At 29.1% G+C, this 48,991-nt stretch carries 59 protein-coding genes and 1 tRNA gene; 54 read left to right on the top strand and 6 right to left on the bottom strand.

What is annotated here, in order from left to right; translation table 11 throughout:
• Positions 1 to 344: 344 nt before the first annotated feature.
• Genes glgD through BUA62_RS05250 form a run of 11 tightly spaced genes read left to right on the top strand, consistent with a single transcriptional unit; the run spans position 345 to position 9,480 of the window.
• A complete protein-coding gene (glgD, locus tag BUA62_RS05300) occupies positions 345 to 1,457 on the top strand; it encodes a glucose-1-phosphate adenylyltransferase subunit GlgD (protein ID WP_072864199.1) in 1,113 nt (370 codons plus the stop codon).
• Positions 1,458 to 1,468: 11 nt separating this feature from the next.
• Entirely contained in the window at positions 1,469 to 2,710 is a 1,242-nt protein-coding gene (locus BUA62_RS05295) for a glucose-1-phosphate adenylyltransferase (protein ID WP_072864197.1), read from the top strand.
• A gap of 12 nt (positions 2,711 to 2,722) precedes the next feature.
• On the top strand, positions 2,723 to 3,751 hold the full coding sequence (locus BUA62_RS05290) for a DUF4899 domain-containing protein (protein ID WP_072864195.1): 1,029 nt from the start codon (positions 2,723 to 2,725) through the stop codon (positions 3,749 to 3,751).
• Positions 3,751 to 4,014, top strand: coding sequence for a hypothetical protein (locus BUA62_RS05285; RefSeq protein ID WP_072864193.1), 264 nt, complete (start codon positions 3,751 to 3,753; stop codon positions 4,012 to 4,014). The genes BUA62_RS05290 and BUA62_RS05285 overlap by 1 nt, the downstream gene beginning before the upstream one ends.
• Before the next feature lies 1 nt (position 4,015).
• Positions 4,016 to 4,900, top strand: a complete 885-nt coding sequence (locus BUA62_RS05280; protein ID WP_072864192.1) for a LipS2 family lipoyl synthase — start codon at positions 4,016 to 4,018, stop codon at positions 4,898 to 4,900.
• A gap of 13 nt (positions 4,901 to 4,913) precedes the next feature.
• The gene (gene rsxC / locus BUA62_RS05275; protein ID WP_072864190.1) at positions 4,914 to 6,242 is read left to right on the top strand and encodes an electron transport complex subunit RsxC; all 1,329 of its coding nucleotides are present in this window, start codon (positions 4,914 to 4,916) and stop codon (positions 6,240 to 6,242) included.
• Positions 6,239 to 7,222, top strand: a complete 984-nt coding sequence (locus BUA62_RS05270) for an RnfABCDGE type electron transport complex subunit D (protein ID WP_072864189.1) — start codon at positions 6,239 to 6,241, stop codon at positions 7,220 to 7,222. Before rsxC ends, BUA62_RS05270 begins: the two co-directional genes overlap by 4 nt.
• Positions 7,219 to 7,929 carry an RnfABCDGE type electron transport complex subunit G gene (locus BUA62_RS05265; RefSeq protein WP_072864187.1) on the top strand — a complete coding sequence of 237 codons (711 nt, stop codon included), beginning with the start codon at positions 7,219 to 7,221 and terminating at the stop codon, positions 7,927 to 7,929. Before BUA62_RS05270 ends, BUA62_RS05265 begins: the two co-directional genes overlap by 4 nt.
• Complete coding sequence (gene rsxE / locus BUA62_RS05260) at positions 7,929 to 8,546, top strand: electron transport complex subunit RsxE (RefSeq protein ID WP_072864184.1); 618 nt, start codon at positions 7,929 to 7,931, stop codon at positions 8,544 to 8,546. The genes BUA62_RS05265 and rsxE overlap by 1 nt, the downstream gene beginning before the upstream one ends.
• Positions 8,543 to 9,118: an electron transport complex subunit RsxA gene (gene rsxA, locus BUA62_RS05255; RefSeq protein WP_072864183.1), complete on the top strand. Its 576-nt coding sequence runs from the start codon at positions 8,543 to 8,545 to the stop codon at positions 9,116 to 9,118. The genes rsxE and rsxA overlap by 4 nt, the downstream gene beginning before the upstream one ends.
• Before the next feature lie 14 nt (positions 9,119 to 9,132).
• Positions 9,133 to 9,480 (top strand): (Fe-S)-binding protein, encoded by a 348-nt coding sequence (locus tag BUA62_RS05250; RefSeq protein ID WP_072864181.1) that lies wholly within the window; start codon positions 9,133 to 9,135, stop codon positions 9,478 to 9,480.
• A gap of 8 nt (positions 9,481 to 9,488) precedes the next feature.
• Here BUA62_RS05250 and BUA62_RS05245 read toward each other — a convergent pair whose 3' ends face one another.
• The 5 genes from BUA62_RS05245 to BUA62_RS05220 form a co-directional block, all read right to left on the bottom strand.
• A complete protein-coding gene (locus BUA62_RS05245) occupies positions 9,489 to 11,177 on the bottom strand; it encodes a HAMP domain-containing histidine kinase (protein ID WP_072864179.1) in 1,689 nt (562 codons plus the stop codon).
• A gap of 218 nt (positions 11,178 to 11,395) precedes the next feature.
• Positions 11,396 to 13,753, bottom strand: a complete 2,358-nt coding sequence (locus BUA62_RS05240) for an efflux RND transporter permease subunit (RefSeq protein WP_072864177.1) — start codon at positions 13,751 to 13,753, stop codon at positions 11,396 to 11,398.
• A 429-nt stretch (positions 13,754 to 14,182) separates the two neighbouring features.
• Positions 14,183 to 14,878 carry a hypothetical protein gene (locus tag BUA62_RS05230; RefSeq protein WP_072864173.1) on the bottom strand — a complete coding sequence of 232 codons (696 nt, stop codon included), beginning with the start codon at positions 14,876 to 14,878 and terminating at the stop codon, positions 14,183 to 14,185.
• A complete protein-coding gene (locus BUA62_RS05225; RefSeq protein ID WP_084670712.1) occupies positions 14,879 to 16,126 on the bottom strand; it encodes a S41 family peptidase in 1,248 nt (415 codons plus the stop codon).
• Between the two features lie 68 nt (positions 16,127 to 16,194).
• A complete protein-coding gene (locus tag BUA62_RS05220) occupies positions 16,195 to 17,850 on the bottom strand; it encodes a nucleoside kinase (protein WP_084670711.1) in 1,656 nt (551 codons plus the stop codon).
• A 107-nt stretch (positions 17,851 to 17,957) separates the two neighbouring features.
• On the opposite strand from BUA62_RS05220, the gene BUA62_RS05215 reads away from it, so the two are divergent.
• Together BUA62_RS05215 and BUA62_RS05210 are read left to right on the top strand one after the other, a co-directional pair.
• A tRNA-Gln gene (locus BUA62_RS05215) sits at positions 17,958 to 18,032 on the top strand.
• A gap of 227 nt (positions 18,033 to 18,259) precedes the next feature.
• A complete protein-coding gene (locus tag BUA62_RS05210) occupies positions 18,260 to 18,613 on the top strand; it encodes a sensor histidine kinase (protein WP_072864169.1) in 354 nt (117 codons plus the stop codon).
• A 27-nt stretch (positions 18,614 to 18,640) separates the two neighbouring features.
• Here the strand turns inward: BUA62_RS05210 and pulA are convergent, their stop codons facing one another.
• A complete protein-coding gene (gene pulA / locus BUA62_RS05205) occupies positions 18,641 to 21,238 on the bottom strand; it encodes a type I pullulanase (RefSeq protein ID WP_084670709.1) in 2,598 nt (865 codons plus the stop codon).
• Positions 21,239 to 21,504: 266 nt separating this feature from the next.
• Here pulA and BUA62_RS05200 point away from each other — a divergent pair, with 266 nt between their 5' ends.
• The 41 genes from BUA62_RS05200 to BUA62_RS05000 all read left to right on the top strand — a co-directional run bounded on the left by BUA62_RS05200 (position 21,505) and on the right by BUA62_RS05000 (position 48,955).
• On the top strand, positions 21,505 to 22,854 hold the full coding sequence (locus BUA62_RS05200; protein WP_072864167.1) for an MFS transporter: 1,350 nt from the start codon (positions 21,505 to 21,507) through the stop codon (positions 22,852 to 22,854).
• Complete coding sequence (locus tag BUA62_RS05195) at positions 22,841 to 23,410, top strand: CYTH domain-containing protein (RefSeq protein WP_072864164.1); 570 nt, start codon at positions 22,841 to 22,843, stop codon at positions 23,408 to 23,410. Before BUA62_RS05200 ends, BUA62_RS05195 begins: the two co-directional genes overlap by 14 nt.
• Positions 23,398 to 24,576, top strand: coding sequence for a vWA domain-containing protein (locus tag BUA62_RS05190; RefSeq protein ID WP_072864161.1), 1,179 nt, complete (start codon positions 23,398 to 23,400; stop codon positions 24,574 to 24,576). Before BUA62_RS05195 ends, BUA62_RS05190 begins: the two co-directional genes overlap by 13 nt.
• Positions 24,577 to 24,890: 314 nt before the next feature.
• A complete protein-coding gene (rpsL, locus tag BUA62_RS05185) occupies positions 24,891 to 25,265 on the top strand; it encodes a 30S ribosomal protein S12 (protein ID WP_072864158.1) in 375 nt (124 codons plus the stop codon).
• 12 nt (positions 25,266 to 25,277) lie between these two features.
• Entirely contained in the window at positions 25,278 to 25,745 is a 468-nt protein-coding gene (gene rpsG, locus BUA62_RS05180; protein ID WP_072864155.1) for a 30S ribosomal protein S7, read from the top strand.
• 19 nt (positions 25,746 to 25,764) lie between these two features.
• The gene (fusA, locus tag BUA62_RS05175) at positions 25,765 to 27,846 is read left to right on the top strand and encodes an elongation factor G (protein WP_072864153.1); all 2,082 of its coding nucleotides are present in this window, start codon (positions 25,765 to 25,767) and stop codon (positions 27,844 to 27,846) included.
• A gap of 33 nt (positions 27,847 to 27,879) precedes the next feature.
• Positions 27,880 to 29,079 carry an elongation factor Tu gene (gene tuf / locus BUA62_RS05170; RefSeq protein WP_072864151.1) on the top strand — a complete coding sequence of 400 codons (1,200 nt, stop codon included), beginning with the start codon at positions 27,880 to 27,882 and terminating at the stop codon, positions 29,077 to 29,079.
• An 88-nt stretch (positions 29,080 to 29,167) separates the two neighbouring features.
• Positions 29,168 to 29,476, top strand: coding sequence for a 30S ribosomal protein S10 (gene rpsJ / locus BUA62_RS05165; RefSeq protein ID WP_047265687.1), 309 nt, complete (start codon positions 29,168 to 29,170; stop codon positions 29,474 to 29,476).
• 30 nt (positions 29,477 to 29,506) lie between these two features.
• Positions 29,507 to 30,130, top strand: coding sequence for a 50S ribosomal protein L3 (gene rplC, locus BUA62_RS05160; protein ID WP_072864148.1), 624 nt, complete (start codon positions 29,507 to 29,509; stop codon positions 30,128 to 30,130).
• 34 nt (positions 30,131 to 30,164) lie between these two features.
• Positions 30,165 to 30,842, top strand: coding sequence for a 50S ribosomal protein L4 (rplD, locus tag BUA62_RS05155; RefSeq protein WP_072864145.1), 678 nt, complete (start codon positions 30,165 to 30,167; stop codon positions 30,840 to 30,842).
• Positions 30,842 to 31,141 (top strand): 50S ribosomal protein L23, encoded by a 300-nt coding sequence (rplW, locus tag BUA62_RS05150; RefSeq protein WP_072864142.1) that lies wholly within the window; start codon positions 30,842 to 30,844, stop codon positions 31,139 to 31,141. Before rplD ends, rplW begins: the two co-directional genes overlap by 1 nt.
• A gap of 16 nt (positions 31,142 to 31,157) precedes the next feature.
• Entirely contained in the window at positions 31,158 to 31,982 is an 825-nt protein-coding gene (gene rplB, locus BUA62_RS05145) for a 50S ribosomal protein L2 (RefSeq protein WP_072864140.1), read from the top strand.
• 17 nt (positions 31,983 to 31,999) lie between these two features.
• A complete protein-coding gene (gene rpsS / locus BUA62_RS05140; RefSeq protein WP_047265682.1) occupies positions 32,000 to 32,284 on the top strand; it encodes a 30S ribosomal protein S19 in 285 nt (94 codons plus the stop codon).
• 14 nt (positions 32,285 to 32,298) lie between these two features.
• Positions 32,299 to 32,751, top strand: coding sequence for a 50S ribosomal protein L22 (gene rplV / locus BUA62_RS05135; protein WP_072864138.1), 453 nt, complete (start codon positions 32,299 to 32,301; stop codon positions 32,749 to 32,751).
• A gap of 12 nt (positions 32,752 to 32,763) precedes the next feature.
• The gene (gene rpsC / locus BUA62_RS05130; RefSeq protein WP_072864137.1) at positions 32,764 to 33,396 is read left to right on the top strand and encodes a 30S ribosomal protein S3; all 633 of its coding nucleotides are present in this window, start codon (positions 32,764 to 32,766) and stop codon (positions 33,394 to 33,396) included.
• A 22-nt stretch (positions 33,397 to 33,418) separates the two neighbouring features.
• Positions 33,419 to 33,847: a 50S ribosomal protein L16 gene (gene rplP / locus BUA62_RS05125; protein ID WP_047265679.1), complete on the top strand. Its 429-nt coding sequence runs from the start codon at positions 33,419 to 33,421 to the stop codon at positions 33,845 to 33,847.
• Positions 33,844 to 34,050, top strand: coding sequence for a 50S ribosomal protein L29 (gene rpmC, locus BUA62_RS05120; RefSeq protein ID WP_072864136.1), 207 nt, complete (start codon positions 33,844 to 33,846; stop codon positions 34,048 to 34,050). Before rplP ends, rpmC begins: the two co-directional genes overlap by 4 nt.
• A gap of 6 nt (positions 34,051 to 34,056) precedes the next feature.
• Complete coding sequence (gene rpsQ, locus BUA62_RS05115; protein ID WP_072864135.1) at positions 34,057 to 34,359, top strand: 30S ribosomal protein S17; 303 nt, start codon at positions 34,057 to 34,059, stop codon at positions 34,357 to 34,359.
• Positions 34,359 to 34,727: a 50S ribosomal protein L14 gene (rplN, locus tag BUA62_RS05110; RefSeq protein WP_072864134.1), complete on the top strand. Its 369-nt coding sequence runs from the start codon at positions 34,359 to 34,361 to the stop codon at positions 34,725 to 34,727. Before rpsQ ends, rplN begins: the two co-directional genes overlap by 1 nt.
• Positions 34,728 to 34,736: 9 nt before the next feature.
• Positions 34,737 to 35,054, top strand: a complete 318-nt coding sequence (gene rplX, locus BUA62_RS05105) for a 50S ribosomal protein L24 (RefSeq protein ID WP_072864132.1) — start codon at positions 34,737 to 34,739, stop codon at positions 35,052 to 35,054.
• 17 nt (positions 35,055 to 35,071) lie between these two features.
• Positions 35,072 to 35,626: a 50S ribosomal protein L5 gene (gene rplE, locus BUA62_RS05100; RefSeq protein ID WP_072864131.1), complete on the top strand. Its 555-nt coding sequence runs from the start codon at positions 35,072 to 35,074 to the stop codon at positions 35,624 to 35,626.
• Positions 35,627 to 35,640: 14 nt separating this feature from the next.
• Complete coding sequence (locus BUA62_RS05095; protein ID WP_014296355.1) at positions 35,641 to 35,826, top strand: type Z 30S ribosomal protein S14; 186 nt, start codon at positions 35,641 to 35,643, stop codon at positions 35,824 to 35,826.
• Between the two features lie 13 nt (positions 35,827 to 35,839).
• Complete coding sequence (rpsH, locus tag BUA62_RS05090; protein WP_072864130.1) at positions 35,840 to 36,244, top strand: 30S ribosomal protein S8; 405 nt, start codon at positions 35,840 to 35,842, stop codon at positions 36,242 to 36,244.
• A 14-nt stretch (positions 36,245 to 36,258) separates the two neighbouring features.
• Positions 36,259 to 36,813 carry a 50S ribosomal protein L6 gene (gene rplF / locus BUA62_RS05085; RefSeq protein WP_072864129.1) on the top strand — a complete coding sequence of 185 codons (555 nt, stop codon included), beginning with the start codon at positions 36,259 to 36,261 and terminating at the stop codon, positions 36,811 to 36,813.
• A gap of 14 nt (positions 36,814 to 36,827) precedes the next feature.
• On the top strand, positions 36,828 to 37,190 hold the full coding sequence (gene rplR, locus BUA62_RS05080) for a 50S ribosomal protein L18 (RefSeq protein WP_072864128.1): 363 nt from the start codon (positions 36,828 to 36,830) through the stop codon (positions 37,188 to 37,190).
• 17 nt (positions 37,191 to 37,207) lie between these two features.
• Positions 37,208 to 37,741, top strand: coding sequence for a 30S ribosomal protein S5 (gene rpsE / locus BUA62_RS05075; protein ID WP_072864127.1), 534 nt, complete (start codon positions 37,208 to 37,210; stop codon positions 37,739 to 37,741).
• A gap of 3 nt (positions 37,742 to 37,744) precedes the next feature.
• Positions 37,745 to 37,930 carry a 50S ribosomal protein L30 gene (gene rpmD / locus BUA62_RS05070; protein WP_072864126.1) on the top strand — a complete coding sequence of 62 codons (186 nt, stop codon included), beginning with the start codon at positions 37,745 to 37,747 and terminating at the stop codon, positions 37,928 to 37,930.
• A gap of 13 nt (positions 37,931 to 37,943) precedes the next feature.
• The gene (gene rplO / locus BUA62_RS05065; protein ID WP_072864125.1) at positions 37,944 to 38,399 is read left to right on the top strand and encodes a 50S ribosomal protein L15; all 456 of its coding nucleotides are present in this window, start codon (positions 37,944 to 37,946) and stop codon (positions 38,397 to 38,399) included.
• Positions 38,399 to 39,676 carry a preprotein translocase subunit SecY gene (gene secY / locus BUA62_RS05060; RefSeq protein WP_072864124.1) on the top strand — a complete coding sequence of 426 codons (1,278 nt, stop codon included), beginning with the start codon at positions 38,399 to 38,401 and terminating at the stop codon, positions 39,674 to 39,676. Before rplO ends, secY begins: the two co-directional genes overlap by 1 nt.
• A 2-nt stretch (positions 39,677 to 39,678) precedes the next feature.
• A complete protein-coding gene (locus BUA62_RS05055; protein ID WP_072864123.1) occupies positions 39,679 to 40,338 on the top strand; it encodes an adenylate kinase in 660 nt (219 codons plus the stop codon).
• On the top strand, positions 40,335 to 41,087 hold the full coding sequence (gene map / locus BUA62_RS05050) for a type I methionyl aminopeptidase (protein WP_072864122.1): 753 nt from the start codon (positions 40,335 to 40,337) through the stop codon (positions 41,085 to 41,087). Before BUA62_RS05055 ends, map begins: the two co-directional genes overlap by 4 nt.
• A gap of 17 nt (positions 41,088 to 41,104) precedes the next feature.
• A complete protein-coding gene (gene infA, locus BUA62_RS05045) occupies positions 41,105 to 41,356 on the top strand; it encodes a translation initiation factor IF-1 (RefSeq protein WP_084822634.1) in 252 nt (83 codons plus the stop codon).
• A gap of 4 nt (positions 41,357 to 41,360) precedes the next feature.
• Positions 41,361 to 41,477 (top strand): 50S ribosomal protein L36, encoded by a 117-nt coding sequence (gene rpmJ, locus BUA62_RS05040; RefSeq protein ID WP_047265664.1) that lies wholly within the window; start codon positions 41,361 to 41,363, stop codon positions 41,475 to 41,477.
• Between the two features lie 22 nt (positions 41,478 to 41,499).
• Positions 41,500 to 41,868 (top strand): 30S ribosomal protein S13, encoded by a 369-nt coding sequence (gene rpsM / locus BUA62_RS05035; protein WP_072864120.1) that lies wholly within the window; start codon positions 41,500 to 41,502, stop codon positions 41,866 to 41,868.
• Between the two features lie 15 nt (positions 41,869 to 41,883).
• Positions 41,884 to 42,267, top strand: a complete 384-nt coding sequence (rpsK, locus tag BUA62_RS05030; protein WP_072864119.1) for a 30S ribosomal protein S11 — start codon at positions 41,884 to 41,886, stop codon at positions 42,265 to 42,267.
• Positions 42,268 to 42,288: 21 nt separating this feature from the next.
• Positions 42,289 to 42,918 carry a 30S ribosomal protein S4 gene (gene rpsD / locus BUA62_RS05025; protein ID WP_072864118.1) on the top strand — a complete coding sequence of 210 codons (630 nt, stop codon included), beginning with the start codon at positions 42,289 to 42,291 and terminating at the stop codon, positions 42,916 to 42,918.
• A 92-nt stretch (positions 42,919 to 43,010) separates the two neighbouring features.
• Positions 43,011 to 44,069 (top strand): DNA-directed RNA polymerase subunit alpha, encoded by a 1,059-nt coding sequence (locus BUA62_RS05020; protein ID WP_072864117.1) that lies wholly within the window; start codon positions 43,011 to 43,013, stop codon positions 44,067 to 44,069.
• 5 nt (positions 44,070 to 44,074) lie between these two features.
• A complete protein-coding gene (gene rplQ / locus BUA62_RS05015; protein ID WP_072864116.1) occupies positions 44,075 to 44,497 on the top strand; it encodes a 50S ribosomal protein L17 in 423 nt (140 codons plus the stop codon).
• Positions 44,498 to 44,636: 139 nt separating this feature from the next.
• Positions 44,637 to 45,950 carry a transcription termination factor Rho gene (gene rho / locus BUA62_RS05010; protein WP_072864114.1) on the top strand — a complete coding sequence of 438 codons (1,314 nt, stop codon included), beginning with the start codon at positions 44,637 to 44,639 and terminating at the stop codon, positions 45,948 to 45,950.
• A 20-nt stretch (positions 45,951 to 45,970) separates the two neighbouring features.
• A complete protein-coding gene (locus BUA62_RS05005; protein WP_072864112.1) occupies positions 45,971 to 46,717 on the top strand; it encodes an alpha/beta fold hydrolase in 747 nt (248 codons plus the stop codon).
• A gap of 33 nt (positions 46,718 to 46,750) precedes the next feature.
• Positions 46,751 to 48,955, top strand: a complete 2,205-nt coding sequence (locus BUA62_RS05000) for a methyl-accepting chemotaxis protein (RefSeq protein ID WP_072864110.1) — start codon at positions 46,751 to 46,753, stop codon at positions 48,953 to 48,955.
• The last annotated feature ends 36 nt before the right edge of the window (positions 48,956 to 48,991 follow it).

Raw genomic sequence — 48,991 nt, 5'->3', positions numbered from 1 at the left:
AGTTGAGTATAGTCTCACAACCTCGCGAAACATAAATCGAGGAAACGACATTTTCCGGCAAGTGAAAAACTATACTCTAGTTTAGAAATCTTTTTTAAGAGAACAAGTCTCAGGGGGATGTTATCTAAAACTATTTTACCAGAGGTAAAACTTAAAAACAAGCAAAAAATAAATACTGAAAAAGATGCTCAATAGAAAACTACTAATATAAAACATATAACTAAAAACACATAAATCAATATAAATAAAATATATTTACTTTTCAAAGAGCATATAAATAATAATAATAATCAATAACAATAATATAATTATTCTATACTAATTATACGAGGGGGATTGATAAAATGAAAGTTTTAGGTTTAATATTGGCAGGAGCATCAACAAGTGGTGTAAAGGAATTAACTAAAAAGAGAGCAAGTGCAGCAGTACCTGTTTTTGGTAAATATAGAGCTATTGATTTTACTTTAAGCAATTTTGTAAATTCGAAAATTAAAAAAGTAGGTGTATTAACCCAATATTATCCGAGGAGTTTAATGGATCATCTGGGAAGCGGTAAAGAATGGGATCTTGATAGAAAAACAGGAGGATTATTTATCTTGCAACCGTATTTTAAAAGTAAAGATGAGATTCCAGTTTATAAAGGTACAGCTGATGCAATATTTCAAAATATGACACTATTGAGAAGAGGCGATGAGGATTTTGTTTTGATAGGATCGGGAGATCATATATATAATTTTGATTTTACAAAATTATATCATTATCATTTATCAAATGCAGCAGATATTACAATTTTAACAAAAGAGTTTGAAAATGATGAATTAATAAACACATATGGTCAGGTAATAACAAATGAGGAAGGAAAAGTTATAGAATTTCATGAAAAACCCGCTGAAATAAAATCAAGAAGAATATCTTTAGGAGTTTATTTTATAAATAAAGCATTATTAATTGAGTTATTGTACACATCTATTCCAGGTGGAGGTAAAGATATCGTATATGATATTATCATACCTAATTTAAGTAAACTGAGAATATTTGCATATGATTTTAAGGGGTATTGGTCAAATATAAAAAAGTCAGTAGAAACATACTATAAAACTAATATGGATATTTTAAAAGACGATGTTAGAAGAGAATTATTTTACTCAAAAAAAATATATACTAAATTAAAAGATTATGCCCCACCAAAAATAAATATCAATGCAAATGTTCATAACGCATTTGTGGCAGATGGTTCTATAATAAATGGAACTGTAAAAAATTCAATAATATCTAGAGGGGTTAAAGTAAAAGCGGGTGCTGTAGTTGAAAATTCAATAATACTTCAGGATACAGTTATTTCAGAAGGTAGTGTAATAAAAAATGCAATCATAGATAAAGATTGTAAAATAAGAGAAGGACATAGAGTTGTTGGAGAAGAAAAAATTTTAGTAATAGAAAAAGGTACGATCATATAGGGGGGATAAAAATGAATATTGTTGCTTTAATATTAGCAGGAGGTCAAGGTACAAGACTTGGAGCTATAACGGAATATTTAGCTAAACCAGCAGTACCGTATGGTGGTAAGTATCGAATTATAGATTTTGCATTGAGTAACTGTGTAAATTCTGGAATATATAATATTGGTGTATTAACCCAGTATAGACCTCATGTATTAAATAAGCATTTAGGTATTGGAAGGCCTTGGGATTTAGATATAAAATCTGGTGGGTTAACTATTTTACCACCATATGTGAGTAACACTGATCAATCATGGTATAAGGGGACAGCAGATGCTATTTGTCAAAATATAGAGTATATAGATAGTTATAATCCGGATTTTGTTGTTATTTTATCTGGTGATCACATATATAAAATGGATTATAATGAAATGATAGATTTTCATATAGAGAAAGGTTCTGATGCGACGATTGCCTGTATGGAAGTTCCTTTAAGTGAGGCATATAGGTTTGGAATAATGGTTACAGATTCTTTTGGAAAAATAATAGAATTTCAAGAAAAACCAAATAATCCTAGAGGTAATTTAGCATCGTTGGGAATATATGTTTATACATGGTCAATATTAAAAGAACTATTAATTGAGGATTCTAATGATCCGAATTCAGAACATGATTTTGGTAAAAATATAATACCTAAGATGTTAGAAAATAATAGATTATATGCGTTTAATTATGAAGGATATTGGAGAGATGTTGGGACTTTGCAGTCATATTGGGAATCAAATCTTGAATTATTGGGACCAATGCCAATGTTAAATATACATGATGTAAATTGGAAAATATTTACGCAATCGGAAGAATTGCCCCCTGCTTTTATATCAAAAGATGCAAAGTTAACAGGATCTCTAATAAGTGAAGGTTGCGAAATATATGGTGAAATTCATAATTCAGTATTATTTCAAGGAGTAATTGTAGAAGAAGGAGCTATAATAAAAGATTCTGTGATAATGAATAACACTGTAATAAAAAAAGATGCATATATAGAAAAGGCCATTATTTGTGAAAATTCTGAGATTGGTGAAAATGTAAAGATTGGAATTGGAGAGTTTAAAGAAAATCAATATAATAACAAAATTTATAATACAGATATAACATTAATAGGATTTAATACAAGGATTCCTCCAAATATTCAAATAGGTAAGAATGTACTTATAGGTAATTATATAAAGGAATTTATTGAAGATGTGCCATCAGGAGGGTATGTTGTTTAGGGAGGCGAAATAATGGATTTTTATGCTGTAAAGTTTTTTGCAACATCGTCATTAACGGCTGAAATAATAATAGGATATATGTTTGGAAAGCAAAAAGGAAATCCAGAATATAAAGTTTTATCAATACCAAAATCAAAGCTTCCAAAATTTGAATTACCAGATATCAATTTATCTTATATAGAATATAAATCTAAATTAGAAGAATTATATTATAAAGCGATAAAAGATTCAACTGTTTTAGATTTGAATAAGCAATTTTTAGCATTTGTTCAATCCACCATTAAAAGGTATGGGCCTGAAATAATAAATGCAAAAATGTTTTTAGGAGTAAGAGATTCTGATGTTGCTGTAATAAAAGCTATTTTGTCAGAAATTTTTGAAGAATGGGAAGGTGAAGTAAACCTAAAAATAGTTGCAGAAAAGCTTACTTATCAAGATTTAGTGTGGCTGATGACACAACACAGAAGTTTTTCAGAAAAAGAAAAATCATATTTAAATAGAGTAGATGTTCAATCAGCACCAGAAGTTTTACCTTTAACAGATCCGTTAAACGGTATGACAATTAATAATCTTGATGTAGGAGATCCAGTTTATTCATTAATTATAGATTCAGTGGAGCCTGCAAATTTAAACAAATTGAAAGAACAATATCCAGACAAATTTGACGAAAATGGCAAAAATATTCTTCCGATTGAATCAAAATTAATTGCAAAAGAATTAGTTACAGATACAGATTATTATTTTATTAAAGTAGATCTTGGTGGTGGAATTATTGGAAAGGCAGTAATTTCAAAAAATTTAAAAATGATGGTAGATTCTAATAAAATTGCTGAGATGCATAAAAAAAGAGAAGAATATTTTAATCCACCTGAAGATAAAATAATAGGTGATATATTAAAAGAATCAATAGCAGGATTAAAGAGAGAAGCTAATTTACCAGAAAACAAAGTAAGAAGTAGCGATGTATTAATAATTTTTGGACTTTCTATAGGATTAATCATAGGAGCAATATTATTAGGAATCTGGTTAGGAGTATTTTAATGAAAATATATTCTTTAATTTTAATATTTTCTTTAATAATTGTAGGTATTGTATTTAACTTATTTATGTTAAATTATATATATAAAAAAACTATATATAATAACCGTATATTTATCGAAAATATAAATCTTATAAATGAAACAGAAAATTTATTTTATATTAAAGGATATGCGAGTAAAACTATTTACAATACAGATTCTGCAACATTGATAAAAATAACATTTAACAACAATATTGAAGGGATCATAATTCAGGAGGAATAGAATGAAACTTAAATTATCTTATGCTACAGCGGTTTTATTGGGATTAAAGAAAGGAAAGATTAATTTTGAAATGCCCACAGCTTATTTAATGTTAGGTGAAAAATGTGTATACAACTGCAGTTTTTGTGCTCAAGCAAGAGAAGCAAAGTCTGACAAAGACTATTTATCAAGGATAAAATGGCCAGAATATTCTTTAGAAAAATTTATTGAGAAAATAACCAATTATAATTCATTTAAAAGATTGTGTGTTCAAGTTGTAAATTCTGAAAATTATTTTGGAGATTTGATAGAATTTTTAGATAGGATTAAAAATTTACATATATTAAAAGCGATTTCTTTGCGGCCTAAAAATATGGAAGAAGTTGACGAAATATTTAATTATAATATAGATAATTTAGGGATTTCTATAGATGTGGCAAATAAAGATTTGTTTTCAAAAATTAGGGGAGGGAGTTTTGACTCTCTCTTTAACATTTTAGTAAAATCTTCCATGAAATATCCAGGGAAAGTAACAACACATATTATAGTTGGTTTGGGTGAAACAGATGAAGATTTAATAGATATAATGCTTGAAATGAAAAAATATAACATCTTAGTTTCATTATTTGCATTTACCCCAATTCAAGGAACATTTTTTGAAGATGAAGTCCCTCCTTCAATTGAGAGATATAGAAAGATTCAATTTGCAAGAGAAATAATTGAGAAAAAAAATATAGAAAAAAAAGATTTTAAATTTAAAAATGGGCATTTAATAGAATTACCAGAAGTAGAATTTTCTATTGAAGAAGCGATTAAAACAAGTGGATGTTCTTATTGTACAAGACCTTTTTATAACGAAAAACCAAACAAATTATTATATAATGTACCACAAAAAAGAAAATCTTGAAAGGAGGAAGGAAATGTCTCTATTAACTTTCAGAGGAGGAGTTCACCCACCAGAAAAGAAAGAGTTGGCAGAACATAAGGAAATTAAGTTTTTGCCATTACCAGAAAAAGTGTATATATACACAACAAATCATATAGGGGCACCAGCAAAAATTTTGGTAGAGCCAGGTCAAAAAGTGAAAACCGGTCAAAAGATTGGTGAAGCGAATGGTTTTATTTCTGCTAACATTCATTCTTCAGTTACAGGAGAAGTGGTAGAAATTGTTAAAATGACAAACGCTGCAACAGGTACAAAAAATGATGTAATTGTTATTCAAAGGACAGGAGAAGATGAATGGGATTTAATCTCAGGATATGGTGATTATTCCAAGAAAACACCAGAAGAAATTATTGGTATAGTTAAAGAAGCAGGAATAGTAGGTTTAGGTGGAGCCATGTTTCCTTCGCATGTGAAAATGTCTGTTCCTAAAGGTAAGAAAGCAGAATATCTAATTATTAATGCTGCAGAGTGTGAACCATATATAACAATTGATTATAGAATGATGTTAGAAAAGTCTGTTGAAATTGTAAAAGGTATAAAAATTATCATGCATGCAACTGGAGTGAAGAAAGCTTACATAGGTATTGAAAATAATAAGCCTGCAGCAATAGAAAAAATGAAAGAAGCAGTTTCTGGTGAACCAATAGAAATAAAAGTATTAAAAACAAAATACCCTCAAGGGGCAGAAAAACAATTGATTTATGCTATAACAAAAAAAGAAGTTCCTTCAGGTGGATTACCTTTAGATGTAGGAGCTATAGTTTTTAATGTTTCAACAACTTATGCAATATATGAAGCTGTAGAAAAAGGAAAACCTTTAGTAGAAAGAGGTATTACATTAACAGGTGAAGGTATAAAAAATCCAGGTAATTTTATTTATAGGATTGGTACATTAACTAAAGATTTGCTTAATCATGTAGGATTAGTTGAAGAGGAAAAAATAGATAGAATTTTATATGGTGGGCCAATGATGGGAATACCTCTTCCTAATATTGAATTACCAACATTTAAAGGAAATAATGCTTTAACAGTAATGACAAAAGATATAGTACCTCATAAAGAAGTATTTCCATGTATTAGATGTTCGAAATGTGTACAGGTTTGTCCTATCAATTTAATGCCATATTTGTTAAAAATGCAAGTTGAAAAAAGGGAATACGATAAATCTCTTGAATATGGATTAATGGATTGTATAGAATGTGGATCGTGTTCATTTGCATGTCCAGCAGGAATAGAATTAGTAAAAACTTTTAAAACGGGAAAAAAAGTTGCAAGAGCTTTAAAAGGGAGGGCTAAAAAATGAAGTTGAATATTGCTGCTGCACCACATTTTAGAACAAAAGATAATGTTAGATCTGTTATGATAGATGTTTTAATTGCCCTCATTCCATCTGTTATTGTTTCAACATGGGTATTTGGTTTAAGAGCTTTATGGATAATGTTGTATACAATGGTATTAGCTGAAGTAATGGAATTATTTATAATGAAGGTCTTAAGAAAACAAAAAAATTTTAAATCAGATTTTAGTGCATCAGTAACAGGGCTTTTATTAGCTATGAATTTAAGCTTAGCAGTGAATTGGTGGCAAATATTAATTGGAACATTCGCTGCAATTGTATTAGGAAAACATGTTTATGGAGGATTAGGTAAAAATATATTTAATCCTGCATTAGTTGGAAGGGTATTTATGTTAATATCATTCCCAGTAGCAATGACAACATGGTATAGGCCATTTTACTTCAAATACGATACAATTACAACAGCGACACCTTTGGCTATTTTAAAAGAAAAAGGCGTAGATGTATTAAATAATTATTCTGATTATTCAATTAATTTAAAATCATTATTTGTAGGAACAATTCCTGGTTCTATAGGTGAAGTAAGTGCTTTAGCTTTAATAATTGGATTTATATATTTAGTTGTTCGTGGAAGAATTAAAATATGGATTCCAGTTACGTATATTTCTACAGTATTTGTTATTGCATCTATATTTTATTTATCTGATCCCACAAAATATGCATTACCATTATTCCATGTATTTGCTGGGGGATTAATGCTAGGTGCATTGTTTATGGCAACAGATATGGTAACAAGTCCTATGACAGTTAAAGGTCAAATAATTTTTGGATTGGGATTAGGCTTAATTACTATGATAATTAGACTTTTTGGTGGTTATCCTGAAGGAGTATCTTTTTCGATTTTAATTATGAACGCATTAGTTCCATTAATTGATATATATGCAAAACCACGTATTTTCGGAACTTCAAGAGGTGGTAAAAAATGAAAGAATATATAAAAACAGGTTTTATATTAATGTTATTTATAGTTATTTCAGGATTTATTGTTTCAATTGTATATGTTTCAGTAAAACCGGCAATTGATAATGCAGAATTGCAGGCTAAATTAAAGGCCATTAAAAAAGTATTAGAAAATTCAAACGGTGAAGGTTTATTGATTTCAAAAGATGAAATTCCTAAAACTTCTAAAGAATTAGAAAATGCAGTTTGGGATTCAAATGAAAATGGAATATTATATTCAAATGCGAATTCAAAGGTTTATTCTCCTGTGTATAGATATATAAATGATAAAGGACAAGAAATATATATATTAACAGTGTCAAGTGTAGGTTTTGGTGGTGAAGTAATTTCAGTTATATCTTTTGTTAAAGATAAAGTAGAAAAAATTTATTTTAATGGGTTAGAAGTAATATCTTATTCACAGGAAACACCAGGGTTAGGAGCAAATATAGCTCAGGATAATGTAAAAAAGAGATTTTATCCAATTTCATATGAAGGGTTGATTAAAGGAGTTAAGGTTAACAAAGATGCAGGTGTTCTTTTAAATACTCCAGAAAAAATGAAAGAAGGAAAAGAAAAAGGAATTATACAAACAAGTGATATTATGACAGGTGCAACTATTACACCAAGAGCTGTAGCTAATTCTATAAATGCAGGATTTGAATACCTCAAATCCAAAGGGGTGATTCAATAATGGCTAATATTAAAAACCTAAAAGTGGGATTGTTTGAACAAAATCCAATATTTGTCCAAGTGTTAGGGATGTGTCCAACTCTTGCAACAACAACAAATGCAGAAAATGCATTAGGTATGGGATTGGCAACATTAGCAGTATTGATTATGTCAAATATAGTTGTTTCTTCAATAAAAAAATGGGTTCCTAAAAATATAAGAATTCCTATATATATAGTTGTTATAGCTTCATTTGTTACAATGATTGATTTATTAATGCATGGATATACATATGATTTATGGAAAACATTAGGTTTATTTATTCCTTTAATAGTTGTTAACTGTATAATTTTAGGTCGTGCGGAATCTTTTGCGTCAAAAAATACAGTGTTAGACTCTATTTATGATGCATTGGGTATGGGATTAGGCTTTACAGGAGCATTAGTGTTATTAGGTTCTGTTAGAGAATTATTAGGAAATGGTACAATATTTGGTCTTCCAATTTGGGGAGATGCTATGAAATTATATATTATGATTCTTCCACCAGGTGCTTTTTTAGTATTAGGTATGTTGTTAGCAATGTTTAACGCAAAAGGCATTTATGACAGAAATAAAGTAAAGGCTGGTGAAAGGAAATGAAGTTATTTTTTATATTTCTATCAGCAATATTAGTAAATAATTTTGTTTTATCAAGATTTTTGGGAATATGTCCTTTTTTAGGCGTATCTAAAAAGATAAGTTCTGCTTCTGGAATGTCAATGGCAGTTATTTTCGTAATGGTTATATCTAGTGTGATAACATGGTTTTTAAATCTATTATTAGTAAAATTGGGATTAGAATTCTTAATTACAATAGTTTTTATTTTGGTTATAGCAACATTAGTTCAATTTATAGAATTTTATATAAAAAAAGTATCGCCTCATTTGTATGAAGCATTAGGTATATATTTACCATTAATTACAACTAATTGTGCAATATTGGGGTTAGCCTTGATTAATGTTATAAATAATTATACTTTAATAGAAACAATAGTTAATTCTCTTGGAGCAGGATTAGGTTTTGGTATGGCTTTAATCATATTTTCAGCTATGCGTGAAAGAATGGATTACTATGATATTCCTGAGCCATTTAAAGGAACTGCTATAGCTTTAATAACCGCAGGCCTATTATCAATGGCTTTTATGGGATTTTCAGGTCTCATAAAAATATAAGGGAGGAATAGCAAATGTCTATAATTATAAATTCAGTGATATTACTTGCAATATTAGGTTTTTTTGCAGGTTCATTTTTAGCTTTTGCTGAAAAGAAATTTGAAGTAAAAGAAGATGTTAGAGTTATTTTTGCGGAGAGCTTGCTACCTGGTATTAATTGTGGAGCTTGTGGGTATCCGGGATGTTCAGGTTTTGCAAAGGGATTTGTAAATGGAGATGTAAAGCCGGACGGATGTCTTCCTGGAAAAAGACAAGGCGTTCCAGAAAAACTCATAAAATTATCTAAAATATCTGATGATGAACTAAATAAAATATGGGAGGAAATAGGAGAAAATCCAGATAAAATAAAAGAAAAATTCTAATTGGGGAGTTATAAACTCCCCAATTTTTTTATTACAAGTTCTTTAAAAATTTTAATCTTTTTATCTTCGTAATTTAGTAATATAAATTCCAGCCAATTTTGTAACATCTTAAAATCACTCTTTTCCAAATGGTATTTTATTTTTTCTATATTATCTTTTGTTGGATTTTTTAATGTCTTAATATAAATCGATATAAGTTCGTTTAAATAGTTGTTTGCTTGGTTTACTGTATAGTTTTTTTCAATGAGTTTAGTTAAATATGAATTCTTTAGTGTAATAAAATCATAATTTTTTACAAATTCAATACAATCTATAGGAACTTCTATTTTAATAATTGTATCTGATTCAGTTTGGTTTAAAAATAATTTTCCATTTAAATCTTTAATAAATTTTTTTATTAAAGCAATATCATACAATTTTATGTTTGTTTTATCAAAAATATTTTGAGTATTTAATAGTAAAATATAATCATTGAATATATTATCTTTATCTATAATTTTTATTTCAAGCGTGTTGTTAATTAAAGAATAAATAATAATAATACTACCTTTTTCTTTTTCGTCAAGAGATAATGTTAATATTTCATACAATATTTTGTATAATTTTTCTCTATTGGAAAAGATAATAGGATTTTTAAGGGTAGTTTCTTTTTTAACAACGATGTGATTTTTTTTGGTATAAAGAGATAATGAGTAAATAAGTTCATTGTGAAATTTATTGATATCAAAAAATTCAAAAAAACTCTGCTTTGTAATTGTTGTTTCAAAAAGGAAAATATATTTAAATTTTTCTATTATATTGTTTATTTCAGAAATATTTTTATTAATACTACTCTTTTTTAGGTCATTTGGTAAGTCTAAATTTATTGAGTTAACAAGATTTTGAAGAGGAGTATAAATAGAAAAAATAAGATCATTTATTAAAGTATCATTTTTCTTTTTAACAATGTTAAGCTCCTTTTTAAAATCAAACAACATTTTTTCTGCATTTTCAAATTCATTTAGAATATGTGAAAGCTTTGATTTTAAAACAATACCATCTTTTGTTTTTAATTTAATCTTATTATCATTATTGTGAGTAATAAATTCTGATAAACTTCTAAGATCATTTGTGGCATAATAATAAGTTCTTTTTAGAAAAAATAATAATAAAGAAAATAAGATAAGATTAATAATTATGAATATTAATAACTTGTCAAAAAATAACATATAAAATCTTTTATCAGGTATAATGTAAAAGGTCATATCATTAAAATTAAAACTAAAATATTTTCTTGGAATAGAAGTTTTAGGATACAAATTATTATTATAACTTAAAATAATATTTAAATCAGAGAATTGATTTAAATAAGAAATATATTCAGGTAAAACATAACCATATAAATATGAAGTATTGTTTATTTCAATTTTCTTATAAAAAAAAGTATTTTCAACATCTTTGAAATCAGTATAAACTTTATTTTCATTATTATAAATTATCAATTTAAATGGTTTGAAATTAAAATGATCATATTTTATATAATGAAAGATGCTTTCTCTCAATTTTTCATCTGTCTGAAAAATTATAGTCTTTAATTTCATTATTTCTTTGTTCTTTTCATATTTTTCAATATCCGCTTTTATAAGAAAAATAAAAAAAGTAAAGGTTGCGACTATTAATAAATATATAATTATAAAAGGTTTTGAACATTTACTCATAAAAACACCTCATAATAAATTTTAGTATATATTAATTATATCACACAATAAAAAAAACGGATCCAAAGGATCCGCTAAATGTCTATCCATCTATTTCAGGGGGGGATAGGGGGATTTTCTTTTTACAATTATAGTATACAAAAATAAATGTTACTTTTCAATACTCAAATATTAATTGTGAATTTTCAAACGTAACAAAAAAGGGAGTTATGTAAATTTCATTTTTTCAAAGAAGGTATTAATAATACTGTCATAACCCATGCAATGGAAATGCCTAAAACCATAGTTAAACTAAATTGTTTAAGCAATTCACCACGAGATAATTGAAAAGTGATAAATGATGATACTGTTGTTAAAAATGATAAACTAGTAGCTTTTAAAGTATGCCAATAATGAACCTTATCTTCATCAATAGCATGGAAAATATGGATATATCCATCAACACCAATACCAAATATTAACGGCAATGAAATTATAGTTAAGAATGTTGCGTTAATATCAAAAAAGTAAATTATTCCAAATGTTGCTAAATTGGTAAAAAGTAAACCAAATATAGCAATTAGAGTTTCTTTAAATGATTTTCTGGAAAAATAGGTTAAAATTCCGATCATAAAAACTGAAAATAAAATAACATAATAAAATCTACTTTCTATAATATACATTAATCTATATAAAGCTTTTTTATTTCCCAAAAATCGGTTTAGATAAGATTTTAATGAATCAAAAAAATGTTTCATTCCATTGTTTATATTTAGATTAATTGAAGGAGTAACATATACGATAAAATAAGCTTTATTATCTTTATTGATTAAAATATTTTTTCTCAGATTTTCTGGTATTAACTCAGTTATTCCCAGAATAAACTCTTTCTCATTTTTAGCTTTTGCAGCTAAATCTATTATTTTAAGTGTTTCGGAATATATTCCGTATTTTTTTAAAACAGCAACAGAAAAAGGATCATTTACTAATTCTGAAATTTCTTGAGTTTTGATCTTTAATTTTTCAAAATCACCTAATTGTTTTTTCAAAATATCCAAATAGCTTTCAACTTTAGAAACATATGGCGATTTTTTTAACTCTTCAATAATTTTTTTAGAATCTTCATCCACACCAACAATAAATTGCATTTCATTAAATAAAGATGTGCCAAAATGTTTTGCAATATCATTAAAAACTTTTGTGCTTTCTGCATTTGTTGGCGCTAAACCAGGAGGGGTATATGAAAAATTAGCAAAATTAATTATACCAAATATTGAAAAAAAGATTATAAAAATAGATATATAAAATAAAATTATTTTTCTTTTTTTAGGTATCCAGTCTCCTAATTTTTGAAACCATATATTTATTTTATTTTCTCTATATGTTTTCAGTATGATACTTCTAAAAGGATAAAAAATAATTGGGGTAACGAAAACCATAATTAATGAAAAAACTAATAAACCCATACCGCTAATTAAAGCCATTTCAGTAAAAGCAGGAAGTTTCATAAAAATTAAAGAGATAAAAACAAAAATTGTTGTAAGAACACCAAATATAACAGGAACCAACACAGTTTCATAGGTTATAGCGAGTGCTTCAACATAATTTTTTCTTTCTTTAAATTCTGTAATCAAACGACTGGTAATATGAATTCCATAGTCTATACCTAAACCTAAAGTTATAGCAGCAACAAACGAAGTTAAAATATTTAATTCTTTAAAAATAATAGCAGATAAACCCAAAGTTATTCCCACAGAGATTAATAAATTAATGAAAACTAATATTGTAGTTATTAAATTACCAAAAGTGAAATAAAAAATTATTATAATTAGAATAATTGATAAATACGTTGTAATTGAAAAATCAAAAGAAACAGTTTTATTGGCTTCATAAGTATATATATAAGCTCCGGTTAAACCTGTTTTGATTGAATATTTCTGGTTAATACTAGATAATACTTTTTTTACTTTAGGAATAATATTATTTACAAAGATTAGATTTGAGGTTGGTTCGTTAAAAGTGACCCCCATGACCATAATTTTTTTATCAGGTGATAAAGTATAAAATCCCAACATAGGATCTGTTTCTTTAGAAGTTTCAAAATTCTTATTAAGTTTATCCAATAAAAATAGTGTATTATTAATATACTCAAAAGATTTAAAATCATAAGGGTTAACGCTTGAAAAAGCATTAAAAGTTTCTTTTATATTATTCATTAATTCATCAATCAATTTGGAATTTGATACATTTAAAAATCCATAAGATAACAATAATGAAATATCAGTTTTTGCTAAAGCTTTAAATTCATGTATGTTTTTCATTCTACTATAGAAATCCAATGCAAGTTTTTTATAATCAGTATTATCATCAATATAAAAAGCAACTATCATTACCTCGGATTCAGATTGATGTTGTAATTCATCTCTGTATGAAACAACTATAGGGTCATCTTTTGGAAGTAATTCCAATAAATCAGAATTAATTTTTAAATTTTTTAAGTTATATATAATTCCAACAGAAAAAATAAAAAATATTATTAATAACCATTTATAGTTTCGAGTTAGGAATTCTGCGATTAATAAATATTTTTTTTTCATATTTTCATCTCCATAACAGAATGTAAATAATAGTATCTATAAAGGTTCCAATAATAAGAGCATATATATTTTTATTTTTAATATCTCTATATCCTTTTAATAGTTCTGTCCAGATAAAAGGGAAAATATAATAAAAATTAAAAAATGAAAAAAAACCTAATAATAAAATTGGTGAAAGAGAAAGCATGTAATAAGGGAAAATAATTCTGAATGTTTTTAAAGGGTAAAAGAAAGCTCTTAAAACATTATTGGTAAAGATAAAAAATACTAAAATAATACTTTTTATAAAAAACTCATATAAAGGGATATATTTAAATAAAGGTGAAAACCAAAAATAAAACAAAATTATAATACCAATAAAAATGGTATCATATTTTACTTCTCGTATCTTATGAGGTGAAAATATAATCTTAAAAATATTATTGAACATTAATGAATTCCTCCAGTATAAACTTTCATGTCATAAATTACATTTATTCCTAATTCAACAAAAACATTTAATAAAGGTTGGACTCCAGGGTTTCTTAAAATATTTGAATCTAAAATTATACCATTTTCTTTTTTTAACTTTTCTAATATTTCAGTTTTAAAAGAATAAGGTTGATATGTAGAGCTATCCATAACAAAATATTTTAATTTTAAAAAACTTAATTCTTCTAATGTTAATTTTGATAAGTCTAATATTGCAATTGTTGGATAATTAATCAAAGTAAAATTTTTTGAATAGGCAATATTTTTATTTAGTTGAAGGCCGTAAAAACTTAATTTTTCAGTATATTCATTTAATGTTGAGTCAAAAGATTTTAAGGTAGTTTTTAATTCATCAAAAATTTCGTTATTTACAACAGCAATAAAAATATGATTATTAGAATAATTAATACGTATTTTTCCAATAAAAACGCCTAAATCTTCGATAACAAAAAAAACCTTTGCTAAATTCTTTGATTCATTAATCATTGAGATTATATCATCTTTTATTTCGTTATGAAAATTCAATATAGAATAAGTTGGAATGGGTTCTCTTATTATAATTTTAGTTTCAACTTTTCCAAATAGAAAGTATGTAATAATGCTTAATAAAAGAATGGTAATAGAAAAAACTATTACCATTCCATATATTTTCATTTATTTTCCTCCCATCTTCAAAACTTCAATAGATTTCAATAACTGTAAATCATTTTCTAAATCAATAATAGCTTCAAATGTTGTTGTATTTTTTGCTTCCATTTGCTCAACATTTTTGACTTCTTTTTGTGGGTTGTCAATAATTATATCAGGTTTAATACCTTTTAAATGAATATCATTTCCGTTAGGAGTGAAGTAATGCCCTATTGGTAACCATACTTCTCCTCCATTTTCTAAAGGAATTGGTCTTTGAACAGCAGCTTTTCCATATGTGGTTTTTCCAATTACAGTGGCAATTTTATTGTCTTTCAAAGCGCCAGTTAGAATTTCAGATGCTGATGCAGAAGATTTGTTTACCAATAATACAATTGGCAATTTATCTATGAAATCAAAATGTTCATATGTTTTTGGTTTAATCACTTCTTCAGAACCGTCAAAATATCTTACTGTTACAATTGTCTTATCTTTGATAAACATACTAGCAATATCAATAGCAACATTTAAAAATCCACCAGGATTATTTCTTAAATCTAGAATTATCCCATTAACATTTTCTTTTTCAATGGCTTTTAAAGCTTTATGCATTTCAGAAGCGCTTTTTTCGGCAAAATTTGTAAGTTTTATATATCCTATTTTAAAATTGTTGCTATCAAAGATTTTATATTTAGCAGTTACAGTTTCAATTTTTTCTCTAATAATAGTAATTTTTTTAGACTCTTCCCAACCTTCTCTAAAGATTTCAATTTGTACAGAAGTTCCGGGTTTTCCGCGCATTTTATTTACTGCTCCGATATATCCAATTTCAGAAACAGGTGATCCATCAACACTTATAATCAAATCATCAGCTTGTAGTCCTGCTTCGTAAGCAGGAGTTCCTATCATAGGACTAATAATTCTAATAGCTTCCAATTTAGAGTCATAACTAACTAAAATACCTAGTCCTCCGTATTCTCCAGATTCCTCTATTTTACTTTCTGTAACTTGTTGTGAGTCTAAATACCATGCAAAAGGATCATTCAAACCTTCAACTAACCCTTTTAAAGTAGAATCAAGTACTTTATCATAATCAACTTTATCTTTTTCATAATAAATATTACTGATATAATAAAGTACAGAATAAATAGGATTTTGAAATTTCTCTAAATATAATTTTTCTATATCATTTTGATTATTCGTATTTGCCCATAATAATACAAATGAAGAAATGATGAGCAAAACAACAATAAAAGTTTTAAATCTTTTGTTCAAAAAAATCTCTCCCTTCAAATTTCATTTTTATAGTTTAATATTTAATTTTTTAATATTTAATTTATAGTTTAATATTTAAATGTGCTTCTTCCAATAAATTCTCTAATAATAGATTTTCTTGGGATTTCTTCCAACTCAGTAATGGGTAAAAAATAATCAAGAAATTTTAATAATCTTTTTGCTTCTGAATATTCTTGATTTGTATTATCAACTGAAAGTAATAATGGTTCAGCGAAAATCTTTAACACAGAAAGCTCATAAATCAAATTAGAATTAAACATGACATCAGCTTCTTCTTGGTAAGGGAAAATATTTCTATCTTCACCTCGTCTAACACTAGGCCACATTTTTAATGTGGCTAAAGCAGAATGCCCTCTGAATTTAAAATCTCGTACAATCCTTCTTATCAGTCTTGTATCAGTAGTAGTAATTCTATTCATAGAATCTAAGTTCATTTGTGTTAAAGCGCTTACATAAATTTTATATTTAAACTCTTTTGGAATACTTTCAGTTAAAATTTCATTTAATCCATGAATACCTTCTATAATTAAAATTTGATTTTTCTCTATTTTAATTTTCTTCCCACTTTTTAAGCTCTTTCCATGGATGAAATCAAACTTTGGAAGCTCAACCTCTTCTCCATTTAAAAGTCTTTTTAGGTGTGTATTAAACAAATCTAAATTTAAAGCATATATAGATTCAAAATCATAGTTTCCATTTTCATCTTTTGGAGTTTTTTCTCTATCAACAAAATAGTCATCTAAAGAAATAGGAATAGGTTTTAAACCATTAACCTTTAATTGAAGAGCCAATCTTTTTGCAGATGTTGTTTTTCCTGAAGAAGAAGGACCTGCAATTAACACAATTTTTGTATTTTTTCTTTTAATTATGTCATCAGCAATTTGAGCATATTTTTTTTCATGAAGAGCTTCAGAAACCCTTATTAATTCAATAACTTCATGTGGTCCTTTAGAAATTAATTCGTTTAACTCACCTACAGTACTTACCTCAAGAATTTTTAACCATTCTTTATATTCATTAAAAGTAAAAGATAGTTTTGGATAATGTTTATATTCTGGTATTTTATCTGGGGATTTAGGATTTGGTTGTAAAACCACAAAACCCTCATCAACACTTTTTAAATCAAACTTATTAATATATTTTGTTGATGGTGGCATATATCCATAAAAATAATTAAAATATTTATCGCATATATAAATATTTACTTTATCTTTTTTTCTATATTTAAATAAAGCAGACTTATCCTTTAAATCAACGTTTTCAAAGATTTTCATAGCTCTAAACTTGCTAATTGTTGATTTTTCAAATAGCAAATCCTTTTCTACATATTCTAACATTTTTTTCTTTAAAATTTCAAGTTTTTTTTGTGAAGGTTTTCCACTTCTTAACTCACAATACAAACCACTTCCAATAGCATGATGTACAAATAATTTATCTTCTGGATACAAATCTTTTAAAGCCATATACAATAAAAATAAAACGCCTCTTTGATATATTCTAAATCCGTCAAGAGTAGAAGTGTCTAATAATTCAATTTTTCCAGAGTCTTCAATATATTTATTTAGTTCTTTAATATTGTTATTATGCTTAACAGCTAAAATAGGTAAAGAATGTTCTTTTTGGATTTCATTGATAATATCAATATACTTTTCACCTTTTTCGGCATAAATAATTTTATTTTTAATCTTTAATTCGTATCTCAAAGTAATTCCTCCTTATCGAATTTATTTTTTTGTAATAATCTTATTTTTTTTCAGAAACAATGAGGTATTGACAAATGAAAAAAATATGATATAATAGTTACTGTGATTGGGGCGTGGCCAAGCGGTAAGGCGGCGGATTTTGGCTCCGTTATTCGGTGGTTCGAATCCATCCGCCCCAGCCAAAGTCGGCGTAAGCCGACTTTTTTTTTATCAAAAATGGACTATTGTACAATCTAAACGCTTATAATAAGTGCGTATAAAAGCATTTAAATTATACCATAAATCAAGTTAAATTTATAGTGTTTTGAAGACAAAAATATCTATTTTTTCACTTATATTTTTTAGAACTATTTTGTAGATAACCTAAAATGTTTAAGAATGAATTGATTTACTGTACATCCTAATTAATTTGATAATTTCAAATCTTTTAAATAATGCATTTAAATATACAGAAAAAGGGAGTGTTTTTATAACAATAAAGAGAACAAACTCTTATTTGATTATAAAAATTGCTGATACAGGTATTGGAATAAATCCAAAAATAAAGGATAAAATTTTCGAACCATTTATTAAAGGAGAAAAACCTGGAACAGGTATAGGGTTGACTGTTGTTTCTTTTTTAATAAAAAAAATGGATGGAAATTTACAGGTTTATAGTAAAAAGGATAAAGGTACAACATTTGAAGTAAAAATCCCTATAAGAAAGCGAATTTATCGTCTAACTTTCAGAAAAACGGATGAAAATAGGACATCAGGGAAATAATAAAAAGCCGCATTATGCGGCTTTTTATTATTTTTGATATAATACATAAGCAGATAATGCTTGCAATGTAATAGAATTCTCGACAGTTTTAATTACAGTATTTCCAGCCTTTTTATCATTTACAACAACATTCCATTTTCCTTTAGGAAGATTAAAATTCACCTTAGATGAATTTGCATTATAAATAACTAAAATATTTTTCCAAGTGTCGTTGTTTGCATATTCTTTAAGTAAAAATGCAACCATTCTTTTCTTTGGAGTTTTTAAAAATTCTAAATGTTTTTTAATCATTTCAGCATTAGTCATTCTAAATGCAGGGTGAGATTTTCTTAACTCAATTAAACCTTTATAATATTTAAAAATATCATAAAATTTTTCTTTTCTTGACCAATCAAAAACATTTGGTAACTCTTTGTTGTATGGGTTATGATCACCCATTTTAGTTCTTGCAAAATCCACACCGCCATGTAAAAATGCAATACCTTGTGAAGTTAAAATAATAGCATTAGAAAATTTTTGTGATTTTTTAAGTTTTTCTTCAATATTTTTAGGTAATTTGTCTTTCCATGGTTGATATCCTAAAGCTAATGCATTTTTATCCCATAAAGTATTATTGTCGTGGTTTGAGACATAATTTATTGTTTCTTCGGGATCAGCAGCCCAAAGTTTAATTCTAGAATCATATTTAATAGATCCAACAACGCCTCTTTTAATTTTAGTTTCTTTTCCTAAAGAGCCAAGACCAAATCCTTTAACTTTTGCATCAAAAACACTACCCCTAATTGCATTTCTAATATCATCATTAAATACAGCAATATTCATCCCTTTTTGGTCACCTTTTCCAAATAGTAATGGTCCACCACCTGTCCAAGGTTCCCCATATAATAATATATTGGGATCAATCTTATGTAATTCTTTACTTATTTCATTCATTGTTTTTTTATCTATTAACCCCATTAAATCAAATCTAAAACCGTCAACATGATATTCCTTTGCCCAATATTTTACAGAATCAACGATAAATTTTCTTACCATAGGTCTTTCTGTAGCAATTTCGTTTCCAACCCCAGAACCGTTAGTATAATTTCCTTTTTCATCTGTTCTATAATAATAATATGGAACAGTTTGATCAAAAGCAGAGCCTTCCCCGACAACGGCAGTATGATTATAAACAACATCCAAGATAACTCTGATATTATTTTCATGTAATTTTTTAACCATTTCCTTAACTTCTTTTATTCTGGAATTAGGATCAAATGGATTTATAGAATAAAAACCATCAGGAACATTATACAATTTTGGATCATATCCCCAACCATATTGTTCTTTAAATTTTGTTTCATCTATAAAGTAAATGTCTTGAATAGGCATTATATGTACATGAGTAATTCCTAATTCTTTTAAGTGAGACAACCCAGTTTTTATACCATCTGGAGTTTTTGTGTTTTCTTGAATTAATCCTAAATATTTACCTCTATATTTTTCATCAACGCCAGAATTTTTATTTATAGTAAAATCTTTAACATGTATTTCATAAATAATAGCATCTTCAGGATTAATAAATGGTGGCTTGATATCTTTATCCCAGTTATCAGGATTAGTATCTTTTAGATCGATAATAGCAGATTTTTCAGAATTAACAGATACAGCAATGGAATAAGGATCAACAGTTTCTCTATATTTTCCATATGAATAAAATTTATATTTATAGAACCATCCTTTTAAATCACCATTTATTTTTGCACTCCAAACTCCATCCGGAGATTTTTTCATTTTATACACTTTGTCAGGAATTTTTGATTTATAATCTTTGTATAACAATACGTCAGCGGTTTTTGAAACAGGTGACCATACTTTGAAAATAGTATAATTCTTATTATATGTAATACCTAAATCATTACCATCATAATAAAAGACATTTAAAATATTTCTCATTATAGCAGTATTTTCAACAAACTCTTGAATAGATATTTTTAATTCTTTATCCACATTATAGAAAGGTTTATCTAATATAATCTTTATTTTATTTGTTCTAGAAATATCTGTAGGATCTAATTTAACCACATTTTTAATTTTTAATTTTTCACCTTCAGAAGTAACGGTTATTTTTCCTTCCCAATCTTTTATATTAAATGGTGTAGTTAAAATAGCTTTGATTTCATTTGGAGAATCAACTATGGCGCTTAAAATTCTCGGACTTACATCAATGTCATTTGGATTTGTGTATGGTTCCTCAACACTTGTTACTAACCAAATTTCTGCAACGCCCGATTCTGGTATTTTAACAAATCTATCTTTTGCGACATCTTTTGCCTGCCATTCGTTTAACCTTACAATATAACCTAATTCAGTATATTTTTTGTCTAAAACTATAACAGCATAAGGTCCGAATTCATCTTTCCCGTTGAATTGGTAAGCGTGTCCTTCTAATGATTCTGGTTTATGTGGCCAAACCCATAAATTCCATCCCTCGTAATTTTTATCAAATCGATAATAGTGTAAAATTAGGACAGTTTTTCCTCCAAAATCTTCAGCAGTTTTTCCTTCTCCGTAAGAAGGAAAAGTAGCCAAAATAAATGTAGAAATGAATAATACAATAAACATTAAAATACTTTTTTTTCTCATAAAAACCCTCCTTTAAAAAATAATTGTCTTAATCATTATAACAATTAAAACAATCAAAATAAATATAAAAGTATGTTATTATTGGTAATTAATATTAAATAAATATAATAATGATTAATAAGATGAAAAAAGCTTTATCATATAACTAAAACTTACATATAAAATTATTTAAGATTTATTCAATCAAAATACTATAAAGAATAAACATTAGAGATGGTATACTATTAAAAAATGTATGATATAATTTAAAAATAGGAGATGATTGAATGATAAAATTGACGAGAACATTAAAATTGTCGATAGTTGAGGCTATGTTCTTTAATGCTTTTTTTGTTGCTACACAAACTTTTATCATAATTTCAATAGCATTATACTTTAATGCTAATCCTTTTCAGATATCAATAGTGTCATCATTTCCGGTGTTTTCTCAAATGTTTCAAGTTTTTACACCTATTTGGTATAAAATTTTTAAGGGAAGAAAAAAGAGTTTAATGGTAGTTTCTATAATTGGCAGAGGGTCCTTGATTTTATTGCCGCTTGCTGTTTTTTTTGATTTGAAAAACGCATGGGTTTTTGTTTCCATAATGATAATATATTCACTTTTTGGAACATTTATTAGTAATATATGGACTACGGCTATGAGAGACTTAGTTCCGTTTGAAAAAAGAGGAAAATATTTTGGGTTAAGAAATGTTTTTGCTTCAGCAGTAGGTATTTTTGTAACTTATTTATATGCACAATTTTTGGATTTTTCAAATAAAAAAGCAGGAATATTATTAGTTACATCATTAGTTGCAATTTTCTCTATAATTACGATAATATTATTCGTTTTTCATCAAATTCCAGAATCTAAAGACCAAACGATAAAAATCGATTTTAGGAAACCATTTCGAGATAAAAAATTTCAAACATTTTTATTTTTTGTAGCGATTTGGACCTTTGCAATTGAATTAACCAGACCATATTTTTCCTATTTTCAACTGGCTATTTTGAATGTAAACACGAGATTTTTAGGTAATATAGGAGTTTTTTCAGGATTAATTACGTTAGTGCTTTATCCATTTTATGGCAAATTAAGTGATAAATACGGAAATAAAAATATTTTAATGGTAGGTATAACATTAGCAACAATAGCTCCGTTATTATATTTTGTAATGACGGATTATAATTTTAGAAGTTTACTTTTGCTTGATGGTATTTTTGGAGCATTTGCCTGGTCAGCAATAAACTTAACATTTTTTAATTTGTTGTTAGAAACGGTTTCAGAACCTGCAGAAAATTATATAGGAGCGTATGCTTTTATTTCAGGAGCTATGGCTATAATATCTTCAACCATAGGTGGTTTTTTTGGTAACCTATTAAAAGATAAGATATTTTATATTTTAGGAGATAAATATCATGGAATTCAATTTTTAATATTAGTAGGCTTTTTATTGAGAATATATGCATTATTGCATTTAACGAGCGTGGAAGCCTATGAAAAACCAATAAGATATAAAAGTTGGTTATTATCAAATCCTTCATTATTCAAAAGGAGAGAAATACATTTACCAATATATTTAAAAATTTTAAAGCCTAAAAAGCGCAAATTGGAGGAAAAAAATGATAGAAATTGAAAGAAAATATACCATTGACAAAAATAGTGCGGAGCAATTAAAGAAAAAAGCATTAAAAAGAATAGGTATTATACAATGGTATTTAACTAATAAAAAAAATGAAATAGAAAGAATTCGATTACAAATAATAAAAGAAAATGTAGGTTTGATAAAAAAATGGAAATATGCGTACAAAGCTAATACAAATATTCCACATGAAAAAATAGAAGAAGAAAAAGATTATATTCAGCAAGATCTAAAAGAACTATTTAATAAGGAAATGGTGATAAAAGTTAGATATATTATAAGAGAAAATCCGGAAATAGTGTTGGATGAATTTGTGGAAATAGAAGGTTTGAAATATAATATAAAAGAGAAGAATTTATTAGAAATAGAAATGAAAGAAACGAAAAAATATACAAAAAAAGATTTTGAAGAAATTTTGAAAAAAGAAAAGATAAAAATTTTGAGGGATGTAACTGAAGATTACAAATATTATAATAATAATATAGCAAACAAATTAGAAAAATCAAAAAACCTTGATGAATTAATTGAGGTGTTAAAATGGAAGATATAATAGAAAAAGCATGGATAGAATTGGGTAAAGAAAGTATATTTTATAATTATTTAAAGATGTATTTTGATAGTATTCCTTCTGAAAATGTGAGAATAATAAAATTATCCATTACAAAATCAGGAAGATTTAAAATCTTATTTAATCCTAAAAGATTAAAAGCGAAAGGGTTAATATTTACAAAAGCAATATTAAAACATGAGATATTTCATATTATTCATGGACATATTTTTATCAAACCAAAAGATAATAAAGACAAAAAAATTTGGAATCTTGCTATGGATGCAGCGATAAATCAACAAATTAAAGAACTCGATGCATTTTCTGTTCCGCTCGATGTTTTATTAGATGAAGGTTGTGGAACAGATAATGAAAATCTTTTTGTTGGACCCCCAATGAATTATATTAATAAAACTGCTGAAGATTATTACAAATGGATTATAGAATATTATGAAAAATCTAATAAAGCAGATATTGAATTAATAGAAGATAGTAGGGTGGATTCTCATGAAGATTTTGCTAATTTTGAAATAATGGAAGAAATTGTGACAGATCTTGTAAGCGAAGTTATAAGTGAAGCCTATGAAAAATCACAGGGCGATATTCCAACGGGCTTGGAAATTCCCATTTCCTTGTTGATAACAAATAGTAAAAAAAATTGGAAAGATTTAATTCGAAGATTTTTTGGAAATTCAATAATTATTGAAAAGTATAGAACACCATTAAGACCAAATAGGCGTTATGATAATCAACCAGGATGGAGAAGTTTATTAGGTCCTGAAATTGCTATAATAATAGATACAAGCGGTTCAATAATTGAAGAAGAATATTCAGCATTTTTTTCTGAAATAGAAAAATTAGCAAAAATATATGATTCAAGAATATATGTAGTTCAGATTGATAATAGTGTTCAAAATGTATTAAGGTATGGAAAAGGTGATTGGAAAAATATAGAATTAAAAGGGAAAGGAAGTACGGATTTAGAACCGGCGATATTATATTTAGAAGAAAATATAAGACCAGAAGGCATTATAATATTTACGGATGGTTATGTTGATGTACCAATTGTGAAAAGAAGGGTTCTTTTTATTTTGAGTAAGAAACACAATAAGAAGTTCAAAACAAGTGCTGAAGAGATTTACGGAAAAAATTCTATAGTAGTTTTGTGATTTTTTACAGAACACCCAAATCCGTGTATTATATCGTAACAAAATAATAAAGCAATTTTTGTATTAAAGAGGTAGAATTGATTATAAATAAAAAAATATAGATTTTAAAAATGCGGAATCTTTTTAATAATGGTATTTTGAACAGTAAGTTTTTTTTCTAATATTTTATTGTATGCAAAATACATAAAAAAAGCGCATTAACATATTTGTAATGTCACAAAAATATCATAACATTTTAATTGAAAATTAAAAAGACCTGCGGTAAAATACACTTGGTATTTTTTAAAATATTGAAAGGAGGAATAGAAAATACTATGCCAACTATAAATCAACTTGTAAGATACGGAAGAAAACAAATCAAGAAAAAATCAAAGTCTCCAGCGTTACAAAGTAATCCTCAAAAAAGAGGGGTTTGTGTAAGGGTTTCTACAATGACGCCTAAAAAGCCTAACTCCGCTTTGAGAAAAATAGCCAGGGTTAGACTTTCAAATGGAATAGAAGTTACAGCATATATTCCAGGTGAAGGACATAATCTTCAAGAACACTCAAATGTTATGATAAGAGGTGGAAGGGTAAAAGACTTACCAGGTGTAAGATATAAAATAATAAGAGGTACATTAGATACGGCTGGAGTTGAAGGAAGAAAACAAAGTAGAAGTAAATACGGAACAAAAAGACCTAAGAAGTAAGGAGGTAAGTAAATGAGAAGAAGAAGAGCGCCAAAAAGGCCAGTGACCCCTGATCCAATATATAATGATACATTGGTTTCAAAATTAGTAGTTAGAATTATGAAAGACGGTAAAAAAACTGTTGCACAATCAATAGTATACAGTGCATTTGATATAATAAAAGAAAAATTAGAAAAGGATCCTTTAGAGGTTTACCATCAAGCAGTAGAAAATGTAAGACCATTAATAGAAGTTAGACCAAGAAGGGTTGGTGGAGCTACATATCAAGTTCCATTTGAAGTTCCAGAAGATAGAGCTATTTCTTTAGCTTTAAGATGGATTGTTAAAGCTGCAAGAGATAAATCAGGAAGACCTATGAAAGAAAAATTAGCTCAAGAATTGATAGATGCATATAATGGAGTTGGTGCAGCAGTTAAAAAGAGAGATGACGTACATAAAATGGCTGAAGCTAATAAAGCTTTTGCTCATTACCGCTGGTAATTTTTGAGGAGGGATTGTTTTGAAAGAGCGGTTATATGCCTTAAATAAGACAAGAAATATAGGAATAATTGCACACATAGATGCAGGTAAAACGACAACAACTGAAAGGATTTTGTTCTATACAGGTAAAAAACACAAATTAGGTTCAGTTGATGATGGAACCGCTACAATGGACTGGATGGAACAAGAAAAAGAAAGAGGAATTACAATAACCTCAGCAGCAACAACATGTTTCTGGAAAGATCACAGGATTAACATCATCGATACACCCGGGCACGTGGATTTTACAGTTGAAGTTGAAAGAGCTTTAAGGGTATTAGATGGAGCTGTAGCAGTATTTGATGCTCAAGTTGGTGTTGAACCACAGTCAGAAACAGTTTGGAGACAAGCAGATAGATACCATGTTCCAAGAATAGCATATATGAATAAAATGGATAAACTCGGAGCGGATTTTTATAACGCAGTTCAAACAATGATTGATAAATTAGGGACAAATCCATTACCAATTCAAATTCCAATTGGTGCAGAAGCAGATTTTGAAGGAGTAGTAGATTTAGTAAAAATGAAAGCTATATATTGGATTAGTGAAGATGGTGCTAAATTTGAATATAGAGATATACCAGAAGATTTAGTTGAAAAAGCTGATCAATATAGAGAAGATTTAATTACAGCTATTTCAGAATATGATGAAGAAATAATGGAATTGTTTTTTGAAGGTGAAGAAATTCCAGAAGATAAAATAAAAGCAGCAATTAGGAAAGGAACAATTGAAGGAGCGTTTATTCCTGTAATATGCGGGACATCATTTAAAAATAAAGGTGTTCAACCAGTATTAGATGCTATTGTTGACTACTTACCTTCACCATTAGATTTACCTCCTGTAAAAGCGTATGATGAAAGAACAGGGGAATTCGTGAAGGAATTACATCCAGATGAAAATGGACCATTTGTAGCTTTAGCATTTAAGATTATGGTAGATCCTTTTGTAGGAAAACTAACATTTGCGAGAGTTTATTCAGGAAAATTGCAAAAAGGAAGTTATGTAAAAAATAGTACAAAGGGTAAAAAAGAAAGAGTATCCAGATTAATGTTTATGCATTCTGACCAAAGAGAAGAAGTAGATTATATTAGAGCTGGAGATATTGTAGCTATTATCGGCTTAAAAAATACAACAACAGGAGATACCCTAACAGAAGAAGGCGAAGATATTGTATTAGAAAAATTAGAATTCCCAGAACCAGTTATCTCATTATCAATTGAGCCAGAAACAAAAAATGACGAAGCAAAATTATCTAAAGCATTACAAGCATTAACAGAAGAAGATCCAAGTTTAAATGTAAAACTTGATCATGAAACTGGAGAAACAATTCTTTCAGGAATGGGAGAATTGCATCTAGAAATCATTGTTGATAGATTAAAAAGAGAATTTAAAGTTGGGGTAAGGGTTGGACAACCTCAAGTTGCTTATAGAGAAACAATAAAAGGAACAGCAGATGTAGAAACTAAATATATTAGACAATCAGGTGGTAGAGGTCAATACGGACATGTAAAGATTAAAGTTGAACCACTTGAAGATAATACAAAAGTATTAGAGTTTGTAGATAAAATAGTAGGAGGTATTATTCCAAAAGAATATATTCCTGCTGTTGAAAATGGTATTAAAGAAGCAATGCAATCAGGAATTCTTGCGGGATATCCTATGGTTGGTGTAAAAGTAACATTATATGATGGATCATACCATGAAGTGGATTCTTCTGAAATGGCGTTTAAAATTGCAGGTTCTATGGCATTAAAAGATGCAGCAAGAAAGGCAAACCCCGTATTGTTAGAACCTATAATGAAAGTTGATATTACAACGCCAGAAGAATATATGGGAGATATAATAGCTGATTTAAACTCCAGAAGAGGTAGAATAGAAGGGTTTGAAAATGTTGGAAATACAAATACAAGATTAATTCATTCATTAGTTCCATTATCAGAATTATTTGGATATGCAACAGTATTAAGATCACTATCTCAAGGAAGAGCGACACAATCAATTCAATTCTCCCATTATGAGGAAGTTCCAGCTTCAGTGGCAGAAAAAATAATAAACAATTAATAAATCATCACAAAAGATAGAGGAGGGAAAAAAATGGCAAAAGAAAAGTTCGTCAGAAGCAAACCACATATGAATATTGGTACTATCGGACATATTGACCACGGTAAAACAACATTAACAGCAGCTATTACAAAATCATTAGCAATGAAAGGATATGCAGATTTCACACCATTTGAACAAATCGATAAAGCTCCAGAAGAAAAAGCTAGAGGTATTACAATTAATATTGCACACGTTGAATATGAAACAGATAACAGACATTATGCGCATATCGACTGTCCAGGTCACGCAGACTACATCAAAAACATGATCACAGGTGCTGCACAAATGGATGGTGCTATCTTAGTTGTTGCAGCTACAGATGGTGTTATGCCTCAAACAAGAGAACACGTATTATTATCAAGACAAGTTAACGTTCCAGCAATAGTTGTATTTGTTAACAAGACAGATATGGTTGACGATGAAGAAATTATCGAATTAGTTGAAATGGAAGTAAGAGAATTATTAAATCAATACGAATTCCCAGGAGATGAAGTTCCAGTAATTAAAGGTTCTGCATTAAAAGCATTAGAAGCAGATTCACAAGATGATCCATGGGTAAAAAAGATTTATGAATTAATGGATGCAGTAGACAGCTATTTCCCAGAACCATCAAGACCAGTAGATCAACCATTCCTAATGCCAGTAGAAGATGTTTTCTCAATTACTGGTAGGGGTACAGTTGTTACAGGAAGAATTGAAAGAGGTGCAATTCACCCAGGAGATGAAGTAGAAATCGTTGGTATGACAGAAGAAATAAGAAAAACAGTTGTTACAGGTGTTGAAATGTTCAGAAAATTATTAGATGAAGGTATCGCAGGTGACAACGTTGGTTGTTTATTAAGAGGTATTGACAAAGATGAAGTATGGAGAGGTCAAGTGTTAGCAAAACCAGGATCAATTACACCACATAAAAAATTCAAAGCACAAATCTATGTATTAAAGAAAGAAGAAGGTGGAAGACATACACCATTCAAAAAAGGTTACAGACCACAATTCTATATCAGAACAGCTGACGTTACAGGTACATTGTTAGAATTCGAAGGCGGAGCAGAAATGGTAATGCCAGGTGACAACATTGTTACAACAGTAGAATTAATCTACCCTGTAGCATTAGAAAAGAACATGAGATTTGCTGTTCGTGAAGGTGGAAGAACAGTTGGTGCTGGAGTTGTTACAGAAATAGTAGAATAATAAAATCTTTTTGCAAAGTTTTTACTATAAAATATAAAATCGGGGAGCTTCCACGCTCCCTTTGCTAAATGCTTAAAGGAGGGTTTATATGGCAAAAAAATTGATCAAAATAAGATTAAAATCTTATGATCATAGATTGTTAGATGAATCTGCACAAAAAATAATAGATGCAGTAAAACAAAGTAATGCAAAGGTTTCAGGACCTATACCATTACCAACAGAAAAAACAATATATACAGTAATTAGATCACCACACAAATACAATTATTCAAGAGAACAATTTGAAAAGAGAGTACATAAAAGAGTTATTTATATTTATGACGCTACTCAAGAAACAGTTACACAATTATTGAAGATACAATTACCATCAGGTGTATCAGTAGATATGAAAGCTTAATTTTTGATCGGGCTCTGGAGGTGAATTAGCATGAAAGGTATTTTAGGAAGAAAAATTGGTATGACAAGAGTTTATAAAGATGGTAAAGCCATCCCGGTCACAGTTATAAAAGCTGGGCCATGTGTAGTCGTACAAAAGAAAACAGAAGAAAAAGACGGTTATACAGCTATTCAAGTTGGTTTTGAAGAAGTTAAAGAGTACAAAGTAAACAAACCAAAACTTGGAATTTTCAAAAAAGCTGGTGTAAAACCAATGCGATTTTTGAAAGAGTTTAAGGTTGAAGATGTTGATAACTTTGAAATAGGTCAGGTTATCGATGTAACAGTATTTGAAGAAGGAGAAAAAGTAGATGTAACAGGTTGGTCTAAAGGTAGAGGTTATACAGGTGTTATGAAAAGATGGAATTTTGGTGGTGGAAGAAAAACTCACGGTTCAAAATTTCATAGAGCATTAGGTTCAACAGGTAATCATACAGAACCTGCAAAAGTATTTAAAGGTAAAAAGATGTTTGGACAATATGGAAATGAAAAGGTTACAGTATTAAACTCAGAAGTCGTGAAAATAGATAAAGAAAACAACCTATTAGCAGTTAAAGGTGGAGTTCCAGGTGCGAGGGGTGGATTGTTAATAATTAGAGAGGCAATCAAAAAGTAAGCCCCGAAAATGATGAACGAGGAGGTAAGATGAAATGGCTCAATTAGACCTTTATTCAGTTAAAGGCGAAAAAATTGGAACAATAGAAGCTAAAGATTCTATTTTTTCAATTGAACCTAATATGGACGTATTATACAGATATGTCGACATGCAGTTAGCTAATAAAAGAAGAGGAACAGCTTCAACAAAAACAAGAGCTGAAGTAAGAGGTGGCGGAAGAAAACCTTGGGCTCAAAAGCATACAGGTAGAGCGAGAGCAGGCTCAACAAGATCGCCATTATGGAGACATGGTGGAGTTACATTTGGGCCAAAACCAAGGGATTGGTCAAAGAAGTTAACGAAGAAAATGAAGAGATTAGCATTAAAATCAGCTTTAAGTGTTAGGGTAAAAGAGGAAAATTTAATTGTTGTTGATGATTTGACTTTTGAAAAACCAAGAACAAAAGCAATGAAAGAAGTGTTAAAAAATTTTGGATTCGAAAATACAAAAACATTAATAGTATTACCATGGAAAAAAGAAGAATACATTAATGTAAAATTATCAGCAAGAAATATTCCAGGATTAAAAGTAATAATTGCTGATAATCCAAATCAAGGAAAAGATGGAAAGAAAACAAATGTTGATGGATTAAATGTATTTGATATTATAAATAATGAAAAAGTAATACTTACAAAAGATACAGTAGCTAAGATTGAGGAGGTGCTCGGCTAATGAGTAAAAAAGAATTTAATTATGACATAATAATAAAGCCGATCCTCACAGAAAAAACATATATGTTAATGAGTGAAAATAAATATACTTTTGAAGTAGCCAAAGATGCAACAAAACCAGAAATAAAAAAAGCTGTTGAGGATATATTTAATGTTAAAGTGGAAAAGGTTAATGTAATGAATGTTAAACCAAAACCAAAAAGGTTGGGAAGATTTGAAGGTAAAACAAGATCATGGAAAAAAGCAATAGTAAAATTAGCTGAAGGATATGTCATAAAAGAGCTTCAAGGTAATTTATAAGGAGAGGTGAGTAAGAATGGGTCTCAAGAAATTTAAACCAACAACTCCTTCAAGGAGATTTATGATAATCACTGATTTTTCAGAAATTACAAAGTCCGCCCCAGAAAAATCTTTAATACAACCTCTCAAAAAATCAGGTGGTAGAAACTCATATGGTAGAGTTACTATGAGGCATAGAGGTGGTGGACATAAAAGAAGATACAGAGTTATTGATTTCAAAAGAGAAAAGTTTGGGATTCCTGCAAAAGTAGTAGCTATTGAATATGATCCAAATAGAAGCGCAAGAATAGCATTATTGGTTTACGCAGATGGTGAAAAGAGATATATTTTAGCTCCAAAAGGAGTAAAAGTAGGAGAAGAATTAATATCAGGACCAAATGCTGAAATAAAACCAGGAAATGCGCTACCTTTAGAAAATATTCCTGTGGGTACAATAGTGCATAACATAGAATTTGAGCCAAAAAAAGGTGCTAAAATTGCAAGATCAGCAGGAACTTATGCTCAATTAATGGCTAAAGAAGGAAATTATGCATTATTGAGAATGCCATCAAGTGAATTAAGAAAAGTTCATATTAAATGTATGGCTACAATTGGAATGGTTGGAAATGAAGATCATATAAATGAAGTTTTTGGTAAAGCAGGTAGAACAAGATGGTTAGGTAAAAAACCACACGTCAGAGGTATGGCGATGAATCCTGTAGATCATCCAATGGGTGGTGGTGAAGGTGCAAGTAAAGGACATATTCCACGAAGTCCTTGGGGAACACCAGCAAAAGGATACAAAACAAGACGCGGTAAGAGAAAATCAGACAAATTTATTGTAAGAAGAAGAAAAAAGTAACCTAGGGGGTGCTGTTAGTGAGTAGATCATTGAAAAAAGGGCCTTATGTACACCCAAGTCTGTTGAAAAAGATCAGAGAGTTAAATGAAAAAGGTGAAAAAAAGGTAATAAAAACATGGAGCAGAGCTTCAATGATTTTACCTGAAATGATTGGACATACAATTGCGGTACATAATGGTATGAAACATATACCTGTTTATATAACAGAGCATATGATTGGACATAGATTAGGTGAATTTGCACCAACAAGAAGATTTGGTGGTCATGCTGATAAAAAGGCTAAAAAAGGCAAGGTGAAATGAGGAGGGACGTAACCATGGCTGTATCAAGGGTTCAAGATGGTAGAAAATTGAAAAGATCAGTTTTTCATAGATTAAGAAAAGAAGCAGAAGCAGCACAGCCAAAAATTGAAGCAAAAGCTACAGCAAAATATCTAAGAATTTCTCCTAAAAAAGCAAGATCAGTTGTAAATGCAATTAGAGGAAAAAATGTTGATGAAGCATTACAAATATTAACTTTTAGTCCTAAAAAAGCTGCAAGATTGACATACAAAATCTTAGTATCTGCTATAGCAAATGCTGAAAATAATTTTGGTTTAAATGCTGACAATTTATATGTTGCAGAAGTATATGTTAATGATGGGCCAAGAATGAAAAGATTATGGCCAAGAGGAAGAGGAAGAGCCGACATATTACAAAAAAGGTTGGCACATATTACTGTTGTAGTTAGAGACAGAGAAAAAGAAAAAGAGTTAAAATCTCAGAAGTGAGGTGGAATATCCGTGGGTCAAAAAGTACATCCATATGGATTTAGGTTAGGAATTTCAAAACCATGGAAAGCTAATTGGTTTAGTGAAGATAATTATGCAGAATTTTTAAAAGAAGATTTAAAAATTAGAGATTATATAAAGAATAAATATTATGAAGCAGGAGTTGGCGATGTATTAATAGAAAGACCATCTTCAACTCAAATAAATATAACAATAAAAGCAGTAAGAGTTGGAATTATAATTGGTAGAAAAGGTGTAGAAATTCAATCTTTGAAAAAAGAAATTGAAAAAATGGTTAACGATAGAAATGTAAGAATCAATATAGATGAAATTAGAAACCCTCAGGTAGATGCATTGTTAATTGCTGAAAATATTTCAGCACAGATATTAAAAAGAGCTTCTTATAAAAGAGCTATGAAAAGAGCTATATCAGCAGCTTTGAAAAAAGGTGCAAAGGGTATCAAAATTATGGTATCTGGAAGACTTAATGGAGCTGAAATTGCCAGAACTGAATGGTATATGGAAGGAAGATTACCTTTACAAACCTTAAGATCAGATATTGATTATGGAACAGCTGAAGCACAAACATTATCTGGAACAATTGGAATAAAAGTTTGGGTTTATAAAGGCGACACTCAGTTATGAACTAAAGGAGGGCGTGATGTAAATGTTAATGCCAAAAAGATATAAATATAGAAAGATTCAAAGAGGAAAAATGAAAGGTAACGCCAAAGGTGGAACATTAGTAGATTTTGGTGAATGGGGATTAAAAGCGTTAGAGCCAGCTTTAATCACTTCCCAACAAATAGAAGCATGTAGATTAGCAATGGTTAGAACATTAAAAAGAAATGGTAAAATTTGGATAAAAATATTCCCTGACAAACCAATAACTTCAAAAGGAATCGGAACAAGAATGGGTAAAGGTAAAGGTGATGTAGAAGGTTGGACAGCAGTAGTAAAACCAGGAAAAATTTTATTTGAAATTGCTGGAACTTCCGAAGAATTAGCAAAAGAAGCATTAGAATATGCAGCAACTAAATTACCTATCAAGACAAAAATAGTACCCAGGTACCACATAAGGGGGGAAGCAAAATGAAAAAACAAGTAGCAGAATTAATCAATTTAACAGATGATGAATTAAAAGCTAAATTAGAAGAGTCAAAAAAGAAATTATTCGAAATGAGATTTCAACATGAATTAGGCCAGATAAAAAACACTGCTTCCATAAAAATGGTAAGAAGAGACATAGCTAGAATAAAAACAATTCTCAGACAAAGGGAATTGGGTATAAGGAGGTAATGAGTAATGCCTAAAAAAACGTTAATAGGCGAAGTCGTAAGTGACAAAATGGATAAAACTGTTACTGTAAAAGTTGAAAGAAAAATAAAACATCCTATATATAAAAAATTCGTTAAAAAATCAAAGAAATTCCATGCTCACGATGAAAATAATGAATGTGGTGTAGGTGATATAGTAGAAATTGAAGAAACAAGACCATATTCAAAAACAAAAACATGGAAAGTTATCAGAATTGTTGAGAAAAATATTTTCGCAGAAAAAAATAATGAAACACCCGAAACAGTGGAACAAGTTGGGGGTGACGAATAATGATTCAAACCGAAAGTTACTTAAGAGCTGCAGATAATTCAGGTGCAAAAGTGTTAAGAGTAATCAGAGTTTTAGGTGGATTTCATAAATCAGTAGGGACAGTTGGTGATGTAGTTGTATGTTCAGTAAGAGAAGCAATTCCACATACTGATATTAAAAAAGGACAGGTTGTGAAAGCTGTAATCGTTAGAACAAAAAAAGAAATAAAAAGAAAAGATGGTTCTCATATAAGATTTGATGAAAATGCAGCTGTTTTAATAGATAAAAATAATATGCCTGTTGGTACACGTGTATTTGGGCCAATTGCTAGAGAAGTAAGAGAAGCCGGTTACACAAAAATAGCATCTCTTGCACAAGAAGTATGGTGAGGTGAGAGTATGAAAGTAAAAAAAGGTGACTTAGTAAGGGTAATATCCGGAAAAGACAAAGGTAAAGAAGGAAAAATCTTAAGAGTGATACCAAAATTAAATAAAGTTATCGTAGAAAATATAAACTTAGTTAAGAAACATCAAAGACCAACTCAACAATTAAGAGAAGGCGGAATTATTGAACAACCTTCACCAATACATGCAAGCAAAGTAATGGTTATTTGTCCAAGTTGTGGCAAACCTACAAGAGTTGGGTACAAATTCTTAGAAGAAGGTAAAAAAGTAAGAATTTGTAGAAAATGTAATGAAATCATAGATAAGGTTTAATGAGGGAGGAATAGATTATGAGATATGAATACATTCCGTTAAAAAGCGAGTATGAAAAAGAAGTAGTTCCAGCCCTCATGAAAGAATTTGGCTACAAAAACATTCATGAAGTTCCAAAAATTGTAAAAATAGTAGTTAATATGGGAATTAGCGAGGGCTCAAGGAATGCAGATGTTGTTGAGAAACATGCACAAGAATTATCTTTAATTACAGGACAAAAAGCTGTAGTTACAAGAGCAAAAAAAAGTGTTGCTAATTTTAAATTAAGAGAAGGAATGCCTATTGGTGCAAAAGTAACATTAAGAAATGTGAAAATGTACAATTTTTTATTTAAATTAATAAACATAATCTTCCCAAAATTAAGAGACTTTAGAGGTATGAATCCAAACAGTTTTGATGGAAGAGGAAATTATACATTTGGGTTAACTGAACAATTAGTTTTCCCAGAATTAAAACCTGATCAAGTAAAGAGAGTACAAGGTATGGATATTACTATTGTTACTACTGCAAAAACAGATGAGGAAGCAAGAAAACTCCTTCAATTAATGGGCTTCCCTTTCAAGAGAGATTAAGGAGGAGGTAAATAATGGCAAAAAAATCAATGGTTGCTAGGTGGAAAAAACCAAAGAAATATAAAACAAGAGAATATTCAAGATGTATAGTTTGTGGAAGACCTAGAGCTGTATATAGAGAATTTGGATTATGTAGAGTATGTTTTAGGAAATTAGCCTTGGAAGGAAAATTACCAGGCGTTAAAAAGGCAAGTTGGTAAGGAGGAAATCTTAATGTGGAGTGATCCCGTAGCAGATATGCTTACAAGAATAAGAAATGCGAATCTTGTTATGAAAGAAAGTGTAGAAATTCCAGCATCTAATCTTAAAAGAAATATAGCTGAAATATTAAAAAGAGAAGGATATATTTCTGACTATAAATTTATTGAAGATGGCAAACAAGGAATTTTAAAAATTCAATTAAAATATAAAGGTGACAGAAAAAACAAACAAAAAGTAATTCATAGTATAATAAGAGTTTCAAAACCTGGTAGAAGAGTTTATGTTTCAAAAGATAAAATTCCAACAGTAAAAGGTGGAATGGGTATCTCAATAATTTCAACTTCAAAAGGTATTCTTACCGACAAAGAAGCAAGAGAACTTGGTGTCGGTGGAGAATTAATTTGTTACGTTTGGTAGGAGGTGCTGAATAAATGTCACGTATATCAAAAAATCCAATAGATATACCAAATGGAGTAGAAGTGACAATTAACGATAATTTAATAAAAGTTAAAGGTCCTAAAGGAGAATTATCTCAAGACTATTTGCCATATGTAAAATTTAGAATTGAAGATAATAAAATATATGTAGATGGAAATGAAAATAGTATGAAAAGAAAAAGCGATGCAAAAAGAATTAATATGTTTCAAGGTACATATGCATCATTGGTAAAAAATATGATTAAAGGTGTTACAGAAGGTTTTAAAAAAGAATTAGAAATATTAGGTATTGGTTATAGGGCTGCAATGCAAGGTTCTAAATTAGTATTACAACTTGGATATTCTCATCCAATTGAATACATTCCACCAGAAGGAATTACAATTGAAGTGCCAGCACCAAATAAAGTTATTGTAAAAGGTATTGATAAATACTTAGTTGGTGAAGTTGCAGCTAGAATTAAAAGATTCAGAAAACCAAATGTATACTCAGGAAAAGGTATAAAATATGTTGGTGAGGTAATTATCAGAAAACAAGGTAAGAAAGTTTAAGGGAGGCTGACCAGATGATTAAACCCATCCAAAAGAAAAAATTAAGAAGAAAAAGACATTTAAGGGTTAGAAGAAAAGTTTTTGGAACTCCTGAAAGACCAAGAATGGCAGTTTTCAAGAGCAATAAACATATATATGTTCAAATTATAGAAGATACAAAAGGTCATACATTAGCAGCTGCTTCTACCGTAGATAAAGAATTAAATTTAGAAAAAACATGGAATATTGAAGCTGCTAAAGAAGTGGGTAAATTAATTGCAAAAAGAGCATTAGAAAAGGGTATATCAAAAGTATCATTTGATAGAGGCGGCTTCAAATATCATGGAAAAGTTAAAGCTTTAGCTGATGCTGCACGTGAAGCAGGTCTTGAATTTTAAGGAGGTGTAGTCAGAAAATGGCCTTAGATAAAAAATTGATAGCTTCAGCAGCTGCTGAAGAATTTGAAGAAAGAATAATTGAAATTAGAAGAGTAACTAAGGTTACAACAGGTGGAAAAAATATTTCTTTCAGAGTTGTAGCAGTTGTAGGAAATAGAAATGGAAAAGTAGGAGTAGGAAGCGGAAATGCAAGAGAAGTTCCACAAGCAATAAGAAAGGCTATACAAAATGCTAAGAAAAATGTAATAGAAGTTCCTGTAAAAAATGGAACTATTCCTCATGAAGTTCTTGGAAGACAAGATGCTTCAAAAGTTCTTTTAAAACCAGCCGGTCCAGGTACTGGTATTATAGCTTCTGCATCAGTTCGTGCTGTTGTTGAACTTGCAGGTGTTCATAATATCCTTTCAAAAGCTTTAGGATCAACAACTGCTATTAACTTAGCGAAAGCTACTTTGAATGGATTAAAAGAATTAAAATCACCAAAAGAATATGCAGAACTCAGAGACTTGAGTGTTACAAAGGTATTCCAAGGTGCCCATAAGGAGGGATAAGAAATGGCTAAATTAAAGATAAAACTTGTAAGAGGAAGAGCGGGAAAAAATTATAGACAACTCGCCACCTTAGATGCCTTAGGGTTAAGAAAAACAAATCAAGAAGTAATTAAAGAAGATAGGCCAGAAATAAGAGGTATGATTACAAAGGTACAACATCTTGTGAAAGTCGAAGAAATTGAAGAATGAGGGGGTAGCAAATATGTCTCTTAAAATATCAGACTTAAAACCCGCCGAAGGATCAAGAAAAGTAGCAAAAAGAACCGGAAGAGGTTGGAGCTCAGGGTTAGGAAAAACTGGTGGTAAAGGTCATAAAGGTCAAAAATCAAGAGGAAAAGGAAAAGTAAGGCCAAGTTTTGAAGGTGGTCAAACACCATTATTCAGAAGAATTCCAAAATATGGATTTACAAATGCACCATTTAAAAAAGATTATGCAGAAGTAAACATTTTTGTTTTAGAGAACAAATTTGAAGCCAATGAAGAAATAACACCAGAAAAATTATTAGAAAAAAAGATTATTAAAAAAATAAAAGATGGAGTAAAAGTATTAGGAAAAGGTGAATTAACAAAACCATTAAAAGTAAAAGCACATGCATTTAGTAAAAAAGCACAAGAAAAAATCGAATCAGCCGGCGGAAGTGTCGAGGTGATACAATAATGAAAGAAGCTTTTAAAAATATGTGGAAGATCCCGGAACTCCGGGATCGTATTATATTTACATTATTAGCTTTGATAGCATTTAGAGTAGGTATATATATTCCTATTCCTGGAATAGATTTAGCAAGATGGGAAGGTTTTATAGCAGGTTTAGGTGGAGCATCGCAAGGATTAATAAGTTTCTTTGATGTATTTACAGGAGGTTCTTTAAAACAATTTTCTATATTTGTATTAAGTGTTACCCCATATATTAATGCATCAATTATTTTACAATTATTATCTTCAGTAATACCAAGCTTGAAAGAAATGTTGAGAGAAGGGGAAGAGGGAAGAAAAAGATTCGGGAGATTGACAAGACAGGTAACTTTAGGATTGGCATTACTTCAAGGATTTTTCTTATCATTAGGAGTAGCAAATTATAGATCTCCTAACTTAAATTATTTTGTTTTCGTATTAATTTCAACAACCTCAATCGTAGCAGGTACAATGTTCTTATTATGGTTAGGTGAAATGATTACAGAAAAAGGTATAGGTAATGGAATATCTGTTTTAATTTTTGCCGGTATAGTATCAAGATTCCCACAATATGTTGCTAGTGGTTTTGTAGGCAGATTAAGTGTTTTTGAATGGATAGTATTAATAATTGTAGCAATAGGAGTTGTAGTTGGTACAGTTTTCTTACAAACATCAGAAAGAAGAATAAATGTTCAATATGCAAAAAGAGTAGTTGGAAACAAAATTTATGGCGGATCTTCCACATATATACCAATAAAGGTTAATGGTGGAGGTGTATTACCTATTATTTTTGCTTCAGCCATTATGACATTACCATCTATGTTAGCAACTGCAACAGGTGCAGAATGGGTTAGTAGATGGTTTGGTTATGGAACACCAATTTATTTAATAATATATTCATTGTTAATTTTCTTCTTTGCTTACTTTTATAATTCTGTAGTAATAGATCCAAATGATATCTCTGAAAATATAAAAAAATACGGTGGATTTATACCTGGAATAAGACCAGGAAAACCAACGTCAGACTATATTACAAAGACAATGATGAGAGTTACATTTATAGGAGCTATATTCTTGGTAATAATTTCCTTATTGCCATATATAATTAGAAGTGCATCAGGTGTTAATATTTGGATTGGAGGAACATCAGCACTTATTGCAGTAGGTGTTTCTTTAGATATAATGCAACAAATAGAAGCACATATGATAACAAGACAATACGAAGGTTTTATGAAAAAAGGAAAACTCCGCGGGAGGAGATAATTATGAAAAAACTTAATTTGCTATTTTTTGGACCTCCTGGTGCAGGTAAAGGAACAATAGCAAAAGAGGTTTCAAAAAAATATAATATTCCGCATATTTCTACGGGAGATATGTTAAGAGAAGCAGTAGCTTCAGAAAGTGAATTAGGAAAACAGGTGAAGTCCATACTTGATAGTGGGCAACTTGTATCAGATGAAATTATGTTAGAAGTAATAAAAAGTAGATTAAATAAAAATGATGTCGATAAAGGATTTATTTTGGATGGATTTCCAAGAACTTTACCACAAGCTGAAGCATTAGAAACTTTATTAAAGGATATAAAAAATCCTATAACTGGGATAATATATTTAGAGGTTGATGAAGAAACAGTTGTAAAAAGAATCACATCAAGAAGAATTTGTCCAAAGTGTGGTAAAATTTATAATATAATAACATTGAAACCAAAAATAGATAATACATGTGATATTTGTGGCGTCGAATTAATTCAACGTGATGATGATAAAGAAGAAGTCGTAAGGGATAGATATAAGGTTTATATGGAAAAAACGTATCCTGTAATAGAATTTTATAAAAAATATAATCAATTCTTTACAGTAGATGGTAGTGGTACGGTTGAAATAGTTACAAAAGAAGTGTTTAATATATTGGAAGGGATATTATGATTTTAGTAAAGACACAATCCGAAGTTGATAAGATGAGGCGAGCTGGAAAGCAGCTCGCTATCCTCTTTGAAAAAATAAAAGAATTAGTTGTGAAGGATTCTAGCGCATATGAAGTAGAAAAATTTGTAAATAGTTATATGAAAGAAAGAGGATTTGTTCCAACATTCAAGGGTTATGGAGGATTTCCATACGCCACATGTATATCTGTAAATGAGGAAATAGTTCACGGATTTCCTTTAAAAGAAAAAGAGTTTAAAGATGGAGATATAGTTTCTATTGATATTGGATTAACCTTAGATGGCTATATAGCTGATGCAGCGAGAACATTTATAATTGGAGAAGTTAATGAAGAAGTGAAAAAATTGGTTGAAGTTACTGAAAAGTCATTTTGGATAGGAATTGAACAAGCAATACCAGGGAATAAAATAGGAGATATAAGTAATGCTATTCAAACATATGTTGAATCATTTGGTTTTTCCATTATAAAAGAATATGTTGGGCATGGTGTTGGTAGAAAATTACATGAAGATCCTCAGATACCCAATTATGGGGAAAAAGGGAAAGGATCTTTAATAAGAGAAAGAATGACTTTTGCAGTTGAACCTATGGTTTCTATGGGAGATTGGAAAGTTAAAGTTTTAGAAGATGGCTGGACTGCCATTACTGCTGATAAATCGTTATCAGCACATTATGAAAACACTTTTGTAGTAACCAAAGATGGTCCGGAAGTATTAACAATATTAGATTAGCCCGAGAGGTGATGTTCGTGGCAAAGAAAGATGATGTTATTGTAATGGAAGGTCATATAGTAGAATCATTACCAAATGCAACATTTAGAGTAGAGTTGGATAATGGACATATGATTTTAGCTCATATTTCAGGTAAAATGAGAAAGAATTTTATTAGATTAGTACCTGGGGACAGAGTAATAGTTGAAGTCTCAATTTATGATTTAAATAGAGGTAGAATAATAAGAAGAGAAAGAATTAAGAGAAATCCAAGCAGCGAGGAGGAATGAGCAAATGAAAGTTAGAGCCTCAGTAAAAAAGAGATGTGAACATTGTAGAGTAATAAGAAGAAAAGGTAGAGTATGGGTAGTTTGTTCTAAAAATCCTAAGCATAACCAAAGACAAGGATAATTTTTAAAGGAGGGAAATTTGAATGCCACGTATTTTGGGTGTTGAAGTACCAAACAACAAGAAACTATTCATTGCTCTCACATATATTTATGGCATTGGAAAGCATAGAGCAATGGAAATTTTAGAATCAACAGGTATAGACCCTGACAAAAGGGCAAAGGAGTTAACTGATGATGAAATAAGTAAAATAACTCATTACATCAATGAACATTATCTTGTTGAAGGTGAATTAAGACAAGAAGTACAAAAAAGTATTGCAAGATTAATAGAAATTGGTTCATACAGAGGGTATAGACATAAGAATGGGTTACCAGTTAGAGGTCAAAAAACACATTCTAATGCAAGAACCAGAAAAGGTCCAAGACCTTCAAAAATCGGTAAGAAAAAGTAATAAGGAGGTTTAGCTATGGCTAGGAGAACAAGTCAAAAGAAAAAGAAAATTTCACTTGAAAAAGCAGTTGTACATATTCAATCTACATTTAATAATACAATTATTACATTGTCAGATCCATCAGGAAATGCATTATTTTGGGCAAGTGGAGGAACAGCTGGTTTTTCAGGAACAAAAAAAGGTACACCTTATGCTTCACAATTAGCAGCAGATAAAGTTGCAAAAGAAGCTTTAAAATACGGTGTAAAAAGATTAGATGTTTATGTGAAAGGACCAGGTGCTGGTAGAGAATCAGCAATTAGAACATTACAAGCTGCAGGTTTGGTAATTGAAAATATCAAGGATAAAACTCCAATACCTCATAATGGTTGTAGACCAAAGAAAAGAAAAGGAATGTAAGGCCTAAGAGGAGGGAATGTAATGGCAAGATATATAGGATCTCTTTGTAAACTTTGTAGAAGAGAAGGATTCAAATTATATTTAAAAGGTGAAAGATGTTATACAGATAAATGTGCTCTTGCAAGAAGACCATATGCACCAGGGCAACATGGTAAACAAACAAAAAAACCAACACAATATGGATTACAATTAAGGGCAAAACAAGCTTTAAAAAGAATTTATGGTGTATTAGAAAGACAATTTAGAAGATATTTTGAAGAAGCATCAAGAAAAGAAGGCAATACAGGAGAAAATTTAATGAGAATTTTAGAAACAAGATTAGATAATGTTGTATATCAAATGGGATATGCTGTAAATAGAAGAACAGCAAGACAATTAGTAAGACATGGACATTTCTTAGTAAATGGTAAAAAAGTAGATATACCATCATACAGAGTTAGACCAGGAGATGTTATTGAAATAAAAGAAAAGAGCAGATCAATATTACCTATTAAACAAGGTATAGAATTAGCACAAAAATCCAATAGAAAATTAAATTGGATAGAAGTGGATTATAATGCATTTAAAGGAACATTCTTAAGATTACCAACATTAGACGAAATGGAAGTACCTGTAGATTTACAAGCTATTATCGAGCTTTACTCAAAATAATTTTAATGGCTACATTGATTATCGCAAAAACGCGCCTAACAAAAAGAAAGGGGGTGCACTCCAATTTAGAAAAGCTAAATTGGGGGTAATGAATGGAATTTGTAAAACCAGAAAAGATGATATTGGAAACCTTAGAAGAATCCGAAGATTTGGAATACAAATATGGAAGGTTTGTCTTGTCGCCTTTGGAAAGAGGATATGCAGTTACAATAGGTAACGCATTAAGAAGAGTATTATTATCCTCAATACCAGGATTAGCTATTACGAGTATTAGGATTCCTGGTAAATTACATGAATTTGATGTAATTGAAGGCGTTCAAGAGGATATTTTAGAAATAACAGTTAATTTGAAAAAAGTAGAATTAAAAGTATTAGACTTTGATAATATTGGTAATTTAAAAGAACCAATTATATTAAGAATAGATAAAATAGGTCCGACTGAAATTAAAGCAGGAGATATAATAACTCCAGCAGGGATTGAAGTTGCTAATCCTGATTTAAAAATAGCAACAATGAATGGTAATAAGAGATTTGAAATGGAACTATATGCTACAATTGGAAAAGGTTTTGTTTCAACTTCTGAAATGGATTTATCAAAAGATATAGAATATATCTATATTGATGGAGTATATAGCCCTGTAATAAGAGTAAATTATTTAACAGAAAATGTTCGTGTTGGGAAAAGAACAGACTATGATAAATTAATATTAGAAGTATGGACGAAAAAATCAATTGATCCAAAAGAAGCTTTAATAAAAGCAACAAAGATTTTAATTGAACATTTTAATATTATTTATGCATCCTGGAAAGAAGAAATAGTTGAATCAGAAGAAACATCAGAAACTGTAGAAACGGGAGAATTAATTGCAGGTTTCGAAGAAGACTTTTCTTCAGTGACAGTAGAAGAAGAGTTTAAAAATATTAATATTGAAATATTAGAAACAAAAATTGACGAATTAGATTTAAGTAAAAGGGCTAAAAATTGTTTAAAAAGAGAAAAAATTCATACAGTTAGAGATATTCTAAAAAAGGATCCTGATGAGTTAATGAAAATTAAGAATTTCGGTAAAAAATCATTGGATGAAATTCGAAAAGAATTACAAGAAAAATTCCAATTGGATTATGATGAGATCCAGAAGGGAGGAGCCTAAGTACTATGAGACATAGAGTGAAAATAAATAAATTAAGCAGATATGCTTCACATAGGAAAGCATTATTAAAAAACTTAGCTAGAGAAGTTTTTGAACATGGTAGCATTATAACAACAACAGCAAAAGCAAAAGCGGTTAGACCATTAGTTGAAAAAATATTAACAAAAGCAAAAGAAGCAAAAACAACAGATAATAAAGATAGAAGTGTTGCATTAAGAAGACAAATAAACAGATATTTCAATGATAGAAGATTTACTAATAAAGTTGTAGATGAAATTGCACCAGCTTTTGAAAATAGAAATAGTGGATATACAAGAATATTAAAAATAGGTTTCAGAAGAGGAGATGCTGCAGAATTATCCTTATTACAATTAGTTGAAAATATTGAGAAAAAAGAAGAAAAAACAGAAGAAAAAACAGAAAAATAATATAGAATAATAAAACCCTGGCATTGTGCCGGGGTTTTATTGTTTTAATAAAAAATGTGATATAATATAAACATCTAATCCTTCAAGATTTCTCCAATATAAACTTCAAAAATCTTAAGTAATAAAAAGAGGTGTAAAAATGAATGAAAATAATAAAGATGTAAAAAAAGATGAAATAATCCCTGTTGAGATTGATATGGGAAAATTAAACCAAATGTCAAGAAGGCAACTATATAATTTAGCAAGAAAATATGGTATAGAAAATTATTCAGTCTTAACAGATCACGAATTGAAATTCAAAATATTGAGTAAACAAACCGAATCATTTGGATATTTTTTTCATGAAGGAGTTCTTGAAATACTTCCTGATGGGTATGGATTTTTAAGAAATACTCATAATTCATTATTAAATGGAAATGATGATGTATATGTTTCACAATCTCAAATTAGGCGGTTTAACCTTTCAACAGGAGATGTAGTAGCTGGTCAAGTGAGACCACCAAAGGAAGGAGAGAAATTTTTTGCTTTATTGAGAGTAGAAGCGGTCAATTCCCAGGCTCCTGAACATGCAAGAGATAGAATATCCTTCGAAAATCTTACACCGGTTTATCCTAATGAAAGGCTTCAACTTGAATATGAAAATTCACCAATTAGTTCAAGAATAATAGATATTTTCTCCCCAATAGGAAAGGGGCAAAGAGGATTAGTAGTCGCTCCTCCAAAAGCTGGAAAAACAACCTTGTTAAAGGATATAGCGAATTCTATAGCCAAAAATAATCCAGAAACAAAAAGAATAGTATTATTAATTGATGAAAGACCGGAAGAGGTTACAGATATAAGAGAAACAGTAGATGCAGAAGTAATTGCGGCTCCATTTGATATGGATCCTAAAAATCAAATAAAAGTTGCAGAAATGACATTAAATATGGCAAAAAGATTGGTTGAATTTGGCCATGATGTAGTTATATTGATGGATTCGTTAACAAGATTAGCTCGTGCATATAATTTATATGTTCCTCCAAGTGGTAAACTATTAAGTGGAGGAGTGGATCCTTCAGCATTAACCTTCCCAAAAAAGTTCTTTGGTGCAGCAAGAAGGATTAGAGAAGGAGGAAGTTTAACCATATTAGCAACAGCTCTTGTTGAAACAGGTTCTAAAATGGATGAAGTTATTTTCGAAGAATTTAAAGGAACTGGAAATATGGAATTAATTTTATCAAGAGAATTAGCTAATAAAAGAATTTTCCCATCAATAGATGTGAAACTTTCAGGTACTCGAAAAGAAGAATTGCTATTTACAAAAGAAGAATTAAGATATTCTTGGATTTTAAGGAATTGGCTTAATGACTTATCAAAAGAAGAAGCATTAATGGAAATATTTAGACTTATGAGAAAATATGAAAATAATAAAAAACTGTTTAAAGAAATAGAAAAACAAAAGTTCATGAATTAATTTTTAGAGGTGGGGGAATAATGTTTTTAAAAAGATTTAAAAAAACAGAAAATCCTAAAAAAACATTTGTCATAATACATGGATTAGGAGAACATTCTGGAAGATATAGATTTTTAATTGATAAGTTATTAAATTTAAATTATCAAATAATAACATTTGATTTACCAGGACATGGTTTTGGAAAAGGAAAAAAGGGATATATAGAAGATTTTTATAAAATTTATGATTATATAGAAGAAATAACTCCTGAAAAATTCATATTGTACGGGCATAGTATGGGTGGATTAATAGTTTTAAGATATACAGAGTATGCACAAAAAAAACCGGAAAAATTAATATTATCATCACCAGCTGTTGGGAAGTTATATACATCATTTCAAAAGATATTGTTAAATACCCTGGGAATATTTGGAAAAATAACAATAAAAAATGGAATAGATCCAAAAGATTTATGTCATGATGATAAAGCTATAAAAGAGTATTTAGATGATCCACTAGTTCATAATAAAATAGCGTTTAGAACAGCTAAACAGCTTTTTTTTGAAGCAGAAAAAGCTTTGGAAGAAGCTGAAAAAATAAATATTCCAGTATTGCTTCAATTTGGAGGAATGGATAAAGTAATAAATATAGATAATTGTGAAGAATTATCTGAAAAATTAAATACAGTAATTGTACAAAAACATAAATATGCAAAACATGAAGTTCACAATGAACCTAAATATAAAGATAAATACCTTTTAAATATTTTAGATTTTATAGAAAGTTAAATTTTATATTTATTATTTCAGGGAGGGGTATATATGAAAATCAATTCGAAAATTTTAACATTGGTTTTATTTTTACTGATTCTTTCACTTACAATATTCTTCTTTATAAGTTTAACACAATCACAAAAGTCACTTCAAGAAAGTTTTGTAAGTAAACTAATTGTGGCAAGAGACTCGAAAAAAGCATTTTTGGAAAAAACATTATTAGAGGTTGAAAACGATTTAATATATTTTACTGAAATGCCTGTAATAATAGAAACTTTGAATGGATTTTATGGCGAAGAAGAATTTTCAAAGAGTCTAAATGGATTTGATAAATATATAAAAGATTTACAAATTGTATATTATGAAAATAATCCATATAATAATAAAGAAAAACTAGATAATTTCTTTTATGACGATAATTTCGATCAAAATAAGATTTCACCTGATATTTTAGATGAAATATATCAATATAATTCCATACATGAAAAAATAAATCCATTATTAAGAAAATTAATTTATACAAAAAATGTGTATTATAATATTTTTTATATTACTCCTGATGGATATATATTATATTCGACTAAAAAGAATAAAGAATTTGGAACAAATATAGAAACAGGAGAATATAAAAATACTAGTCTAGGGGATTTATATAAATTATTAAAAAATAGTAATGATAATAATGTACATTTTTCAGATATCAAAAATTATAAAGCTAGTGATGAAGAACACGGCTTTTTTGCCGGAAAAAAAGTAATGTATGATGATGAAAACATAGGTTACTTAATATTTCAAATATTAAATGAAAGTTTTGAATATATTCTCCAAGACAAAAGAGGGATGGGAGAAACAGGGATAACATATATAGTAGGAAAAGACAAAATAATGAGAAGTAATCTAAAAGGGGAAGAAACGATATTAAAACAAAAAGTAGAAACGAAATATGTAGAAAAGGCATTAAAAGGAGAAGAAGGATGGGAAATAGGAAAGAATTACAAAGGAGAAGAAGTATTAGCAGCATACGCACCATTTAAATATAAAGAAATAGAATGGGCATTCATATCAGAAATATCGACAAAAGAAGCATTCAAAGCATCAGAAAAGATAAAAACGATATTAATAATAACATCGATAATAATATTAATAATATCAATAGTAATATCATTAATATTTGCCAAAAAGATATCAAAACCATTAATAGAATTGAGTAAAAAAGTAGACAAATTTGCAACAGGGGACTTCACAGTAGAATTTGAATCAAAAGGAAAAGACGAAACGGCAATAATAGCGAAATCATTGCAAAACATGTCAAAAAAATTAAGAGAAACAATAAAATGGTTACTAGAAGCGGGACAAAAGATAGAAGAATCATCAGAAACATTAACAAAAGTATCAGAAAAGACAAAAGAAGCAAATGGAGAAGCATTAAGAAAAGCGAAAAAAATAGAAGAAAACGCAGAAAATGCAGCAGCAACAACAGAAGAACTAACATCAGGAGTAAATGAAGTATCAATAGCAGCGCAAAACGTATCAAGCAATGCAGTAGAAATAGCGCAAGAAGTAAACGAAACGACACAACTAACAGAAGAAGGAGAAAAATCAATAACAGAAATAACAAAAATAATAGAACAGGCAGTAGAAAAATCAAAAGAAACAGAAGAAACAGTAGAAATATTATCAGAAAAAGCTGCAAACATAGGAGAAATAGTAGAAACAATAACAAACATAACAGAACAAACAAACCTATTAGCGTTAAACGCAGCAATAGAAGCAGCGAGGGCAGGGGAAGCAGGAAAAGGATTTGCAGTAGTAGCAGATGAAATAAGGAAATTAGCAGAAGAAAGTAAAAAAGCGACAGAACAAATAGCGCAAATATTGACAGAAATCAAAGAAGGAGCGCAAAACGCAAACAAAGCGACAGAAGAAACAGCAGGAGTAATAAACAAAGTAGAAAAAAATGCAGAAGAAATAAAAGAAAAATTCCAAAAGATATTAGAAAGAGTAGAAAACATAAACCAGAGGATAGAAGGGTTAACAGCAAACGCAGAAGAGCAAAGCGCATCAACAGAAGAAATGGCAGCGGCAAGTGACAAAACAGCACAAATGATATTAGAGATATCAAATGAAATAACAGAGATAACAAAAGACGTGGAAGAAGAAAGTAAAGAAATAGAAAACGTAAACAAAAAAGCAGAAGAACTAGAAAAACTGGTAGATCAATTAAATGAAAAATTAAATCAATTTAAAGTATAAAAATAAAAATCCTCGGCTTCGCTGAGGATTTTTATT

Source organism: Marinitoga hydrogenitolerans DSM 16785, assembly GCF_900129175.1.
In the GTDB taxonomy this organism is placed as follows: Bacteria; Thermotogota; Thermotogae; order Petrotogales; family Petrotogaceae; genus Marinitoga; species Marinitoga hydrogenitolerans.
Note: the sequence above shows the minus strand (reverse complement) of the source record. Positions and strands in the feature narration are given on the sequence as shown.

Coding starts and splice junctions, on each gene's coding strand:
- glgD (WP_072864199.1), top strand. CDS start 345: ATGAAAGTTTTAGGTTTAATATTGGCAGGAGCATCAACAAGTGGTGTA.
- BUA62_RS05295 (WP_072864197.1), top strand. CDS start 1,469: ATGAATATTGTTGCTTTAATATTAGCAGGAGGTCAAGGTACAAGACTT.
- BUA62_RS05290 (WP_072864195.1), top strand. CDS start 2,723: ATGGATTTTTATGCTGTAAAGTTTTTTGCAACATCGTCATTAACGGCT.
- BUA62_RS05285 (WP_072864193.1), top strand. CDS start 3,751: ATGAAAATATATTCTTTAATTTTAATATTTTCTTTAATAATTGTAGGT.
- BUA62_RS05280 (WP_072864192.1), top strand. CDS start 4,016: ATGAAACTTAAATTATCTTATGCTACAGCGGTTTTATTGGGATTAAAG.
- rsxC (WP_072864190.1), top strand. CDS start 4,914: ATGTCTCTATTAACTTTCAGAGGAGGAGTTCACCCACCAGAAAAGAAA.
- BUA62_RS05270 (WP_072864189.1), top strand. CDS start 6,239: ATGAAGTTGAATATTGCTGCTGCACCACATTTTAGAACAAAAGATAAT.
- BUA62_RS05265 (WP_072864187.1), top strand. CDS start 7,219: ATGAAAGAATATATAAAAACAGGTTTTATATTAATGTTATTTATAGTT.
- rsxE (WP_072864184.1), top strand. CDS start 7,929: ATGGCTAATATTAAAAACCTAAAAGTGGGATTGTTTGAACAAAATCCA.
- rsxA (WP_072864183.1), top strand. CDS start 8,543: ATGAAGTTATTTTTTATATTTCTATCAGCAATATTAGTAAATAATTTT.
- BUA62_RS05250 (WP_072864181.1), top strand. CDS start 9,133: ATGTCTATAATTATAAATTCAGTGATATTACTTGCAATATTAGGTTTT.
- BUA62_RS05245 (WP_072864179.1), bottom strand. CDS start 11,177: ATGAGTAAATGTTCAAAACCTTTTATAATTATATATTTATTAATAGTC.
- BUA62_RS05240 (WP_072864177.1), bottom strand. CDS start 13,753: ATGAAAAAAAAATATTTATTAATCGCAGAATTCCTAACTCGAAACTAT.
- BUA62_RS05230 (WP_072864173.1), bottom strand. CDS start 14,878: ATGAAAATATATGGAATGGTAATAGTTTTTTCTATTACCATTCTTTTA.
- pulA (WP_084670709.1), bottom strand. CDS start 21,238: ATGAGAAAAAAAAGTATTTTAATGTTTATTGTATTATTCATTTCTACA.
- BUA62_RS05200 (WP_072864167.1), top strand. CDS start 21,505: ATGATAAAATTGACGAGAACATTAAAATTGTCGATAGTTGAGGCTATG.
- BUA62_RS05195 (WP_072864164.1), top strand. CDS start 22,841: ATGATAGAAATTGAAAGAAAATATACCATTGACAAAAATAGTGCGGAG.
- BUA62_RS05190 (WP_072864161.1), top strand. CDS start 23,398: ATGGAAGATATAATAGAAAAAGCATGGATAGAATTGGGTAAAGAAAGT.
- rpsL (WP_072864158.1), top strand. CDS start 24,891: ATGCCAACTATAAATCAACTTGTAAGATACGGAAGAAAACAAATCAAG.
- rpsG (WP_072864155.1), top strand. CDS start 25,278: ATGAGAAGAAGAAGAGCGCCAAAAAGGCCAGTGACCCCTGATCCAATA.
- tuf (WP_072864151.1), top strand. CDS start 27,880: ATGGCAAAAGAAAAGTTCGTCAGAAGCAAACCACATATGAATATTGGT.
- rpsJ (WP_047265687.1), top strand. CDS start 29,168: ATGGCAAAAAAATTGATCAAAATAAGATTAAAATCTTATGATCATAGA.
- rplC (WP_072864148.1), top strand. CDS start 29,507: ATGAAAGGTATTTTAGGAAGAAAAATTGGTATGACAAGAGTTTATAAA.
- rplD (WP_072864145.1), top strand. CDS start 30,165: ATGGCTCAATTAGACCTTTATTCAGTTAAAGGCGAAAAAATTGGAACA.
- rplW (WP_072864142.1), top strand. CDS start 30,842: ATGAGTAAAAAAGAATTTAATTATGACATAATAATAAAGCCGATCCTC.
- rplB (WP_072864140.1), top strand. CDS start 31,158: ATGGGTCTCAAGAAATTTAAACCAACAACTCCTTCAAGGAGATTTATG.
- rplV (WP_072864138.1), top strand. CDS start 32,299: ATGGCTGTATCAAGGGTTCAAGATGGTAGAAAATTGAAAAGATCAGTT.
- rplP (WP_047265679.1), top strand. CDS start 33,419: ATGTTAATGCCAAAAAGATATAAATATAGAAAGATTCAAAGAGGAAAA.
- rpmC (WP_072864136.1), top strand. CDS start 33,844: ATGAAAAAACAAGTAGCAGAATTAATCAATTTAACAGATGATGAATTA.
- rpsQ (WP_072864135.1), top strand. CDS start 34,057: ATGCCTAAAAAAACGTTAATAGGCGAAGTCGTAAGTGACAAAATGGAT.
- rplN (WP_072864134.1), top strand. CDS start 34,359: ATGATTCAAACCGAAAGTTACTTAAGAGCTGCAGATAATTCAGGTGCA.
- rplX (WP_072864132.1), top strand. CDS start 34,737: ATGAAAGTAAAAAAAGGTGACTTAGTAAGGGTAATATCCGGAAAAGAC.
- rplE (WP_072864131.1), top strand. CDS start 35,072: ATGAGATATGAATACATTCCGTTAAAAAGCGAGTATGAAAAAGAAGTA.
- BUA62_RS05095 (WP_014296355.1), top strand. CDS start 35,641: ATGGCAAAAAAATCAATGGTTGCTAGGTGGAAAAAACCAAAGAAATAT.
- rpsH (WP_072864130.1), top strand. CDS start 35,840: ATGTGGAGTGATCCCGTAGCAGATATGCTTACAAGAATAAGAAATGCG.
- rplF (WP_072864129.1), top strand. CDS start 36,259: ATGTCACGTATATCAAAAAATCCAATAGATATACCAAATGGAGTAGAA.
- rplR (WP_072864128.1), top strand. CDS start 36,828: ATGATTAAACCCATCCAAAAGAAAAAATTAAGAAGAAAAAGACATTTA.
- rpsE (WP_072864127.1), top strand. CDS start 37,208: ATGGCCTTAGATAAAAAATTGATAGCTTCAGCAGCTGCTGAAGAATTT.
- rpmD (WP_072864126.1), top strand. CDS start 37,745: ATGGCTAAATTAAAGATAAAACTTGTAAGAGGAAGAGCGGGAAAAAAT.
- rplO (WP_072864125.1), top strand. CDS start 37,944: ATGTCTCTTAAAATATCAGACTTAAAACCCGCCGAAGGATCAAGAAAA.
- secY (WP_072864124.1), top strand. CDS start 38,399: ATGAAAGAAGCTTTTAAAAATATGTGGAAGATCCCGGAACTCCGGGAT.
- BUA62_RS05055 (WP_072864123.1), top strand. CDS start 39,679: ATGAAAAAACTTAATTTGCTATTTTTTGGACCTCCTGGTGCAGGTAAA.
- map (WP_072864122.1), top strand. CDS start 40,335: ATGATTTTAGTAAAGACACAATCCGAAGTTGATAAGATGAGGCGAGCT.
- rpmJ (WP_047265664.1), top strand. CDS start 41,361: ATGAAAGTTAGAGCCTCAGTAAAAAAGAGATGTGAACATTGTAGAGTA.
- rpsM (WP_072864120.1), top strand. CDS start 41,500: ATGCCACGTATTTTGGGTGTTGAAGTACCAAACAACAAGAAACTATTC.
- rpsK (WP_072864119.1), top strand. CDS start 41,884: ATGGCTAGGAGAACAAGTCAAAAGAAAAAGAAAATTTCACTTGAAAAA.
- rpsD (WP_072864118.1), top strand. CDS start 42,289: ATGGCAAGATATATAGGATCTCTTTGTAAACTTTGTAGAAGAGAAGGA.
- BUA62_RS05020 (WP_072864117.1), top strand. CDS start 43,011: ATGGAATTTGTAAAACCAGAAAAGATGATATTGGAAACCTTAGAAGAA.
- rplQ (WP_072864116.1), top strand. CDS start 44,075: ATGAGACATAGAGTGAAAATAAATAAATTAAGCAGATATGCTTCACAT.
- rho (WP_072864114.1), top strand. CDS start 44,637: ATGAATGAAAATAATAAAGATGTAAAAAAAGATGAAATAATCCCTGTT.
- BUA62_RS05005 (WP_072864112.1), top strand. CDS start 45,971: ATGTTTTTAAAAAGATTTAAAAAAACAGAAAATCCTAAAAAAACATTT.
- BUA62_RS05000 (WP_072864110.1), top strand. CDS start 46,751: ATGAAAATCAATTCGAAAATTTTAACATTGGTTTTATTTTTACTGATT.